Below are 54159 nucleotides of genomic sequence, written 5' to 3'. Positions count from 1 at the left end.
ACACGAATCCGGCCCACTGCATGATGTCGTTCACGGTGGGCCTCCCAGGGCTACCAGAGGTTCGGTGGGCCGTCCTCGGCGACGAGGTGAGCCCGGGTCTCGTACGCGTAGTGCGCGAGGGTCACGGCTACCAGCGGGGCGATGTTCGTGGAGCCCTTGCGGCCCCACGCCTGCCCGCCGTCGCCGAGGGTGCGTGTTTTGGCCCCCGCCAGGGCGGAGGTGAGGTCCGGCTGGTCGCGGTGCCGACCGGTCTTCTGCTTGGCCGCGTCGACGAACATGCCGAACGCGTCGGCCATGTCCTGCGGCCCGGTGATCAGCAGGTCGCCGCGCTGCGGCTGGTCCTTGTCCTCCGAGACCTTGATGCCCCGCTTCGCCAGCGCCGGGATCAGCGACGCCGCCGGCCCCTTGCCGTCAATAGCGATGACCGCCGGGTTGTGTCTGGCCTTCATCCCGACCAGCCGGTCGACGACCCACTCCGTGCCGGGGCGGATGTCCATCAGCTCCCAGTGCGCCAGACCGTCCTCGCGGGTGCCGCGCATCGAGATCGCCGCCCGGTCTCGCTCCGGGGTGATGTCGACCGCGATCGCGATGTCGCCGGCCCGCTTCGACTTCACGTCGGTCAGCGCACCCCACAGGTCCATGTCGATCACGCCGTTGCCGGCCTTGACCTCCACCGGCCAGATACCGAGCCGCTCGCGGGCGAACCCGACATTGCCCAGCGCGCGCCGCTCGCGGGCGACGTGCTCCTCGCTGATCCGCCGCCCCAGGGCCGGGTTCGCGGCGTGCCACAGCGCCCGGTCGTCGAGGTCGACCTTGTCGAGATTGTCGAGGTCGCCGGCCACACCCCAGTCGCGCCAGCACAGCGCCGGGTCGGCGCCGGCCTCGCCCCGCTCGCGCAGCGCGTAGAGGATCTCGCCGGTGTCGCCGGTCAGCGGCGGGCTCGATGCATAGATGATCTGCGGGTTGGGCCGGGCCGACATCGTCGGCATCAGCGCTTCCTGCATCTGGTCGGTGTACGCGTACGCCTCGTCGATGATCACCAAGTCGCCGGAGAAGCCGCGCCCGGAGTCCTTCGACCTGGCGATGAACTTGATCCGCTGCCCGGTGTCGAGCCGCTCGAAGCCCTGCTCACCATGGGAGTTGATCTCCTTAACGGTGCTCGGCTCGATCTCGCCGACCTCGATCAGCCGCTTGATCAGCCGCTTCAGCCGTAGGAACAGTTCCAGCGCCGTCTTGTACTGATGCGCCGTCCAGACGATCATCTCCTCCCCGAACAAGAGGAAGCCGGCCAGCACGCGGGCTTCCAGGATCGAGCCCTTGCCGTTCTGCCGGGACAGCATCTCGACGCACTCGAAGCACAGCCACCGGCCCGTACCGCCGACCGCGCACCAGACGTCGAGCGACTCCTGCTGCGACGGGTCCAGCACCAGCCCGGCCTTGGCCGCCAGCTCGCCGGCCATCGGGCCGAGCGTGACCGTGTACGGCGGGTGGCTATTGACCCGCGGCCTGGGAACGGGCGGCGGCGATTCGGGCGGTGAGGTCCGCGACAACGCCACCGCCGCCACCTCCCGCCGGGCCGGCCGGCGCCGGCGTCGTCTTCCCACTCGGTTTCGCCGGCGGCGCTCCGGCGCGCGCCTGGCGCAGCTCGGCGAAGACCGTCTTCAGCGCGACCTGCTGCTGCCGGCCCTCCGACAGCACCTTGTCGAGCACGATCGTGACCTCGCCCAGGTCGTCGATCTCCAGCGTCATCCACGCCCTGTCTCGGCCGGCCAGGATTCCGTCGATGCGGTCCAGCCGGTCGACGAGCCGGCACGCCTCCTCGATGAGGACCCGCTCCATCGCGGGCAGCTCACCCTCGGCGGTCAGGTCGTCCCACAGCCGCTGCCCCCGGGCCTTGAGCCGCACCGTCGGCGTCGCTGCGTCACGCGTCACGGCCGTCACGGGCTCGCGTAACGGCCCGCTGGCGCACCGGCCCGTCACGCAAAGCGAGTGATCACCGGCCTTGTGACGCCGGTACCGACGCTGCCGCTCCGCCGCGCTGTCGGCCACCGCCGCCTCCTCTGTGGCGCCCCGGGGGGAGATATTGGCAGCTGGGCGCGGGGTCTCCGCCGATCCGGCCCGAGATCCGACCTCCCCCTGGCCTGGTCGTTCACCAGTCCTCGGAGGTGTTCAGGTCGGGCTTAGTGAGGCTCGCGCCGCGCTCCTGGTTGCACCTGCGTGTGCAGGTGGGGCAGCCCAAGCCCTCGTTGCCGTTCACCCCATGGATGGGGCGCAGTGCATGAGGGTCGATGGGTTGATCAGGCCACACACTGAGGGGTATGAGGTGGTCAGCCTCGGTTGCACCAGGGTGTCCACACCAGTGGCACACCGTGCCGTAGATGCCGAACATCAGGGTGCGCGCTGTGCGGTACGCCCTGCTGGAACGGTGCTCCCTGGGAGTGCGCATCGGTGGGTCTCCAGATACGCCAAAGGCGACGGTCCCGGCAGTGGGGACACGTCACCTGCTGGCACTGATTGTGGGATCTCCGTTGCCGCAGGTCAAGGACGTTGCACTCTGGCGTGGCTTGGTGCGCCCGTCCGTACGCCCGTTGACAGCTCGGAGCAGCGCGAGCGGGTACCAGCGGCGCCCGCCAGCAAGGCGCGTCTGGTCGGCGCCCTGGTCGTCACGGAACTGCCCCTGCCGGTGCCAGTCACGCACGAGGGCGGGCGTGACGTTGCGGCCGAAGTGGTGGGCGGCGCGGGCGGCGGTGATCCAGTGGGTGCCGTTGTGGTCGCGTAGCTCGCCGGCGGGCAGGTCCTCGGCCAGGCCGACGGCGGTGACGAGCGCGGCCGCGGCTGTTGTGAGGTCGTCAGCGAGCTGCTCGGCGAGGCGCCGGTCGACGTGCGGGGCCGCCAGGCGGACGTATGCGGTGACGGTGTTGAGGGTGAGTTGGCGGGGTGGCCAGGACCACCACCACGGGCCGGCGAGGTCGGAGGCGGCGAGCCAGGCGGCGTCGAGGAGCGCGGTGGCGACGGCCGCTTGGGCGTCGACGACGTCGAGGCGTGCGGGTGTCGGCATTGAAGGCAGCGGGACGAGTCGCTGTCGTGCGCCGTGCAGGCGGTCGGCGCGTTCGGCGCGGAGCAGCTCGTCGACGGCGGCGCGGCCTCGGGCACCCATCGCGCGGTCGGTCGGGCCGGGGCGGCTGAGGGTGGCGTCGCGGGCGTCGGCGAGGAGGGGCCACGCCGCCCTGATGCGCAGGAGGGCGGCGTGGACCCGGTCGACGGCGAACTGCTGCTGGTCGGTCACTGCTGGATGTCCTCCACGCCGTAGCTGAGCAGGATGCCGCCGGCGGCGGTGCAGACGATCGCGAGGAGAGCGACGAGTACCGCGCCGGCGATGAGGCGGGCGAGCCAGAGGATCGGGTTCATGAGCCGAAGACGGGCATGCCGTCGAACCCGCGGAACATGCCGGCGCACGCGACGGCGAAGAGCACCACGAGCACGGTGACGGCGATGTTGGCGAGGCGGCGCCTCGTGCGGGCGCTCATCGGGGCCGCCTGAAGGAGTCGACGCGTTCGTCGAGCCAGTCGGCGAGGTCGGCGGGCGGCTCGGCCTTCAGGGGCACGGTGATCGTCTTGATGACGATCGCGTCGCCCTCGACGTAGAAGCGCCCGTTGCGCTGGGCGTAGGTCACGAGCGTGATCTGGCCGTTCTGGATCCTCGGAACGGTCTCGACCGGCACGACCTTGGGGTCGATGCCGTTGTCCTCAAGCCACTCGCAGATGCGGCCGTGGTGGAGCATGTCGCGCGTCACGGGGCACTCCTGACGGTTGGGCCCGGGGTCGGGCGGGGCGTGACGTTGGGGTCGGCCGTGCCGTGGGCGAACACGGCGCCGATGGAGACCGCGGCCAGGGCGAGCGCCAGGAGAAGCGCGACGAAACGGAGGATCACTCGGCACCTCCCAGTTCGTGTGGCTCAGGGCAGCACCACAGCCGCCGTGCGCGGACGCAGTCGAAGCAGCGCGCTCCGTCGGGCAGAGTTCGGTCGTCCTCCCCGCGCGCGCCCGACACGGAACCGGGGCCGGCCGGCGGGGCGGCCATCTTCGGCAGCCGCCTGCCGATCGGCAGGCCGAGCGCGACCGCGGTGAGCCGGTTGCCGGGCGGAGCGGCTTCGGCTGCGGTGTCGCGTTCGGCGATGGCCTGGCGCAGGTACAGCGCGAGGTCGAGGGCCTCCTCGTACGCGTCGCGGAGGGCGTCACGGCCGTTGTGGGCGCGCAGGGTGGTGCCGTAGGTGCGGATGCCGACCTGCTCGCGGGTGGCGAGGTCGGTGCGGACGAGGTCGAAGATGGCGGGCCCGTTGCCGGTCGGCATGGGCTGCTCGGTCGGCTGGGTCATCGGGGTTCGCCGCTCTCGTCGGCGTCTGCCTGGCCATCCGCGACCGGCGCAACGCCGTCGTCCTCGGCCGCCTGGTCGTCGTCGCCGAGCTGTTGGAGCACCAGCGAGAGAAGCGCTCGGAGGTCGCGCCGGGTAACCCCGCCGCCCAGGTCGACATCGATTTCGAGGGTCTTGCCGTCGTCCTTGAAGCCCTCGACTTCGATCAGGACGTAGGGCTTGAGTCCGAGGATCGCGTTGGTCAACGTGATCGATTCCATGGTCATCCTTCGCGGTAGAGGCGGGCGTAGGCACGTGCGCACCGGCCGAGGAACCAGCCGGCGGCCGCGGCCGCGAGCGCGGCGTAGAGGCGGATCACAGGGCCGGCAGTTCGACGCGGTGGGGCGGGCAGAGGTCGAGGGCGTCGGTGACGAGCCAGCCGGCGGCGCGTGCCTTCTCCGCGGCCCCGGCGGCGGTGGGTGCGCCGATCGGCTCGGAAGGGCAGTCCTGGCGGTCGCAGATGACGAGGTGGACGCCGGGTCGCGCGGTCATGCCTGCTGCTCCGGAGCGGCGATGTAGCCGGCGGCGCGCAGCAGCGTGAGGAGCTGGGTGCCGCTGAGGATCGCGTAGCCGGCGCCGGGGCTGGCCTTGCCGCGGCGCTTGACCCAGAGCACGCCGATGTCGGCGCCGTCGTTCGTGCGCTCGCGTTCGGTCTCGTCGGCCCAGGCGGCGAGTTCGACGCGGTTCGCGGACTTCGCCTCGATCGCGACGCCGGGGATGCCGGCGATGTCGCCGCGGTCCTTTGCGCCGTTGAGGGTGCGCCTTTCGGCGTGCGGTACTCCGTTGTCGCGGAGGAATTCCACGATGGCGGTTTCCCACCGTGTTCCCTTTTGTTTTGATGCGCTCATTTCTTGCTCCCGAATAGGTCGAGCTGTTCTGGCTTTTTGATGCAGCGGTGTTCGCGGTGAATGCAGCCGGCGGGTGTGTTGGAGCGGATGCGTGCGGCGTCGCGGTAGATGAGCTGTCCGCCGGCGTGGGTGTAGGTCCAGCGGCCGTCGACGAGCGCGGCGATCTCGGCCGTCGGCGGGATCGGGTCGGCGTCGGCGCGGACGGCGAGGCCCTCGTCGACGGCGACCAGGACGACGGCTCCGCAGCGGCAGCTGGTCCGGGTGGCGTCGGTGGAGATGAGGTGGCTCATCGGGCCCGGCTCCGGGTTTGGGCTTTGCCGGGTTTCCTGGGGCCTTTTCCGGGTCGCCACCGCACCCGACTGTCACGGTGCGTAGTCGCCCGATACATCGGGCGCGCGTGTATGGCCGGAGCAAACCCGGTAAATCCCAAACCCGGTGAGACGAGCCCCCCGGTCACGAGGATCCGTCCCTAAATGTCTGGATTCGCCAGAGGCTGACGCCTTGGCCGTCCTTCCCGTCGGGTCGCACTGCAAGCCCGTTCGCCCACCGGCCGTCCCGGTTCATCAGCCACCGGCCGAGACTCTTGGCGAGCGAGGTGATCACCACGCCGGGCTTCTGGGCCCGCGACTCCAGGTCGCCGGGGAGGGTGTCCAGGGGGATCGAGCCGGGGTTGAGGAGGTTTCCGGTGTCGACGTTGCCAAGGAGTTCCTTGGCGGTCCAGGACTTGTCGCCGAACGCGCGATGAGCGGCGACGAGGAAGTCGCCCCATTCGTCGTCGTCGCTTCCAACCTCGATTTGGGTTGACTTGTGGTCGAACGTGCCGGCAATCCCGGCGTGCTGGAGAATCCCGTCGACCATTTGAATCCAGCGGGCGTAGCCGTCGGTGGTGCGGGCTTTCGGCAGCGGCATTCCGGCGACGACCCAGCCGCGCACAATGGTGAGTAGGGCGTGGAGCAATTTCGCCCGGTGTGCTTTGACCCAGCCTTCGAGGTCGGTGATGGCGAAGTCGGTGCGCGTCTCCGGGTTCGGCCGGCCAGGGTCGATCAGCGTGCGGATGGTGCGGCGCGGGAGGTCGCCGCCGATGCTGAGGTTGTTCCCCGTGATGGTCCACAGGCGGTCGTTGACGGCGCGGTGCCACGCGGTCGAGCCGAGGGGCCGGTCGTCCCACTCGGCCGAGGTGAGCAGGCCGGCGAGGGCGCTGGACTTGAGGGCGCCGGAGACGTTGTCGATGACGATGATCGGGCCGGTGGTGATCGACAGGATCGCGGTGATCTGCTTGCGGAGTTCGGGTTCGTCGTCGGGCATCTCGGCGCGGAAGACGCCGCCGTGGATGTGTCGGGCGAGGTTCGCGAGGAGGGTCTTGCCGGAGCCGGGCTGGTGGGCCTCGATCGCGTGGAGCTTGTACGGCGGCGGGGCCATGGCGCGCAGCAGCGGTGTGAAGAGGGCGCCGAGGTAGTTCGCGCGGTAGTGCGCGGAGACGAACGGGAACCCGGCGAGCATCTCGTCGAGGAGCTGGACGGCCGCGCCGAGGTGGCCTCCGTCGGGCAGCTCGGGCACCGGCGGGACGGTCAGGCCGGGCTCGGGCAGGTGGAGCAGGCCGGTGACGGGGTCGTAGCCGGGCTCCTCGATGAGGGTGCCGTCGGGGCGGAAGACCGGGGAGTGGATGACGCCGCGCAGGACGCGCAGGTTCGGCAGCATGTCGGGCACGTCGAGGGCGGTGCGGGCGGCGGTGCGCGGGAACAGGGCCGGCGACGGCTCGTAGTCTTCGCCCTTCTTGACCATCTTGTAGACGCCGTAGGTGTAGGAGATCCGGGAGGCGAGCGCGGAGTCGCCGACGGGGCGCACCTGGGCGGGGCCGTCGCTGTCGTCCCGGTCGCCGAGGGGGACGTAGCCTTCCTCGCCTTCGCGTGGGGTGTGGACGACTTCGCCGCGACGCTGGAAGAGGCCGGCGAGGCGGCCGCGGCCGGCTTCCTCGCGGAGCCAGTCGGCGGCGAGGGCGGAGTTCGACACGTCGATCTCGTCGGGCCGGCGGCCGATGGTGCGGGTGCCGGCCGGCGCGGGCGGCGGGTCGGGCACCGGTGCGCCGAGGATTTCCTCGAGCGCTTCGCGGTGTGCGACGGCGGGGTTGGGCAGCGGGGTGCCGTAGCCCTTGGCGGCGAGGGCGGCCGCGGCGGCGGAGTGGTCGCCGCCGTGGAAGCGCGCGGCGAGCCAGCCGCCCTTGGAGTACGACTCCCCGCCTTCGAGCGGCGCGGCGGAGGTGGTGAAGACGTGGAGGCGGTCGGTGCCCAGGGCGTTGGTGCTGGCGCTGATGCCGGTCGTCTTGCCGGGGCGGGTCCAGTAGGTGATGCCGTCCTGGGAGTAGTACTCGGTCCAGCCGTCGCTGCGAAGGATGTCGGTCCAGGTATGCCGTCCGGCGTAGTCGTCGAGCGGGCTGATCGCGCCGGCGGGCCGCTCGACGGACGCGAGTTCGGCCGGGCGGAGTGCGGCGGTGGCCGGTGCGGACGGGGCGATGCGGGCGCGGGCGGCGGCGAGGGCGGCCTGGAGCTGCTGGACGGTGTAGCGCTGGCCGGTGGCGGCGGTGATGGCGCAGGGGCGGGCGAGGCCGGCTTTGCGGTTGATCGTGCCCGGCACCCTGAGCACCCGCGCGAGGTCGCCGACGCCGCGGCCGTAGCGCCAGCCGTGGGTCGCGGCGGCGTGCTCGATGACGGCCTGCCAGTCCTTTGCGAGGGCTTTGGCGGCGTCGAGGTCGTCGGCGGTGAGGACCCAGGGCTGGTCGAGGAGCCAGATCGGGTAGACGCCGCCTCCACTGTGGACGGTCAGCGTCGGTGTGGGGAGGCCGGAGGTGGCGAGGAGCTGCTCGACGGCCGGGACGTCCGGGGGCAGGTCGTGTTCGGCGTGGCCGGGGCCGGCGATGTCGACGTCGGCCCAGAGTGCCGGGAGGGCGGCGGAGTCGTCGGCGCCGCCGCGGCCGGTGCGGGGGCCGGGGCGCAGGGTGGTGACGCGGGCGTAGATGCCTTCGCGGCCTTCGCCGTCGAGGTACTGGACGTACTTCGTGGCGGCGTCGAGGTCGGCGAAGGCCTTGCCGTTCCAGTCGCCGGTGGAGCAGATGTGCACGTGGCCGGGGCTGTCGCCGTGCAGGATCGCGAGCCACTGGCGCACAGCCTGTGGAGAGACCTGTGGGCGGGCGATGGTGGTCACCGTGTAGCTCCCCGTGATCTTGATAGATGTCGATTGGCGGCCGGAAAGGGATCCGGCCCCGACCAGCGAGGAAGTGCTGGTCGGGGCCGGGGCTTCACGGGGAAGGGTCAGAACGGCGGTTCGTGCGTGGCCGACGCGGGGGCCATGGCGGCGAGGACCCGGTCGCGCTGGCCGGCGTCCATGCGCGCCCAGACGTCGGGGGCGATGCCGGGCGGGCACGCGGGACCGGTGCCGGCGATCGTCTGCTGGACCGCGGGCGGCGGCGCCTGCTGCTGGGTGGCCGGACTGGCGACGCCGTTGAACGACGCGGCCGGGGGCTGGTAGGTCGCGGCGTACAGCTTCGGCGGGTCGCTCTTGGCGTCGGCGGCCTGGCCGTCCGCGATGTACTGCACGGTGAGGACGCCGCCGGTGTGGATGCCGTTGGCGCCGGACTGGCGGACGGCCGACCGGATGGTGTCCGTCAGGTTCTTGCCCTTGATGTAGAGCGCCCGCGTGCCGTCGTCGTCCGGCCTTTCCGGGTCGCGCTCGTTGGTGGCGAGCTGGACGACGACCTGCATCTTCGGCGAGCCGTCCTTCCAGAACAGCGGCACGCCGGTGCGGAACTCGGTCTGCTGCCGGGCCTCCGGTTCGCGGACGACGGTCCCGGTGACGGTCGCGCCGATGCGCTCGAACTTCGCGGCGGGTGCGCCGGAGCCCATCAGGATGTCGTTGGCGTCGGTCATTTTGTCTCCTTGGTTACTGGGCGATGAGCCCGTGCGTGGCCCGCTCGACGACGCGTTCGAGCGGCTGGTCGCCGGGGCAGCCCTGCCAGTCGGAGGGCTTTCCGGGACGGTGGAAGGGACACCACTTGCAGGTGTCGCGGGAGGGCGTGGCCGGGACGGCGGCGACCATGTCGGGCTGCTCGGCGACGCCCAGGGCGGTGAGGAGGTCGTGGGTGGCCCAGTATCGGTCGATCGCGGCGAGGGCGATCTCGGGCCGGTACTCCTCGGTCCACTCGGCCGAGTCGTCGTAGTCGTGCGACCGTGCGAGGAGGACGAGGCGCACGTAGCGCACCGGCCGGCCCTTCTTCGCGTGGCCGTAGCCGTAGAGGTGCGCCTGGACGCGGTACTCGGCGGAGACCTGCTGCTCGGGCGGCTTGCCCATGCGCAACCCTCGCTGGAGCTTTTCGAGGGCGGTCTTTCCGACGAACTTCCAGTCGACGACCATGCCGTGGTCGAGGTCGAACGCGTCGCCGTTGCCCTCGATCGGCTGGCCGAGCGCGACGCCAGGCTTGGCGTCGGGGAGGCCGGCGTCGATGTAGAGGCGGTCCTCGGCGAGCCACCGTTCGCGGCCGAGCTTGGTGTTCCACCACGCGATGACGTCTTCCATCGACGCGTGGATGGCGGTGCCCTGGAACGGCGCCCACGTCGGGTCGACGATGGGCTTGCGCGGTGCGCCGGCGAGCTTGCGGGCGACCTGCTGCTGGCACGAGGTGCCCAGCTCGGACGGGCCGAGGGCGACCTGCTTGGACCGCGGCCGGTTCGTCTCGAACTCGACGAGGATCCGACGCAGCTCCTTGACGGTCGACGGCGGCGGCCCGGCCGGCGCGGCGACGATGCCGGCGGGCGTGCGCTTCGGGTGCCCGCAGCACTCCCCCAGCCAGCTGCCCTCGCCGTCGGAGCGCAGTTGCTCGCCGCGGCCGATGCGGTCGCCGCACTTGCCGCAGTTGCCGGCGTAGTTCGCGGGGAACCAGGGGCCGAGGAGCGACTCGTCGAGGTCGTCCTCGGCGGCCGGGTCGGTGGCGGGGCGGCAGTGGTAGCACTCGCGGACGCGCAGCTCGGTGACGCCGCACCGCTCGTCGACGGGCTGGCCCTCGATGACGTCCTCGTCGAGGGCCGGGCACGGGCCGGGCAGACACCTGCGGACGCAGTCGGTGCACCGCTCGTCGACGGGCGCGGCCGGGGCCGCCGGTGGCGGGGTGGTGGGGGCGCCGAGGCTGGCGATGAGTGCCGCCAGCTCGGCCTCGGAGACGGAGGCGGTCACAGGCGCTCACCCGCCACGACGAGCGTCTCGACGGGGCGCGGGGCCGGGGTGTCGTCGACGTGCCGGCCGGCGCCGTTGCAGTAGCGGCAGCTGCCGGTGGTGTCGCACGATTCGCAGCCCGCGAGTTCGGGTCCGGTGCCGTTGCAGTCGGGGCATTCGCCGGCCCCGTTGCACCAGGCGCAGTACCAGACGCAGGGTCCTTCGTGGCCCTCCGAGAGGTCGAGGGTGCAGCAGCGGTCGTCGCCGCCGGTGATGATGTAGTCGAGCTGGGCGCGCAGCCGATCGACCTCGGCTAGGAGCGCGTCGACGTCAGCGCGGGCGTGCGCGATGAACTCGGCGTCCGGGTTGCGGATACCGGCCAGGTCGGCGCGGTAGACGCGCTCGTCCTCTCGGCTCGTGGCGTCCGGGGCGACCGCGAAGATCGGCAATTCGGATGCCTTCGCCATCCAGCTCCCGAGGTCGAAGTCGACGTCGCCGGTGTCCCCCGGGCGCCAGTGGCGGCCGTTGCAGAAGACCGGCTGCGCGCCGCTCATTCCCCACCGGGCGAAGCCCATGACGTGCTGGCGGCCCCACCGCTGGGTTGCGAGGTACATGTTCTTGACGTCGGTGTTGCCGAACCAGGCCCACGGCCCCGGCGTCGCCGCGGCCGCGCGGGCACGGATGGCATCGAGGTCGATCTGCTCGCCGCTCATCAGTCGTCGCCGCATTCGTCGGTGTCGGCGTGCCGGCCGGTCGTGCCGCCGGCGGGCGCACCCGGCGCCCTCGGAGCGGTACCACCGCCCGGCTTGGCGCCGGACCCGCCGGTCTTCCCGCGCGTGCCGGTGCCGCCACGGGCACCTCCACCGCCGCGGCCTCCCCCACCGCCTCCCCCGCCGGGCTTGGCGAGCGCCTGGGCGGCCGGGGCGGCGTCGCAGTCGTCGTCGGTGCCGCCGTTGCAGCCGGCGAGGACGGTCGCAGTCAGCACGGCGGCCGCGACGACGGCTCCGGCCCTGGTGCGCCTGGTGGTCATCGGGGAGGTGTCCTTCCTGGGGGTCATGCGGGGAGTCCACGGGGCGACGGGATGACGACGACCTGCTGCGCGGCGCGGGTGATGGCGGTGTAGAGCCAGCGCTGGCCGGCGAGGTGGCCGGCGGCCGCGGCGTCGGCCGGGCTGCCGCCGGCGCGCTGGACTTCTTCCGCGCCGGCGCGGGCGAAGACGTAGGACTCGTCGACGACGAGGACCCGGTCCCACTGCGAGCCCTGGGACTTGTGGCAGGTGATGGCCTGGGCGAAGGTGGCGGCGGCGACCGTGCCGCGGCCTTCCTTCTTCGCCCGCTTCTCGCCCTCGACGTTCACGAACCCGGACAGCCAGCAGGTGAGCGGCCGGGTGTTGCCGGCGTCGTCCTCGACGAGGAGCCGGATGCGGTCGGCGTCGGGGTGCAGCGGGAGGTTGTCGAGGACGGAGACGACGGTGAACTGCTGCCCGTTGAACACGTCCGCCTCGACGGAGTTGGCCAGGCCCATGATGCGGTCGCCGGGCACCGGGTGGTTCCCGGCGAGGCCGCGGAGCGCGCGGATGGTGTGGATGGCCTGCCACCGGGTCTTGTTGGTGCCGACGAGGACCTGGCCGAAGGAGAGGAGCTGCTCGCGGCTGATCCGCAGCATCCGGCCGGAGTCGCCGTCCATGCCGGGGATGCCGAGCGTCCGGTCCATGGCGTGAGCCGTGCGCACCGACGTCGCGAGGCGGGTGACCGGCGAGTCGAGTGCGGACCGGTGGATCTCCGTCAGGAGGTGGTCGGCGGGGGCGTTGATGAAGTAGCCGGCGCCGTCGACCGGGGGCAGCTGCGCCGGGTCGCCGAGGCAAAGGATCTTCGTGCCGAAGGACAGGAGGTCGGCGGCGACGCGGGCCCCGACCATGGACACTTCGTCGCAGACGAGGATCGGGGCGCCGTCGAGCGGGGAGTCCTCGCGGAGGATGAAGTCCGGGGTCTCCAGACGCTCGCGCTCGACCTCGATGGCCCGGGCGAGGATCTCGCGCTCGTCCGCGTCGGTCTCGGCCGCGTACTGCTCCTCCAGGTCGTTGAGCTTCGCGCGGACCTTCTCCGTCGGCGTGTAGATCAGCGAGTGGATCGTCGACGCCGGCTCACAGCCCTTGGAGCGCAGGACGTAGGCCGCCTTGCCGGTGAACGCGGCGAAGAGGGCGCGAACGCCGAGCTGGTCGACGATGGCGCGGGCGAGGGTGGTCTTTCCGGTGCCGGCGTAGCCGAAGAGGCGGAAGATCTGCTCGTCGCTGTCGGTGTACCAGGTGTGGATCTTTTCGACCGCTTCCTGCTGCTGCGGGGCGAGGTCGAGGCCGCCGATCGTGGGCTTGGCCGGTGTGATGGTCACGGGAGTCCTTTGCAGCGTGGAGGTCATGAGTCGTCCTGTTCGAGGCGGGGGACGTAGGGCCGCAGCAGCGGAGCACGGAGGATGACGTGGGTGTCTTCGAGCGACCGGTCGGGCGCCTTGGCGGGCGGGGCCGGCTCGGAGGGCACGGGAGGCGGCAGCTCGCTCTCGGGCACCTCGCGGTCCCAGAACTCGTCGAGTGAGCGGTGCCGGCGGATGAGGCGCATGGCGCTCGGCGCGGTGGTCACCGGGGGCCGATCCGCTCGTAGTAGTCGTTCGCCCTCGCCATCAGCGCCTTGTCCTCCGCCAGCCCCCTCCGCGGGGCACGGGCCGGGGGGCGCTGGCGGCCCTCCAAGTCGGCCTTGAGCCGCACGAACTGCCCCGTGATGGCGGCGATCCGCTCGCGCTCGGCGTCGCGTTCGCCGCGTGCCTCTTCGAGGTCCTCGGCGGCCTGGGCGAGATCGCGGCCGAGCTGGCGGATCTCGCGGCCGTCGGTCCAGAGGACCCAGCACATGAGGAAGATGACGAGCGCGCCGATGGTGGCGACGGTGCAGAAGAGCCACGACGGGAAGGGCAGGACCGTCATGCCGCACCGCCGAACGAGAACGGCCGTAGGTGCTGCGCCTGCTTGTGCACCTCAATCGCGGCACCGTCGACGCTGCCCGGCCAGATCCGGCCGCCGTCGAGCGACGCGAGAAGGACGGCGCCGTGACGGATACAGCCGGTGACGACTGTGCTCTCCTTGTCGACGACCTGCACGGCGTCGACCGGGCCGTCGCAGTCGGTCTGGTCGTCGGGGTGCGCGGCGAGGCACCGCTGGCGTTGGGTGGCGCCGTCGTCGACCGGCGGCTCGTCCAGCTCGCGGAGACGCTCCCGACCCCGGTCGAGTTCCTCCATCTGCTGCTCGAAGAGGCGCTGGTCCTCGTCGACGAGCAACGGCACGTACGCCGGGGGCGGGGGCGGAGGTTCGGCGCCCAGGTCGGCGGTGTCGGCGTAGACCTTGACGGTCAGCGCGCCGAGCTGCGCCTTGATTCCGCCCTGGCCGCGGTTGGTGTACTCCGAGATTTCCCAGCCGGCAGCACGGAACGCCTCGACGAATTCGAGGATCCGGGCGCGGATGTTGCCCCCGAGGAACAGGTAGATGTTCAGGCTGCCCCTGGCCGGGCCGACCTCGTGGCCGGTCGTGAGGTGCGGGTTGTCAGCGAGGAGCTGGCCGAAGGCGGTGTAGCCAGCGGCGATGGCGTCGGCGTCGGTGTTGTTCACGCGGCACCGAGCCGGGCCGAGCTGACGGTGCAGGTGAGGGTGATCGTCCAGCCGTCGTGCCCGGAGGCGGAGGCGGTGTAGTCGCGGCAGACGTGGCTGGCGCGGCCGACGTACTCGATGCCGAGGACGGGGCGGGTGTTCCACCAGGTGGCCCAACGGTCGACGGCGGCGCTGCGGTTGTAGCCGAAGCGCAGCGTGACGCGGCCGCCGGCGAAGTCGATGCGCGTCGGGGCGGGGAGGCCGGCGCGGATCATCGCGACGATCGCGGCGAGGACCGCGGCCTGGGTGGGTGCCGGTGCTTCCGGCGGTGCGGTGGTGGCCCGTAGGCTGGTGTCGAACATCGGACTTCCCTTCTGGGGTTGGGTTTCCGGTGGAAAGCGCCGGCGTCCTACCGCTGGCGCTTTCGCGTTTTTCAGGACGTGCGAGGGCTGGTCGGGTCCGGCCGGCACACCCGGGGCTGCTGGTCCCGGCGCCACTGGGCCGCGAGGATCGCGCGCTGCTCGGTCGTGAGCGGCGGGGCCGCAGCGACGAGCCGGGCGATCACCTCGGCGTCGGACGGCACCTTCACGGCGACCGCCGTCTTGGACCGGGCGCTCATGACGCGATCGAGACCGTTTCGCGCGCCGGCATCAGGTCGCGGACCTCGCAGCCCAGGGCGTCGGCGATGCGCTTGAGCAGCGGCGGGGACGGGTTGCGGGTCCCCCGCTCCAGCTCGGCGAGGTGGCTGGGGACGCAGCCGGCGGCGGTCGCGACGGCGACCTGGGTGAGACCGAGGGCGACCCGCCGGGCGCGAAGGACCGCCGGGTCGTGGTCGAGCACGCTGCGCGCCGCCTGCCGGCGCTTGTTCGTGTCGGGCATGATCGGAACCGTAACGCACTGCGCAGTACTTCGCAATAATGCGCGCGAAGTGAATGCGCAGCGTTCATTCACGTGGGATATACACGGCGGCGGTTGCGCATTACTGCGCACCTGGCCGTAGGCTGCCCAGGTGGCAGACCGACAGCTCACCCCGCACGGCGAGATCCTTGAGCGGGCGCGCGACGAGGTCCTGCACATCTCCGCCAGAGAGGCCGCACGGCGGGCGGACATCAGCGAGAGCCGCTGGCGTCAGGTGGTGACCGGCCAGTACAAGGCCAGCGGCAAGTCGGTCCCCGTCAAGCCGACCCTGCGGGTCCTCGTGGCGATGTCCGTTGCGGTCGACGTCGACCCGTGGGAAGTCGTCGAAGCCGCCCGGCTCGACAAGGCCCCGACCCGCGAGATCGTGCAGCAGCTCGCCCAGCACATCCGCAGCGAGCTAGCACATACGGTCTACCCCGAGGGGGCGCCGTCCACGTCGGTCGTCGGCACAGGGAATGTGTCGGCCCTGGCGCAGACCGCCGTGGCCAGCGCCACAGCCGGGGACGCCACGGTGCAGGCCGTCGACGAGGAGATCGCCGTGGTGCTCGCCGACCAGCGCCTCTCCGACGAGACCAAGGTCGAGATCATCGGTCTGATCCGCGCACGGCGGCAGCGGGACCTCGAGGAGACGCGCCGCATCGTGCAGATGATGGGCGACGCGACTGCCGGCTAGACCAGGCCGTGCTCGCCTAACGTCATCGAATCACCGGTCCACCGCGACTCGGCCAGCCGCCGGCGGTCGAACCCGGGGCCGCGACGGATCGCCGGCCCGACGACCAACTCGACCAGCGCCATGGTGTAGACACGGCGGGACTTCGCCGCCATCGTCGGCCACTTCTCGATGACCTGCGCCGGGTCGACGTCCCGCAGCGCGGCGGGCAGCACTACCCGCCGCGCCCGACTCTCCGCCGCGGCGATGTCGGCCAGCAATCCAGCCTCGACGACGGCGAGACCTCGGGCCGACAAGCGCCCGACCCTGGCCTCGGCGTAGTGCTCTTCCAGCCGCTCCTTCAGCTTGGTCACCGTGCGCTCGGCTTCCCGGGCGGCCGGGTCGTCGGCCGGTTGCAACGCGGCGAGTGCGTCTGGTTGGGCCAACCGCCCGAGGACGAGTTCCTGGACGAAGTCCTCCAGCCGGCCGGCGTGGACGAAGACCCCGTTGCAGGCCCCGCAGGCGTAGCGCGTCGGCCGCCCGCTCGCACCCTGGGTCTTGGCCACGAGTCTGCCGGTGGTGCAGCCGCCGCAGCGGGGCACGTTCGTCAGCCAGTGGGTGAGCGCGGAGCCCCTGGTGGTGCTGCGGCGGTTCGGGTGGCGCAGGATCGCCTCGGCGCGATGCCACTCGTCGACGTCGACGATGGGCTCCCACGTCGCGTCGCCGACGTCCTCACCGTGGTGGACCCGCCGGCCGATGTACGCCGGCCGCAGGACGGTCTGTCGTACCAGGGGGCCTCTCCAGGGGGCACCGCCGGCCATGGTGATGCCTCGCGCGTTCAGGTCCGCGGCGATCGCGTGGAGAGCCTCCCCTTCGGCGATGCGGCGGACCATCTCGGCGACGACCGGGGCCTGCTCGGGGTGGGGCAGCTGCGCGACGAACTGGCCGGTGACGTCATAGGTACGAATGAAGCCGTACGCGAGTCGGCCCGCCGGCTTTCCGTCGCGAGCAGCTTGGCGCTTCCCCGATCGCACGCGTTCGGAGAGCTTCTCCGACTCGTCGGCCGCGTCGACGCCCTCGTCGACCAACGCCCGCCAGTCGCGGCGGCGGCGGAGGTCGTATACGCGCTCGTGAGTGGACACGAGGATGCGGACCTTCTGGGCGCGACACAGGTCGAGAAAGCCAGACCACTCGGTGAGGTCTCGGGAACCTCGCGACGCCTCGGCGATTCCGATCATCCGGCAGTCACCGGATTGGATGTGCTCGACGAGGGCGGCGAAGTCCTCCCGCTCTCGCCGGCGGTGCCGCGACGCGGAGCGGTCTGGGTCCGCGAAGGTCCGTCCGAGCGTGAGCCCTTCGGCGTCGGCAGCTTCGGTGATGTCCGCGAGCTGCCGCTCAACGGACATGCCCTTTGACTTGCGGAGATAGGGATCGACTACGTCATCCGAGCTGGGGCTCACGAAGCTGGATCGTAAGGGGTGTCTTAGGCTTTGTCACTTCTGCGAAGAAGTCGTTCCCCTTGTCGTCGACCACGATGAACGCCGGGAAGTCCCGCACCTGGATCTTCCAGACGGCCTCCATGCCGAGTTCCGGGTACTCCAGGACCTCGACGTGCGTGATGCAGTCCTGCGCCAGCCGGGCCGCCGGCCCGCCGATCGAGCCGAGGTAGAAGCCGCCGTGCCGATTGCAGGAGTCGGTCACCTGCTTCGAGCGGTTGCCCTTCGCCAGCATCACGTGGGAACCGCCCGCGGCCTGGAACTTCTCCACGTACGAGTCCATCCGGCCGGCCGTCGTCGGCCCGAACGACCCGCTCGCGTACCCCTCCGGCGTCTTGGCCGGCCCGGCGTAGTACACGGCGTGGTCGCGCATGTACTGCGGCATCGGTTCGCCGGCGTCGAGGCGTTCGGCGATCTTGGCGTGGGCGATGTCGCGGGCCACCACGAGCGGGCCGGTCAACGACAGGCGCGTCTTCACCGGGTACCGGCTCAACTCTGCACGGATCTCTGCCATCGGCCGGTTGAGGTCGACGTGCACCACCGTGTCGTCCACGTCCGACGGCTCCACATCGGGCAGGAACCGGGCCGGGTCGCGTTCCAGCTTCTCCAGGAACACCCCCTCGGCCGTGATCTTGCCGAGGGCCTGCCGGTCGGCCGAACACGACACCGCGATCGCCACCGGGCAGGAGGCGCCGTGCCGGGGCAGCCGCACGACGCGAACGTCATGACAGAAGTACCGCCCGCCGAACTGCGCACCGATGCCGAAATTGCGCGTCAGTTCCAACACCTCTGCCTCGAGCTCCACGTCGCGGAACCCGTGCCCGGACATCGACCCCGACGTCGGCAGGGTGTCCAGGTACTTCGCGGAGGCGAGCTTCGCGGTCTTGAGAGCGTGCTCGGCGGAGGTACCACCGATCACCACGGCCAGGTGGTACGGCGGGCACGCGGCCGTCCCGATGAGGCGCAGCTTTTCCTCCAGGAACTGCATCATCCGCTTCGGATTGAGCAGCGCCTTCGTCTCCTGGTACAGGTACGACTTGTTGGCCGACCCGCCGCCCTTCGCCATGAACAGGAACTTGTAGGCCTCGTCGCCCTCGGCGTACAGCTCGATCTGGGCCGGCAGGTTGGTGCCGGTGTTCTTCTCGTCCCACATCGTCAGCGGCGCCAGCTGCGAGTAGCGCAGGTTGAGCCGCGTGTAGGCGGAGAGCACACCGGCCGCGATCGCCGCCTCGTCCTGCCCGTCGGTGAAGATGAACCGCCCCCGCTTGCCCATCACGATCGCCGTGCCGGTGTCCTGGCACATCGGCAGCACGCCGCCAGCGGCGATGTTGGCGTTGCGCAGGAGGTCGAGGGCGACGAAGCGGTCGTTCGGCGAGGCCAGCGGGTCGTCGATGATCGAACGCAGCTGGGTCAGGTGCGCCGGCCGCAGGAAGTGCGCGATGTCGTGCATCGCCTCGTCGGTCAGCCGGGTCAGCGCCTCCGGGGCGACCGTGATGAACCGCCCGTCCCGGCCGACCCCCTCCTCGGTGACCAGCCGGTACTCGGTCGTGTCGGGGCCGAGGGGCAGCAGGGGGCTGTAGTCCATGGGCTTACGTTAGCGACCGTGCGTCGCGCTCCGTCGCCAGGCCGCCGTCCCGATGAGCAGCAGGTGGAACGCCACGAGCACGCACACCGTGTACCCCGCCGGCCCGATCCAGTCGACCGCGGCCTTCCACACGGTGTGCGTGCCCGACAGGTACGCGTCGGGGATGCGCCAGGGCTCGTTGCCGGCCCACGCCCGCCGTTCGAGGAACGCGTGCACCGCCGCGTGGATGCCGCCGACGACCAGCACGACCGCCAGCACCCGAACGGGCCACCCGCCGCCGCGGCCGGCCAGCGGCTCCACCCGGCCGTGCGGTCGTTCCAGCATCGCGACGGTGTGCGTGGTGCCGAAGTCGATGCCGATGCGCATCCGGCTTATGTAGCACGAACCGTCAATCGCTAGTGGTCCGCATAGTCATTGCGCCCGCAATCAAACCGAACGCCGCGAAATCCGTATTGGACGCCGACCAACGGGAAGGGGTCCTCGACATGCGCGTCCTGGCGATCGCCGCACTGGTGTTGTTCGCGACGGCCGGCTGTGCGGCGTCCACGGACGAGAAGGGGCATGTCCAGGCGGCCAAGCGCATCGCCGACGGCGCAGCCGCGTCGCCGGCGCCCTCCGGATCGGCGGCCGCCTCGCCCAAGGCCAGTGCCAGCCCCACCAGGGCCCGCGGACCGGCCGGGACGGCGGCCGACGCCAAGGCAGCGGTCCCCGCCCCGAACGCCTTCGACGGCCTCGGCGGCCACCACATCAAGGAGAACGACGACGAGGCGCTCTACTCGCTCGGCGCCGTCTGCGGCAAGGAGCTGTCGACCGTCTCCAAGGGGCAGAACGACGGCATGAACCGCACCTGGGAGGCCGACGCCTGGTGGCTCGGCCTCGTGGCGGTGGGCAACAAGGCCGTTCCGGCGAGCGAGCACATCTCGTCCATCAAGAAGAACTACGGCACCTGCAAGGAATACACCGAGGACAAGACCAAGCGGACCATCACCGGCGTGTTCGACCTCGGCAAGCTCGAGGGGGTCGACAGCTCCTACGCGTGGACGGAGCAGACCGTCACCGAGGACGGCACCACCGCCACCGTGTGCGAGGCGTACATCGGCCGGGGGAACGTCATCACCTGGATCACCGTCGACGCCCCGTCGCCGAACACCGCCGCGAACGTGTGCAAGGAGTCCTCGATCATCGCCGCGAAGCAGCTGGCGAAGGTCTGATCCCGACGGGCGACCGCGCGGTTGGGCCAGAGCGACCGCCGTCAGGATCGACCAGTTGACCGCGTCGGAGGCCTTCGCGGTCGGCGACGGCCGCTCCGCCGCGTCGTCACGAACTCGGTGAACTCGCGATCCTGTTCGGAAGGCCGTTTGAATCGGGCCACCAACCCTTTCTCGGCGCGCTTCGGGACACCTCTTTTACGAGATCGCCCGCCGGGCCGTTGCACGCCGAGGAAAAAGGAATTTCTCTCTCAGGCGACCGCGCCGAAGCCGAGCCAGCCGACCGTGCGCCCACGGGACAGCGCCACCCCGTCGGGACTCAGTCCGAGCACGGTCGCCCCGCTCGCCACGTCGAGCTTCACCGCACCGGTGACGGGTTCGAGGGCGACGATGCGTTCGGTCTCGGCGTCGGTGACGAACACGGCGAACGGCGTCATGCCGACCTGCGCCTTCGGCGCCACCTGACGGGTCCACACCGCCACGCCGCCCCGGCTGAGACTCAACGCCTTGAGCGTCTTGCCGTCGACGGAACGGACCAGTCCGTACTCGCCGTCCGTTCCCTCGATGCGCTCTCCCTCGGCCGCGACGGCCAGCTCGCGACCGTCCACAGCGGACAGAAAGACGTGCCGCCCGTCGTACCGGACGCCGATGAGGACGACGCCGCCGCCGGGCGGATCCTTGCGCGGCTCGCAGGCCGCGCCGCCCGCGGTCCGCAGGTCGTAGCCGTCCTTGCGCCACACTTCCTTGCCGCTCGCGGCGTCCTTGCCGACGATCGTGTACCGGCACCCGCCGCTGCCGGCCGCGGCCGACGAGTACACGATGCGATTTCCGATGAGAACGGCACGAGCCTCCTTGGGAATCTCGTCCTCGCGCAGCCGCTTCCCCGAGCCCGTGTCGACGACCTGCAGCTTCCGGTCCACCGGAAAGCCCACGTACTTCGGCATCGTGCGCGGGACGGCCGATCGCGCGTCGTTGTACGTGTCGTCGAGCCCGCGCACGTTGAACAGCGTCGAGTTGGCGCCGGCGAGCGCGCGGGGCGCCCCGGCGACCGGCACCTTCCAGCGCACGGCCCCGTCGGCGGGTGCGCGGTTGACCACCTGGCAGCCGTCCTTCGGGCACTCGACGGCCAGCACCGCGTCGCGGAACGTCCACGCGCCCGACGCCTCCGGCGACGTCCACCGCGCCTTGCCGGTCTGCGGGTCGAGCGCCTCGAAGCCCTTGGTGTCCACTTTGGACACGATGGCGACCGCCGTCGCGTCGTTGGGCGCACCGGCGAGGGCCGCCCAGTCGGTCTCCTTCTTCCACAGCACCGCGCCGCCGGTGCGGGACCGCGCCTCGACGAAGTCGCCCTGGAAGACGATGACCGCCTTGTCGGTGATGCCGGCGCTGTCGGGCTGGTTGCCGACCCGTTCGGCCCACGAGGTGGCCGGCTCGGAGAGCGTGACCTTGCGGTTCTCCCACCACTCCTGCACGTCGAGCCAGGGCGTCCATTTGAATACGATGGAAAGGGTCACGCCGATGGCGATGAGTCCGAAGAGACCGAGACCGGTCTCGATCCGGCTCGTGACCTTGCCCTTAGCCACGGTCGGTAGGCTAGCGCGCCGAGGCGCTTTCGCCGCTCAGCCCGATAAGTCCGTGTCAATGTTGTTTGGGGGCTTAGCATGTCGGTCCGGCTGTTGTATCTGGTCAGGCACGGCGAGTACATCCACGGCAGCGAGCCCGAGCTGGGTGTGCTGACCGACCTCGGCCGCCAACAGGCCCGGCGCCTCGCCGAACGGCTGCGCGGCACGAAGTTCACCGCGATCCACCACAGCCCCTGGGAACGCGCCGCGCAGACGGCCGAGATCCTCGCCGAGCCGCACCGCGGGGTTCCGCTGGAGCCCTCCGAACTCCTCCAGGAGTGCATCCCCGCGGTCCCCGACGCGCAGCACCTGTCCGCACAGCAGGCGGAGTTTTTGGGCGAGTTCCCGGAAGAAGTGCTCACCGACGGCGCGGCGCAGGCGTCCAAGGCCATCTCCCGCTTCGCCGGCCCCGCACTCGGCGGCAAGGAACTCCTCGTCACGCACGGGAACCTCATCAACTGGTTCGTGTCGAGGGCGCTGGACGCGCCGGATCACGCGTGGCTGCGGATGCTCGACTACAACTGCGCGCTGACCGTCATCGCGTACTGGCCGGACCGGACGCGGCTGTTGGCGTACAACGACGTGGGGCACCTGCCGGCGCACATGCGCGGCACCGACTATCCGGCCGAGGTGCGCATCTGAGAACCGCCCCGACGCGCACACGTCGGGGCGGTTCTCTCTATGTGAAGGCGGCCTATCCGCCGTTGGTGATGCGTCGCCCGTAGGCGAACCGGTACACGTCCGATCGCTTCACGCCGCCGCGCTGCGTGCTGGCGTGGACCATCTGGTTGTTGCCGACGTAGATGCCGACGTGGCCGGGGTCGGTGAAGACCAGGTCGCCCGGGCGCAGGTCGTTCCGGCCGACGGCCTGGCCCTTGCCGGACAGGCCACCCGTCTGGTGCGGGAGGCTCACGCCGGCCTGGCCGTAGGCGGCCTGCACGAGGCCGCTGCAGTCGAACCCGCCCGGCCCGGTGCCGGCGTAGCGGTAGTTCTTGCCGACCTGGGCGAGCGCGTAGTCGACGACGGAATTGCCGTTCCCGCTGACGATCGGCTCTCCGCCGCCGTTGCGGCGCGGCTGCCGGGTCGTCTTCGAGCGGGTCGCATTCCCGCGGTCGGCCCGAGTGCCGGTGCGGCGGGGCTCGGCGGCGACCGCCGGGTCCTCTTCCTCGGCGGCCTGCTGCGCGGCTGCCGCCTGTGCGGCCGCTTCCGCCTGCGCGGCGGCCTCCGCCTCGGCCTGCTTGCGGGCCTCCCGTTCGGCCCGCCGGTTCTCGGCCACGAGCTGTCTTGCCTCCGCCGTGGCGTCGAACGAGTCGACCGGCACCGCCGCGAGGGCGGGTTCCGGTGCGATCACGGTGTCGACGGCTTCCGTTCCCGACGCCCACGCGCCGGCCGTCAACGCCAGAACTGTTGATGTGGCCGCAACGGTGCGGCGCAACGATGCGTACAGAGACGACTCCAAGGACGGCCCGGGGCACTCACGCGCTTCCCGGTGGCCGAACGTCAATCGGCCGCGCCGCGTCATTGTTCAGCGGCGCCCGGGAACCCGGACATGTGGACTTGTGAAGGGGCTGGATGAACGCCCTCCACGCAAAGTAGCCGCATAACAGCTCTCTGTACGCGCTTTCCAATAATCACAAAAACGCGAAGCACGCACACATTCCAAAAGAGACGAGCGGTTACCCATGCACGTCAAACCACCGGATTGAGGTGCATACGTAACCGCTCGCAAGACCCTAATGTCAGAAGTCGACGTCCTTGGGCGACCCTGACTCCTTCACTGGGCCCCACTGCAGCTGAGACTGCTTTGTCACCGGAACTGGAGGGCTGGGCTGGTTTTCCGCGACGGTGATCACCAGGTGGGGGCCGTCCAGGGACAGCAGGGCCGCGAGGGCCAGCGGGGTGGGCGCGTAGCCGTCGGCCCCCAGCGTGACCGGGCCGAGTGGGAGCGGGCCGTCCGCGTCGGCGACGCTCAGTTCGGTGCCGGTGACCTTGAGCGCCACCGGCAGGCCCGCCTTGCCGTCCCAGCCGTGCGCCACCGTCGTCGGATCCACCGGGCCGCTGAACGAGAGGACGAGCCGGTCGCCGAGACCGATCACGCCGGCCGTGCCGCCCTCGCCGTTCGACGCCTGCACGTCGGTCCCGTGCGGCGTGGCCACCGACCGGCTCGGGCTCGCGCCGACGCTGGGGCCGGGCGACGGGCTCGCGCCGCCCGCCGATGCGGACGCCGAGGGTGACGCCGACGCACTCGCCGACGCACTCGGACTCGGTGACGCCGTCGAGGCCGCGTCAGCAGCAAGATCTTTCGGGGGAACGTTCACCGCGGCGACGATGACCGATTCGCTCTTCTCGCTCTCCCGGCCGGTCCACGCCGAGCCCAGCACGGGTTGGACAGTGTAGGTCCAGATGCCGTTCGGCACGTTCTCCTCGGCACAGGCGGTGCCCCCGATCGTGCCGGCACACCCGCCGGCCGGCTGCGCGCCGTGGTGGGCCGCCGCATAGCGGTTCACCCGGTAGCGCACGTCGACCCCGCCGGAGAGCGTCACCCGTTCCCAGGTGATCTGCAGTTTCCCGGGCAGCGGTCGCACCGTCGGCGCCTTGCCGACCGGCATCGCGGCGGCCCGCGCGGCCAGATCCACGCGGCTCGACGGCATGCGCCACACCGCGAACGCCGTCGTCCCCGCCAGCAGCAACAATGCCGTCGCACCGATTCCGACCAGCGCCGGCCGCTTCATGACCCGAACCCTCATTTGTGGACCTTCGCGCCGGATCCCTGGAACCGGATGTCGAACACCGTGCCCTGACACGCGTCGGCAACCGTGTTCGGCATGTACAACGTGACCGATCCGGCCTCCCGGCGCTGATACGCCGGAACCGTCATCGGCAGCGTGGGCGGACCGACCCGCGGCCGCACGACGAGATTGGTGGGTGTCGGTGCGCATCCGGGTCGCGTCGTCGACCGGACCGTTCCGGCGAGACTCTCGATCCTGAGGTCGAACCGGGTCGGATTGACAATGACCAGCTTCATCGGCTTCGTCGCCCCCGGATACAGCCCCGTCACCGGCGCGGCACCGATCTCGAACGCCACCGCCTCCGGCCCCCGGTGCGCGTCGAGCCGCAGTTCGAGCGAGTGCCGGAGGTTGAGGCTGACGCCCTGCGCGGAAGGCTCGGCCGCACCGAGGCCGCCGAACAGCACCATCATCAGCGTCGCCCAGCTCAGCGCGATGGTGAGCGCGCTCGTCCTTCTGCTCATGCGCTCGTCGCGACGAGCACGACCGGCACGCTGAACACCGCGCCCTGGCACGCGTTCACCGAACCGTTGCCCATCCGCACCGCCCCCGGCACCGTGAACTGCGCCGCCGAGTCCGGCCCGACCGTCCAGTCGACCGTGACGAACTCCTCGGCCGTGACACCGGTCGCGGCGCCGCTGCACCCCGCGCCCGCGTGCGCGCCGTCGGCGGTGATCGAGGTGCCCGGGACCACCGTGTTGACCCGGATCGGGAAGGGATTCGGGTTCTTCACGTTGACCAGCAGGTCGCCGGCACCACCCGGGAACAGCGTCGTGCCGGCGCCGGTCGTCGCCACGGTGGAGATCCGTAGCGCCTGACCGGCCTTGGCCTGGCCGGAACCGGTGCCGGTGGCGGTCCAGGCGGCCCACGCGGCGGTGCTGCCCAGGCCGATCAGCGTGGCGAGTCCGACGGTGATGCCGCGCTTCGCAAACTTCCGCATCCGCTCCCCCTCACAGGGCTGCGCGGGGGCCGCCCCTCAACGACCCCCGCAGTCCCGGCAATCAGCTGGCAGCGCTCGCACCGCTGAGGCTGAAATTGACCGTGAAGGTGGCGCCCTGGCAAGCATTCGCTGCGTCGGGAATCATCCGCAGCGCGCCCGTGACGGACCCGGACGCGGTGCCGTTGCTCGTGGTCTTCGCCGGCACCAGCACGGTTCCAGCCAGCGCGGCACCCGTCACGAATTCCACGTTGGTCGCGGCGCAGCCGGAGTGACCCGAGTCGACCGTGATCACCGGAGCCTCGCCGGCGGTGACCGACGTGACGTTGACCGGGAAGGGGTTCGGGTTGCTGACCGTGAAGGCGAGGTCGGCGGTCGCACCCGGATAGAGCAGCGTCGTGCCGGTGTTCCCCGTCGCCGTCAGCTCGAGTGCCGAGCCGGCCGCCGCCGAGCCGGTGCCGCTGCCGGACACGGTCCACGCCGCCCAGGCCACCCCGCCGCCGAGAGCCAGTGAGCTGACCGCACCGATGACCGCGACCCGCTTGGTGATCTTGCGCATGGAAACTTTCCTCCCGAGAGACCAATTGGCAATTCAGATGCGACCCGCGGGCCGCCACCGCAATTCGTGCCGAGAGGAAATATGAGGGCGTCGGCCAGCGGGGGCCATCGGGCATTTCAGCCCACATGTAGAAATGCACGACGGGCACCGCGACCGATTCGGCGTAACCCGTTGGAGAATCCCCGAACACGCCCGAGGGACACGCCGCCACCTGCGAAAACGTGAGAGCGAGGCGAATTCGCCGCGCAAGCTGCGACGCCGGAGACGTAGCACGAGAAGCGCCCGGCACCAAATTGCGCAGTGGGAAATCGGCCCCAGGAAGGCCCCGCATTCGGCGGGCGCATCGTTTTGCGCGGTCACGCGACAATAACAGCGATCGCCAAATGCGCGCAATGTCCAATTCGGCGACACGCACACCCACGAATGCGAACGGAATTTCGTACCGACCCACCTCGACCGGAAGTATGAAATGTCAAGGTATCGGCATGCGCCGCAGCGACGATGGGTAGCGTCTCGATAGCAGATTGCTACGACTCACGGGGATTACGGGGAACGGGGAATACGGGGAAATGGTGAACCGGTATCTAGCCGTCGTGCTCGGCTCCGTCGCGGCCCTCGCGCTCACCGGGCCGGTGCACGCCACATCCAGTCAGCAGCTCAACTTCAGCATGGACGCCACGCCGTCCGGCCAGTCCGACGCCGGCCACTGGACCGCCGGCTGCCTGCCGGACGCGGCCGTTCCGGAGGACGCGGCGTGCGTGTCGGTCGCCGGCAGGGGCGATGTCGTCCGCACCGAACGCAAGAACGGCACCACCACGAGCCCGGCCATCAAGTTCCCGATGAAGGGGCGGGCGGTGCTTGTCGTGCCGCACACCCCGCGGCTCAACCCGGGAACGGCCGACTTCACCGTCAGCGCCATCGTGCGGCTCGAGCGGAGTCAGGTCACCACCGGCGCGAACGTCGTGCAGAAAGGCAACTACGACAACCCCGTCGGCCAGTGGAAGCTGCAGTTGGACCGCGGCGTTCCGAGCTGCCGGATCGCCGGGATGCGCAACGGGCATCTCGTGGGGCTGCTCGTGAAGTGGCCGCGCTCGATCGCCGGCTCCGGCTGGCAGACGGTCACGTGCGCGCGGCGCGGCGACGTGTTCAGCATCCAGGTGGGCACCGGGGCGCCGGCGGTGGTCCACAACGCGAGCATGGACATCGCCAACCAGTACCCGGTGACGATCGGCGCGAAGAGCACCGGCGTGCACAACGACCAGTTCCGGGGATCGGTGGACGAGGTGACGTTCCAGATCGGATAGCGTCGGGCCCATGCGGGTCGTCGGGACGTTGCTTCCCTCGGGGGAACGCACGCAGTTCTGGATTCTCGGCGACCGGATCACCTTCGAGAAGCCGCTGAACGCGACGGAGACCGTCGTTGACGGCGGCTTTCTCACGCCCGGGCTCGTGGACGTGCACACCCATCCGGGCCATGACGACGACGCGACGTTCACCGAGAAGCAGTTCCGCGAGGAATGTATGGCGCACGTCGCGGCCGGAACGACCGCGATCAGGGTGCCGGGGCACAACGGCCCGATCCCGCCCGGCGCGCGCGACGACCCGGACCTGCCGCGGCTCGTCACGGCGGGGCGCTTCCTCGCCTACGAGGCGCTGCAGACGGGTCACCCGATCCACACACCGACCGTGGACCTCGTCGCCGCGGCCGTCGCCGAGGCGCGGGCCAACGACGGCTGGTGCAAGCTCATCGCCGACTGGGCCTTCGACGTGCCCGCGGTGCCGCTGGACCTGCTCGCGCGGGTCGTCGACGCCGTGCACGCCGCCGGCTTCCGGGTGGCGATGCACTGCCAGACCGCCGAGGGCACCCGCAACGCCGTGCTGTCCGGCGCGGACTCCATCGAGCACGGCTGCTACCTCAGCGACGACCTGATCGAGACGCTCGCCGCACGGGGTGGCGCCTACGTGCCGACCGGTGCGGCGTTCCAGCGAAGCGTGCCGGAAGTGCGCACCAAGCCGGACGGGCCGCGCAAGACCAACTGGCTCAACGGCGCGGAGGGGCTGTTCCGCTCGGCGGCGGTGGCGCACGAGGCCGGCGTCACGGTGCTCGCCGGCACCGACTCGGCACCGTTCGGGAACGTCTTCACCGAAGTGGAGTTCCTCATAGCGGCGGGGCTCTCGCCGGCGACCGCGCTCGGCGCGGCGTGCTGGACGGCGCGGGACTTCCTGGGCCTTCCGGGCCTGGTGGAGGGCGGCCTCGCCGACCTGGTGGCGTACGACGCCGATCCACGAGTCGAGCCGGGCATCTTACGACATCCGCGCCACATCATCCTTCGCGGGCGAAAAATTCGCTGAACGGGTCGCAACGCAGCCCCCATCCTCGGGCGTGTACCGGGGGGACGACGGGGGAGGTTTGTCGATGGGCGGCAGAAGGAAGTATCCGGCGACGGACCGGCCGGTGTTCGTGGACCGGTTCGGGCGGCGGCGCAAGCTGGTGCTCGCGGTGTGGACGCTGACGGGCGTGATGCTCGTCGGCTGGCTCGCCGTGATCGGTATCGGCGCCGGCCTTCTCGTACCGGCCTGATTTGGCCCGCCATCAGCGGGCCCCGCGCCCGCGGGCGCACTGGAGCGTCCTCGCACTCGCCACGGTCGCGCTGTTCGCGACGCTCGCGCTCGACGGGTTCGCGCGCAACGCCGGCGGCGGCACCGCGCCGCCCGGGCGGTTCGGGACGCAGTCGGCGCCCGGCTACGCGGGTCCCGTGGTGCTGCCGGACGGCGGCGCGCGGCGGCTGCCCGACGGCACCGTCGCGCTGACGTTCGACGACGGGCCCGATCCACTGTGGACACCGCGGGTCCTCGACACGCTGAAGAGGCACGGGGTGAAGGCGACGTTCTTCGTCGTCGGGACGAAGGTCAACGCGCATCCGGAGCTGGTGCGCCGCATCGCGGCCGAGGGGCACGCGCTGGGGCTGCACTCGTTCAGTCACCACGATCTCGGTGGGCTGTCGCCGCAGCGCCGGGCGATGGAGTTCAACCTGACGTCGCGGGCGGTCGCGCGGGCGACGGGGCAGGACGTCCGTCTCTTCCGGCCGCCCTACGCGGGAACGCCCACCGCGACCGACCCGGCACCCGTGGAGGAGGCACGCCGGCGCGGCTACGTCACGGTTCTCGCCGACCTCGACACCAAGGACTGGAGCCGCCCGGGCGCGGCCGCCATCGCCGGGGCCGCCGCACCCGTGGGGCCGGGCGGGGCGGTGGTGCTGATGCACGACGGGGGCGGTGACCGTTCGCAGACGGTGGCGGCGCTGGACGTGCTGCTGCCGGCGCTGGCCGCCCGCGGGGTGCGCACCGTGACCGTCCCCGATGGACTGTCCGATGTGGACGTCGGCCCCGTGCCGGCGCAGCGCCGCGAACGCGCGCAGGGGTGGGCGTTCGCGCTCGCGCAGCGGGTCTCCTCCTGGGTGGCGGGCGTGCTGTTCGTGCTGCTGATCGTCGCCAGTGTGCTGGCGCTGGCGCGCATCGGCATCCAGGGTTACAGCGCGCGCCGGCATGCGCGGCGGCGGCGCCGGGAGCCGCCCGGGTTCGGCACGCCGCCGGTGTCGGTGGTGGTGCCGGCGCACAACGAGGCGGCGAACATCGCGGCCACCGTCCGGTCCCTTGTGGACAACGCCTATCCGGGGCTGGAGGTCGTCGTGGTGGACGACGGCTCCACCGACGACACCGCCGGCATCGTCGAACGCCTCGACCTGCCCGGCGTGCGGCTCCTGCGGCGGCCCAACGGCGGCAAGTCGGACGCACTGCGGGCCGGCGTCGCGGCGGCGAGCCACGACGTGCTGGTGCTGGTGGACGGCGACACGATCGTGGAGCCGAACACGATCGCGCTGCTGGTGCGCTCGTTCGACGACCCGACCGTGGGGGCGGTCGCCGGCAACGCGAAGGTGGCGAACCGGGGCGGCGTGCTGGGGCGTTGGCAGCACCTCGAGTACGTGGTGGCGTTCAACCTGGACCGCCGCGTGTACGAGACGGTGGGCTGCATGCCGACGGTGCCCGGCGCCCTCGGTGCCTTCCGGCGGGCGGCGCTGGAACAGGCGGGCGGCCTGTCCTCGGACACCCTCGCCGAGGACACCGACCTGACGATGGCGGTGTGCCGGGCCGGCTGGCGGGTGGTGTACGACGACGCGGCCTGCGCCTGGACGGAGGCACCCGGCACGTGGCGCGGACTGTGGCGGCAGCGGTACCGGTGGTGCTTCGGCACGATGCAGGCGATGTGGAAGCACCGGGCGTCGGTGCGGGAGGACGGCGCCGGTGGGCGGCTGGGCCGCCGGGCGATCCCGTACATCGTGCTCTTCCAGATCGTGCAGCCGCTGCTGGCGCCGATCGTGGACGTGTACATGCTCTATTCGCTGTGCTTCCAGCCGTTGAGTTGGACGACGGCGATCTGGCTGGTGCTGCACGCGGCGCAGCTGGCGGTGTCGGTGTACGCGTTCCGTCTCGACAAGGAGCCGACCGGTCCACTATGGACGTTGCCGCTGCAACAGGTGGTCTACCGGCAGCTCATCTACCTGGTGGTGCTCCAGTCGGCGGTGACCGCCCTGGTCGGTGCGCGGCTCGGTTGGCAGACGGCGCCACGAACGGGCAAGGCGGCCGCCGTGCAGCCGCGGCAGAGCATCGTCATCCTGATGCGCCGGGGCGAGTACCGCGATCCCCGCTGGGCCCGGCTGCTGGTCGCCTGCGGGACGGTGCTCGCCCTGATCAGTGCCGCGGCGCTGGTGGGCGGCCGGTACCTGCTGCAGCGCTACGAGGACTCGGTGCGCCGCGCCGACCTGCTCGGCCCGACGGCCGTGTACGACCGCGACGGCCCGCTGAACATCCTGCTGATGGGCGTCGACTGGCGGCGCGGCCAGTCCGGGTTCATCCGCGCCGACACCGTGCTCGTGCTGCACGTTCCGCGCGAACGCGACCGCGCCTACCTGTTCTCGTTGCCGCGCGACACCATCGTCGACATCCCCGCCGAGCCGGCGACCGGATTCGTCGGCGGCCGGGACCGGCTCAACGCCGCGTTCGCCTACGGGGCCGGCGAGGCGCAGGATCGCGCGCGCGGTGGTCGCCTCCTGGCGAGAGCGGCCGCGAAGATGACCGGTCTACCGGGTTTCTCGGCGGCGGCACTGGTGGACTTCTACGGGTTCACCGAGATCGTGGCGGCCCTGGGCGGCGTGGACATGTGCGTCGACGCCGAGACCCACTCGACGGCCAGCGGCGTGGTGTACCCCGTCGGCTGCCAGCGCATGAACGGCACGTCGGCGCTGGACTACGTTCGACAGAGAAAATCGCTGGCGACCGGCGACTACGCCCGGCAACGGCACCAGCAGCAGCTGATCAAGGCCATCGCGCGCGAAGCGCGCCGGCAGAACCTGGCCGGCGACCCGACGCGGCTCGACCGGATCGTCCGCGCGGCGGGCGCGGCCCTGACCGTGACGACCGGGCCGGTCTCGCCCACGCAGTTCCTGTTCGGGCTGCACCGGATCCCACCGGAGAAGATCATCCTGGTGCGCACGGCCGGCCACAGCATCCCGCACCCGCCCGGCACCCCCTACCTCGGCGAGGAACTGGAGCCCGAGGCGTTCGACCTGTTCGCGGCGGTGCGCGACGGCCGGCTGGACGACTTCGTCGCGACCCACCCGCACCTGGTCAACCAGGAGGGCTAGCGGCCGCTCTGACCAGCGGGAGCGTGCGGTACGGGATCTGCTCGGCGAGCGCGATGTGGGTGACCGCCCGCACGATCCCCTCGTGCCCGACCACCTGGTCGATCACCCGCTGCAGGTCGGCGTTGGTGCGCGCGACGAGCCGGCACAGCAGATCCCCGGAACCGGTGATGGTGTGCGCCTCCAGCACCTCCGGAATGCTCGCGAGGTGCTGGGCGACCGGCTGGTGCCCGGCCCGTTGACGGATCTCCAGCGTCACGAACGCCGTCACCGTGTAGCCGATCGCCGCCGGCGTGATCTCCGGTCCGAAGCTGCGGATGACGCCCCGCGCGACGAGCTTGTCCAGCCGCGCCTGAACGGTCCCGCGCGCCACCCGCAGCCGCCGCGCGCACTCCAGCACCCCGATCCGCGGCTCCGCCTCCAGGAGCGCGATGAGGTCGGCGTCGAGCTGGTCAATCCGTCCACTCACCTTGGCGAACTCCTGGCTGATATGCGCAATCTGACCACCGAGAATAGCCAGTGTTGCCCAGCGGTGGGTAGCGTCACATCCTGTCCCAATGGTGACGTTCCAGGAGCACGAGGACCGACTCATCGGCGCGGTGGCGCACGACATCTCGCACGACCCGTTCCCGGTCAAGGGCTGGGACCACGTCGTCTTCATGGTCGGCAACGCCCGGCAGAGCGCCCACTACTACTCGACCGCGTTCGGCATGACCCTGGTCGCCTACCGGGGCCCGGAGACCGGCAGCCCCGACTACGCCGAGTACGTGCTGAAGTCGGGCTCGGCGATCTTCGTCCTCAAGGGCACCGTCCGCGCCGGAACGCCCGGAGCGCAGCACCACGCCCGCCACGGCGACGGCGTCACCGACATCGCCCTCGAGGTGCCCGACGTCGACGCGGCCTACGCGTACGCCACCGCCCAGGGCGGCCGCGGCGTCGTCGAGCCGCACGACGTCACCGACGCGAACGGCACCGTGCGCATGGCGTCGATCGCCACCTACGGCGAGACGGTGCACACGCTGGTCGACCGTTCCGGGTACACGGGGCCGTTCCTGCCCGGGTTCGTCGCGCGCGAACCGATCGTGCGCCGCGAGAGCGGGCCGAAGCGCTTCTTCCAGGCGATCGACCACATCGTGGGCAACGTCGAACTGGGCCGGATGGACGAGTGGGTCGAGTTCTACCGCCGGGTCATGGGCTTCACCAACATGGCCGAGTTCATCGGGGACGACATCGCCACCGACTACTCCGCCCTGATGAGCAAGGTCGTCGCGAACGGCACCCGCAAGGTCAAGTTCCCCCTGAACGAGCCGGCGATCGCGAAGAAGAAGTCGCAGATCGACGAGTACCTGGAGTTCTACGGCGGCCCGGGCGCCCAGCACATCGCGCTCGCCACCGGCGACATCATCGCCAGCGTCGACGCGATGCGCGCAGCGGGCGTTGAGTTCCTGGACACGCCAGACTCCTACTACGACGACCCGGAGCTGCGGGCCCGCATCGGCGAGGTGCGGGTGCCCATCGAGGAGCTCAAGGCCCGCAAGATCCTGGTCGACCGCGACGAGGACGGCTACCTCCTGCAGATCTTCACCAAGCCGGTGCAGGACCGCCCGACGGTCTTCTTCGAGATGATCGAACGCCACGGGTCGCTCGGATTCGGCAAGGGAAATTTCAAGGCGCTCTTCGAGGCGATCGAACGTGAGCAGGCAACTCGGGGCAATCTGTAGCCGAACCGGTGCCCCGGAATGTGCGTCCATGAGTGAGGATGTGCAGGTGACGCAGGGATACGGATACGGACAGCAGCCGGGGGCACCCGACCACGGATACGGCGTGCCTACGAGCGGGGCGCCCGGCTACGGCCAGCCCACGAGTGGGCCCGGGTACGGCCAGCCGACGAGCGGCGCCCCGGGGTACGGGCAGCCGACGAGTGGACCGGGGTACCCGGGCTACCCGCAACAGCAGCAGGGCTACCCGCAGCAGCAGTACGGTCAGCAGCAGTACGGCGGCGGCTACGGCCAGCCCTCCGCGCCCAACGGCGCGCCGCTCGCCGACGCGGTCAGCCGACTGCTCGCCCGCCTCATCGACGGCCTGATCCTCGGCCTCGGCCTCGGTGTGGTCGGCGGCATCCTCGCCGTCCTGGTCGGGGTCGTCGCCGGCGGCATCTTCGCGGCCGGCGCGGGCAGCAGCAGCGGCGGCGCGTCCGCGGCCGGGCTCATCATCGGCCTGCTGCTGTGGGTCGTCGTGATCGTGCTGATGATCGGCGTGGCCTGGTGGTACGAGGTCGAGTACCCGAAGGGCACCGGCCAGACCATCGGCAAGAAGACGATGAAGATCGCCGTCGTTCGCCTGGACAACGGCGTCGTCGACCGCGGCACCCTGGCCAAGCGCTACCTCAGCCAGATCGGCCTCGGCTTCATCCCGTTCGGCGGCCTGCTCGACGCGCTCTGGCTGCTCTGGGACAAGCCGTACCAGCAGTGCCTCCACGACAAGTGGCCAAACACGGCTGTCATTAAACTGCCCGGGTGACCGAAATAGCGCCCGGGTGGTACCGCGACCCGGTCGAGCCCGACATCCAGCGCTACTGGGACGGTGAGGCGTACGTCGGCGAGCCTCTGCCCGCCGACGAGACGCCCCCGCCCGGTCCCCCGCCGGTGACGCCCACCGCCACGGCGGCGGTGCCGACCGGGTATGACGGGCCGACCTCCGCGGTGACCGCCTGGGACGCCGGCGCCGGGACCATCAACGTGGCCCCCGGCGCCTCCGGCACCCAGGCATCCGGAGCCGGGACGACCCAGTCCCCCGCCGCTCCCGGCGAGGCCGTCCGGCCCCGGCAGCACGAGCCGGTGCCGGTGCAGCAGGCCGAGCAGCTGCCGCCCGGGGTGCCCGGCTGGCCCCCGTACCCGCGGCTGGTCCTCCCGCCGCCGCGGCCGCACGGCTTTCCCCTCGCCGGTTACGGCGCCCGCTTCACCGCACGGTTCATCGACTTCCTGTGCGTGCTGGGGCTCAACATCGCCGTCAACGGCTGGTTCGTGTACCAGTGGTTCGAGGTCAACCAGCCGTACTTCCAGGCGGCCACCAATCGCATCCTCAAGAACCAGTCGACCAGCGACCTGGTGCCGCCGGAACAGAGTTCCACCCTCCTGGTGATCATCATCATCCTGGCCGCCGCGCTGTGGTTCGCCTACGAGGTGCCGCAGATCGCCAACACCGGCCAGACCCTCGGCAAGCGCCTCGCCGGCATCCGCGTCATGCGCGAGGAGAGCGAGGAGGACCTCGGGTTCCGCCGCGCCATCCGCCGGTGGAACACCCTCGGCCTGCCCACCCTGCTGTGGACCTGCTTCGGGCTGGGGTTCCTGCTCCAGCTCGTCGACGTCCTGTGGGCAGTCGTCGACCGGCCGCTGCGACAGGCGCTGCACGACAAGTCGGCGCAGACCGTGGTGGTGTCGGTGCACGGCATCCCGTCCCGCGAAGGAGTCGTTCGTGACCAGGCTGACGAGAGCCGATCTTGAGGCGCTGCCGGCGTACGTGCCCGGGCGGGCCGTTCCCGGCGCGATCAAGCTGGCCAGCAACGAGGTTCCCTACGGGCCCCTGCCGGGCGTCGTCGAGGCGCTGACCGAGGCGGCCCTCCAGACGCACCGCTATCCCGACATGGGTGTGGTGGCGCTGCGCGACGCGCTCGCCGAGCGCTACGGCGTGCCGGCCGAACGCCTCGTCACCGGCTGCGGTTCGGTCGCCATAGCCGAACACCTGATCCGCGCCGCCTGCCTGCCCGGCGACGAGGTCGTCTACGCGTGGCGGTCGTTCGAGGCGTACCCGATCATCACGGCGAGCGCGGGCGCCACCAGCGTGCGGGTCCCCAACACGCCCACGCACGGGCACGACCTGCCGGCGATGGCCGCCGCCGTCACCGACCGCACGCGGGTGATCTTCGTGTGCAACCCGAACAACCCGACCGGCACCGCGCTGCGCCGCGCCGAACTGGACGCGTTCCTCGACGCCGTTCCCGCGAACGTGCTCGTGGTGATCGACGAGGCGTACCGGGAGTTCGTGACCGACGGGGACGTCCCCGACGCGATCGACACCTACGCCGACCGGCCCAACGTCGCCGTTCTGCGCACGCTGTCCAAGGCGTGGGGGCTGGCCGGGCTGCGGGTCGGCTACCTGGTGGCCTCGCCCGAGGTGGCGACGGCCGTGCGCAAGGTCGTGACGCCGTTCTCCACGTCGATGCCGGCGCAGGCCGCCGCGCTGGCCGCCCTGCGGGCCGATGCCGAGATGGCCCGCCGCGCCGCACTGGTCGTGTCCGAACGCGGCCGCCTCCTCGACGAGTTGCGCACACTCCGTCCGGACGTGCCGGAGAGCGAGGCCAACTTCGTGTGGCTCCCGCTCGGCGACGGGGCGGTGCCGTTCGGGGCGGCGTGCGAGGCGGCGGGGGTGATCGTGCGGCCGTTCGCCGGCGACGGGGTGCGCGTCACGGTCGGCACGCCGGAGGAGAACGACGCGTTCCTCGCGGCGGCGGCGAAGGCCCTGAGCTGAAGCGGACTAGACGCCCGCCATCACGACCGGCGTCGGACCCGTGTAGTAGCGGTCGTCCGACGCCGTCTCCTTGGCGCCGGTGATCCGTTCCACCGCCACGAACCGGCCCGCCACGTGCACGTGCCCGACCTTCCACAGCTCGCCCGGGTCCTTGCGCAGGTCCGTGCGGGACAGCTCCACCCCGGTCGCCGGGTGCAGCACCACGAACCGGAAGTCGGGCGTGATCACGTACACGCCGTTGACGTCGACGTGGACCAGCCGCATGACGGCGGACTTGCTGCGCCACTGCACGTCGCCGCTGGCCCGGTCGACCGAACGGACGATGCCGCTGACCTCGGTCTCGATCAGCGACCCGCTCAGCAGGAACGGGTTGTCCGCCTGCGCGAACTTCTCCGCCTCGACGCTGCCGTCGTTGTTGAGCCGCCAGATCGACGCCGTCCTGCCCGACTCCGGCGACTCGAACTTCTCCACGGCGGAGACGACCTGCGACACCGGTGCCGCCCGGATCAGGGAACAGCGCGAGTAGCCCCGGAAGCACGACACCGGCTGGACGAACCAGTTCGCCTCCTCGGCCGGGCCGGACAGCGCCCCGGGCGGCTTCCACTGGCCGAGCCGCATGCCGCTCGCCGCGTCGTAGACCGTGAGCTCGGCCGGTGCCGCGCACGAGTCCTTCACGACGTACGTCGTCTCACCCGTCCAGTCGGTCTCGTGGCAGCCCGGGTTCTCCGGGAAGCTCTGGAACCACAGCCGTTCGCCGGACCACGGGTCGAAGCCGATCGCCTCGTCCCCGCCGGCGACGACGAGCACGGCGGCTCCGTCCTTGCTGGACCGCGCGGTGAACAGCCCGGCGGGCTCGTACACGGTGGCCGCCCCGGTGCGCCGCCCGGTGAACGTGTCCCGCGCCCCGGCCTTCGTCTCGGCCTGCCAGGCGACCCGTCCGGTGCGCGGGTTGAGCGCCACGACGACCCCGTCGGAGAACTTCACGATCACCAGCGCGACGCCCTCGAACTTCCCTTCCAGCGCCACGACGCCCGCCACCTGCGCCGGCCACCGCCGGAACGTCCAGTACGGCGTCTGCTCGGTGCGGGAGGTGACCTGCGCGTCGGCCCACACGCGGCGCGGATCGGCGTAGACCCGCAGCCGGCCGTCGACGATCAGCGGCGCCGAGGTCAGCTCGCCGTAGCGCTGCGAGGTGGCGACCGCGCGTTCGGGATAGGGCGAGGAGGCGGGCACGACCGTGTCGGCCGGGGCCAGGACGCGGTAGCCGACGACGCCGGTGGCGGTCAGCATGGTGACGACGGCGAGCGCGCTCACCAGGAAGCGCGCCCAGCGGGGCCAGCGGGACGGGCGGGAGAAGGAGACCATCGCAGTCGCGATGCTAGCGCGCCGGCCTGATCGTCCCGGACACCTCCCCGAGCCCGATGACGGATCCGTCCGGCCCGGGCGCGGTCGCGCTGATGGTGACGGTGTCCCCGTCGGCCAGGTAGCGGGTGTTGCGGTACAACTCCAGCAGGCACCCGAGTTCGTCCGGGTCGCTGCCGGAAACCGTCCCGGAGGCGTAGAGATCCCCGGTGCGGACGTTCGCGCCGTTCACCGTCATGTGCGCCAGTTGCTGTGCCGCCGTCCAATACATTTGGTGGAACGGTGGCCGGGTGAGCACGGTGCCGTTCACCTCGAGGGTCAGCCGCAGGTCGTAGCCGGTCCGGTCGTCGCGCAGGTACGGCAGGACGGGCGGGTCCTGGGCGGGGGCCGTGATCCGGGCGGCCTCCAGCGCGTCCAGCGGCACCACCCACGGCGAGATCGACGTCGCGAACGACTTCCCCAGGAACGGCCCGAGCGGCGCCATCTCCCACGCCTGGATGTCCCGGGCCGACCAGTCGTTGAGCAGCACCACGCCGAACACGTGCTCCCGGAACGCCGCCGTCGGGACGGGCCCGTCGGACGGGACGCCCACCACGAAGCCGACCTCGCACTCGACGTCCAGCCGCCGGGTGGGCCCGTACTCGGGCACGCCGTCGGGGTCGCGCCACTGGCCGTGCGGGCGCACGATGTCGGTGCCGGAGACGACGACGCTGCCGGAACGGCCGTGGTAGCCGATCGGCAGGTGTTTCCAGTTCGGGGTGATGCCCGGGCTGTTCGGGCGCAGGATCCGGCTCGCGTTGATCGCGTGCTGCTCCGAGGAGTAGAAGTCCACGTAGTCCGCGACCTCGAACGGCAGCGTCATGCTCAGCTCGTCGACGGGCGTGAGGTTGGTGAACTCGAGCTTCCTCAGCGCCGCGCGGGTGGATGTCCACAGTGGACGGCCACCGGCCAGGAACGGGTTCAGCGTCGAGGCGGCCAGCCGTTCGTCCACCGCACCGCGTGCGGCGGCGGCCGACAGGTCCAGCGCCCCGTCCCCGTAGCGCACCCACAGCCGCCCCTCGGCGGCCCCGAACGGCAGGTTGTCCAGTCCGTACACCGGCTACCCGACCCTCCCCGGCAGGAGCCCCAGGCGGCGCATGTCGGACAGCGGCTCCCCCACGCTGCACGTGCCGTACCCGACCCACAGGGGCCGCTTGTCGTCCAGGCGCAGCCGCACCGTCTCCACCAGGGGCACCGCGTCCGTGCTCGCGAGCACCTCGGCCACGTCCGCCGCCTCCGCCCCGTCCGCCGCGGCGATCGCACCGGCGAGCACGTTGAGGAACCCGTGGTGCAGGAACCCGGTCTCCGGGTCGGTGTGCCGCAGCGCGTGGTGCAGCCCCGCGGTCAACTTGAACGGCAGGTCCCGGTCGCGGCAGGCGCAGATGACGGCGGCCAGTTCGACCGGGGTGGGGAAGAGCTCCGCGGCGAGCCCGCCGGTGCGGAACTTGGGCCCGATGTTCTGCCCGGCGGCCCGCGCCTCGGCGAGGGCGTCGAGGGCACCGAGCAGTCCCCAGGTCAGCGGCACCTCCGCGTACGCGTTCAGCGTGCCCGCCACTTTGAGGAACGACCGCACCCCGGGCATCGGGTCCTCGCCCCGCTTGGCGATCGGCGACTCGATCACCCGAACGTCGAGCGCGCCACCGGCGGCGGCGAGCGCACCGGCGACGACGGGCAACGGGCCGAGCAGTCCGACGGAGAGCCGCTCGGATTCACCCCCACCGATCGATTCGCGTAACCGCGACCAGAGGCTGCCGACGTCTTCGGCGGGGATCATGAGGGGGCCGACCAGTTGGGAGTACCACGCCGCCCGGTGCAAACGGTGCGTGGCCAGGGCATCAGTCAGCGACGCGCTGCCCGGGGGGAACATGGCGGCGTCGTCGAGAAGTCCGACGAGCAGCGGCGGCACGCTGTTTGACACGTTCAGCAACCTAACGGACGCTCTAAATGCGGACAAGAATGCCGTATTTCAGGAGGCTCAGATGCCCTACTACCGTCAGGTAGGGGAGTTCCCGCCCAAAAGGCACACTCAGTTCCGGCAGCCCGACGGTTCCCTTTACGCGGAGGAACTGATGGGCCAGGAGGGCTTCTCCAGCGATTCTTCGCTTCTCTACCACCGCTACCTGCCGACCGCGATCATGGCGTCCGAGGAGTACGACGCTCCGGCGTGGACGCGGGTGCCGAACAGACCGCTGAAACCCCGCCACTTCCGCACCCACAAGCTGGACGCCGGACCGGACGCCGATCCGATCCTGGACCGCCAGCACCTGCTCGCCAACGACGACTGCCGCATCTCCTACGTGGTCGCCGAACGCCCCTCCGCGCTCTACCGCAACGCCGTCGGCGACGAGTGCGTCTACGTCGAGGCCGGCAACGCGACGTTCGAGACGGTGTTCGGGGCGCTTCGCGCGGGCCAGGGCGACTACGTGATCATCCCGACGTCGACCGTGTACCGGATCGTTCCCGACGGGCCGGTGCGCCTGTACGCGATCGAGGCCACCGGTCACATCGGCCCGCCCAAGCGCTACCTCAGCACGCGCGGCCAGTTCCTCGAACACTCGCCGTACTGCGAACGCGACCTGCGCGGCCCCACCGAGCCGCTGCTGGCGGAGGGCACCGACGTCGAGGTGTACGTGCAGCACCGGCGCGGCTGGACGAAGTTCACGTACGCGAATCACCCGTTCGACGTGGTGGGCTGGGACGGGCACCAGTACCCGTGGGCGTTCAACGTGGCCGACTTCGAACCGATCACGGGGCGGGTGCACCAGCCGCCGCCGGCGCACCAGACGTTCCAGGGACCGAACTTCGTCATCTGCTCGTTCGTGCCGCGGAAGGTGGACTACCACCCGCTGGCGATCCCGGTGCCGTACAACCACCACAACGTCGACTCCGACGAGGTGATGTTCTACTGCGGCGGCAACTACGAGGCGCGGCGCGGCTCCGGCATCGAACAGGGCTCGATCTCGCTGCACCCGTCGGGGTTCACGCACGGGCCGCAGCCGGGTGCCGCCGAGCGGGCCATCGGCGCGGAGTTCTTCGACGAACTGGCCGTCATGGTGGACACGTTCCGGCCGCTGGACCTGTGCGAGCCGGCGATCTCCGTCGAGGATCCGGGCTACGCCTGGACCTGGGCCGGGCGCTCCGCCGGCGGAGAAGGCTCTGCCGGGTAGACCAGTGCGACGGCGACGGCGGCCAGACCCTCACCGCGGCCGGTGAACCCCAGGCCGTCCGTCGTCGTGCCGCTCAGCCGGAAGAGCGCACCCGTCGCCGCGCCGAGGACCCGCTCGGCCTCGGCACGGCGCGTGCCCACCTTGGGGGCGACGCCGACGACCTGTACGGAGACGTTCCCGATGGAAAAACCGGCGGCGCGGACCAGGCGGGCGGCCTCGGCCAGCAGCGCCACCCCGGCGGCGCCGGACCACTCGGGGCGCGAGGTGCCGAAGTTGGCACCGAGATCGCCCAGCCCGGCGGCGCTGAACAGGGCGTCGCAGGCGGCGTGCGCGACGACGTCGCCGTCGGAGTGACCGGCGAGCCCGTCGACGCCCGGCCAGTGCAGACCGGCGACCCAGCACTCGCGTCCGGCCTCGAACGCGTGCACGTCTGTCCCCACACCGACAACCGGAACGATCACGAGACGGCAATCTACTGCACCCGATTCGCCACTCCCGGGGGTTTTGGGTTGGAGCGCGGGTTGCCTACTCTTGTCGGCGTGCCCGGAGCCCCGCATACCGAGCCGTGCGCTCACGAGAACGCCTCCGCCCACCCCGAGTCCGGGGCGGGCGGTTCCGTCTCTGCGTCGACATCGCGGATGCGCAGGGTGTTAGCGGCCCGGCCGACGGCGCACGGGCTGCGCTTCGCCGCGCTGGTGGCGCTGGTGATCGCCCTCTTCGGCGGTGCGCTCGCGGCGGGGCCGGACAAGGACGCCCTCCTGCTGACGCTGCGCTCGAGCACGGTGTTCGCGCCGCTGGCCGTGGTGGTCGGCAGCGCGGTACTGGTGGCCGCGATGGTGCCGCGGACGCTGCTGGCGCTGGTCGGCGGGGCGATCTTCGGCACGTGGAGCGGTTCGGCGTACGTGCTGCTCGGCGTCACGGCCGGCGCGACGATGGCGTACGTCGTGGGGCGGTTCCTCGGCCGGGGCTACGTCGCCATGCGGCTGCGCGGCCGGCTGGCGCTCATCGAGGCGTGGGTGGCCCGGCACGGGGTCTGGGCGGTCGTGGTGAGCCGCATGATCCCGATGATTCCGTTCGCGGTCTCCAACTACGCGTTCGGGACGACCTCCGTGCGGGCCCGCCAGTTCATCACGGGAACGATCCTGGGGGCACTGCCGGCGACGCTGGCGTACGCGGCCCTCGGCTCCGCCACCGTCCACCAGAACTGGCTCGGCACGAAGATCGCCGGCACCGCCGTGGTCATCCTGGGGATCGGCGGCACGATCGGCACCTACCTGGTGTGGCGCCGCCACCCGCGGGTGTCGCTAACCAAGGTCAAGTAGGAGGCACGCGATCTCCAGGTCGAGCGGCCTGGTGATCTTCAGCGCCCGCTCGTCCCCGGGAACGGTCCACACCGCGACGCCGATCTTCTCGCACATGCCCGCGTCGTCGGTGTGCTCGTCGACGGCTGCTGCGTGCGCCCTGACCAGCGTCTCCCGGCTGAACCCCTGCGGCGTCTGCACCGAGCGCAGCACCGAGCGGTCGACCGTGCCGGCGACCCGCCCGTCGGCGTCCACCTGCTTGATCGTGTCGACCACCGGCAGAACGGGCACCACGGCCTCGTGGCCGTCCCGAACGGCGGCGGCCACGCGTTCGATCAGTTCGACGGGTGCGAGGGCCCGCGCGGCATCGTGCACGAGCACGATCGGGAACGCCTCCCCCACGGCGTCGAGCGCCAGGGAAACCGAGGTTTGACGCGTGGCACCGCCGGGCACGACGACGACGTGAGCGACCGGGCGCAACAGCGCCACCACAGATTCGACGTCGTCGGGGGGAGCCGCGACGACGATGCGCCCCACCGAGGGGGCCGCAGCCACGCGCCGCACCGCATGAACGAGCAACGGCTCACCGGCCAGCGTGCGGAGCGCCTTCGGGGCACCCGGCCCCAGCCGGACTCCCATGCCCGCAGCCGGAACGAGGACCGCGACGTCATCACGCACGGAATGCGCGGTCACGTCGCGGTCCTCGGTCGGTTTGGAAGCTGCGGTCAGGCTTCCGTCAACACCTTGTCGAGCAGGACTTCCGCCTCGTCCTTGGTGCTCTTTTCGGCGAGCGCCACCTCGCCGACCAAAATGTCTCGCGCCTTGGCGAGCATCCGCTTCTCTCCTGCCGACAGGCCGCGCTCACGCTCACGACGCCACAGGTCACGAACGACCTCGGCGACCTTGAGCGGGTTACCCGAGGCGAGCTTCTCGAGATTGGCCTTGTACCGCCGCGACCAGTTGGTCGGCTCCTCGGTGTGGGGAGCACGCAGAACGTCGAAGACCTTGGTCAGGCCTTCCTCGCCCACGACTTCACGCACACCGACGATCTCGGCGTTTTCGGCGGGCACCCGCACCGTCAGGTCACCCTGAGCGACCCTGAGAACGAGGTACAGTTTCTCCTCGCCCTTGACGACCCGGGTCTCGATTGCCTCGATGAGTGCGGCCCCGTGGTGGGGGTAGACAACGGTCTCGCCGACACTGAAAACCATAGGTTCGAAACCCCTTTCGCTCCCACCAGGGTAACACGGGATGGGCTCCGATTCCCACCCTGAGCGGCAGCATTACCGCAGGTCAGGGTAGGTGCGAGTCGCCTTTCTCCCGCTTGACAGGTCGCGCCGGACCTGCATCACGGGGCTGGACAGCGGTAGCGTATGGGGGTCCGGCACGGGGCCGCGACACGTCTGACCAGCGCACACGCACATGCGGAAAGGACACGTAGAGTCACGGTGGACGATCGGGGTCGGCCGTTCGCCCGTCCCCGCGGGCACGTGACAACCCGCGCGACCGGCTCCGCCACTGGCACTTGTCGGCGCGGTGCCAGACACTGGACGCGGGCGCGAGGAGTCGGGTAGATGGGCACGCTGCGGGGCGGCAACGGCGACGAGCAGCCGCCAAACGGCGGCGGCGCGTCGGACGGCGTCCCCGAACTTCCTCCCGAGTGGGGCCGCATCGTCATCCCCGACGACGCCTCCGCACTCGACGCCGAGGCGGCCGAGGTCCGCAAGGAGCTCAAGCGCGAGAAGACCCGCTACCGCTGGCAGCGCTGGATCAGGGTCGCCGCGCCCGGCGGCAAGCGCGAGGTGCCGTCGCTGGGCGTTCCGCTGGCGATCATGGCCATCGCCGTCATCGCCACGCTCATCAGCCTCTTCGCCGTGGCGTGGCCGGGCGGCTATCCGCAGGGCACACCCGACCCGGACAGCGTCACCGCCAAGGACCGCCCGCTGACCCTGCCCGACCTGCCGCTGATCGACCACGAGGGCAACTGGGTGCGCCTGCGCGACCAGGTTCCGGCCGTGGTGGTGCTGGTGGACGGCTGCGACTGCACCCGGGTCGTCGACACGCTCATCGAGTCGGTCGACCCGCGGATCAACGTGCTCGTCGTGATGACGCCCGACCCGCGGGCCTCCGCGTCCGGTTCGACGGCTCCGGGGTATGCCGGGTGGCCCTCGGCCGTCCCGACGGGCAGCAGCACGCCCAGCGGGTCGCTCGGACCGGACTTCGTGACGGTGCCGCCGTTCCCGACTCCGTCGGTGGATCCGTCCGCGAGCCCGAGCCGCCCGCCGGCCAGCCGCACCGGGCCGCCCGGGGTGCGCACGCGCTTCCTGCTCGACCCGGCGGGTGCGCTGCGGGCGGCGGTCCCGGGCGTCCCGGGCGCCAGCCGCAAGGGGTGGCTGATCCTGGTCAGCTCCGACTGGGGCATCACGCTGGTGACGGATGCCACCAAACCGGTCGCCGACCTGAAGCCCGACCTGGAGCGCCTGCTCGGCTAGGGCCCTAGACCCTCTCCAGCAGGGCGGCGTACAGGGTCAGGCCGGGGCCGAAGGCCATCGCCAACACGCGCCTCGGGGGTGTGGGCCTCGCGGCCAGGGCCTCGATGATCAGAAGGACCGTGGGGCTGGAGCAGTTGCCGTGCTCCGCCAGCACCTGCCTCGACTCCGTCAGGTCCGACTCATCTAGGGCCAGTTCGTCGCGGACCACGTCGAGGATCTTGGGACCGCCGGGGTGCACGGCCCAGCCGTCTATGTCCGCGCGGGTCAGGCCGTGGCCGGCCAGCAGGGCGTCGATCGTGGGTGCCACGTGCCTGGACAGGGCGTCGGGGACCTTCGGGGACAGCCCCATGCGGAACCCGAGATCCGTCACGTCCCACGTCATGTGATCCGCCGTCGTGGTGTCCGTGACGGCGGACACCTCGCGCAGGGCGTAGCCGTTCGCGGAGGGGCGGAGGACCACGGCGACGGCCGCGTCGGAGAAGAGCGAGTGCGCGATGATCTGCTGCGGGTCGCGCGTGGCGGGCTGGACGTGCAGGCTCGGCAGTTCCGCGCAGAGCAGCAGCGCCGGCCGACGGTGCACGGTCACGTAGTCGGCCGCCGCGCCGAGGCCGGGCAGCGCCGCGTAGCAGCCCATGTGCCCGACGAACAGCCGCTGCGTCCGCGGCGCCATCCCGAGATCGCGGGCCAGGAGGATGTCCAGCCCCGGCGTCACGTACCCGGTGCACGAACAGACCGCGAACAGGCCCACGTCGGCCGGGTCCAGGGCGGCGGCGTCCAGCGCGCGACCCACCGCGTCCTTGGCCAGCGGCAGGGCCTCGACGACGTAGCGTTCCATGCGGGCGCCGGTGGACCAGCCCGACACGTCCTCCACCAGCGGATTGATCACGCCGTGGCGGGTGGTGACGCCGGCGTTCTCGAAGATGCGCTTGGCGAACCCGCGCTGCACGCCGGTGTAGTGCCGGTCGAAGAAGCCGCGCCACAGGTCCTCCTGGCGCACGGCCGGCGGATGCGCGATGCCGAAGCCCGCGACGACCGCCCGCGACGGGCTCACCATCGCGGTGCCGTGCCGTCGGACTCCGGATCGCCGCCGAGCGCGGCCACGCCGAGCCAGTCGGCGCACACGTCGGAGGTGGCCGGCTGCAGCGAACCGCAGCGGGCGTCGCGGTAGAGGCGTTCGAGGGGGTGGCCGCGTCTCGTGGCGCTGGTGCCGGCCGCCTCCAGCATGCTCGCGGCGACCTCCGCCGCCGTCGTGCCGGCCAGGTACTTCGCCCGCCACACCCAGCGGTTGGTCTCCTCGTCACCGGGCGCCTCGTCGACCCGTCGGGCGGCCTCGTCGACCGTGAGCTTTGCGGCGGCCACGGCCGCGTCGGCCCGCCCGATCCGCGAACGCACATTCGGGAGGCCGGCGAGACGACGTTCCCTCGAATGGGAAACAGCCGCGTCGACGGCCGCGCGCGCGACTCCCACGTAGACCGCGGCGTAGCTCGCGACCATCCAGTGCGGCATCAGCTGGGCGACCAGCAGAGCCAGCCCCTCGACGGCCCCGACCAGCGCGTCCTCGGGCACCGTCAGGTCCAGGTGGACGTCGTGCGAGCCGGTGGCCCGCATGCCGAGCGCGTCCCAGGTCGGCTCCACGGTCAGCCCCGGCGCACCCGCCGGCACCAGGAACTGCGACACCAGCGACGGGTCGGCGGTACTGCGTGCGGCGACCAGATATCCGTCGCTGTGCCCCGCGCCGGAGCAGAACGACTTCGCGCCCTTGATCCGCCAGCTCCCGTCCGGCTCGCGCGTGTACGAGGTGGACAGCTGCGACAGCCGCGAACCGACACCGCGTTCGCTCATCGCGACGGCGTACCAGCGGCCGGCCGCGGCGTCGGCGAGGATCCGGTCGCGGGCGGCGAAGAAGTGCTCGGGCACACCCAGCGCCTCGACCATCACGTCCGGGACGCCGGCCAGCGCGCCGGTGACCGAGGCGTGCATGTTGAACACCAGGGCGGTGGCGCCGTTGCCGCGGGCGAGTTCGTAGGCGACCCGCGCGTACTCGGCGAAGCCGGCGCCCAGGCCGCCGAGGCGGGTCGGGACCATGAGGCCGAAGAGACCCGCGTCGCGCAGGTCGGCGAAGTCGTCCACCGGGAAGTCGCCGGCGGCGTCGTAGCCCGCGGCCCGCGCGGCGAACCGGGGGGCCAGCCGCCGGGCGATGTCCACGGCGCTCACTGCTTGACCCCGCGACCCTGGAAGATCACCGCGGTCGACCACGTCGGGATCATGCGCACCGGCCGGTCCCGCCGGCCGGCCAGCCACCGGGCCATGCCCACAGTGGACGGTCGGATGCCGCGCAACCGCAGCGGAACGCCGTGCCGCGCCGCCTCCGCCACGAGCCTGCGCCGGTCGACGAAGAGCGCCGGGTCGTGGATGCCGGGCGGCGCACCGCCGGGGATGCGTTCGCCGACGGTGACGGCCACGAACCGGGCCACCGCCGTGCGCGCGAGCGTGTCCAGCACCAGAACGCCACCCGGGCGCAGAATCCGGCACGCCTCGGCGACCACAGTGGACAGATCGCGAACGTGTTCGAGGATCTCGCCGGCGCTGACCGCGTCGGCGCTCTCGTCGGCGAGCGGGATCCGGGCCACGTCGGCGCGCACCGGCGCCAGCCCGTGCGGCGCGGCCACCCGCAGGGCCGACTCCGCCAGGTCGAGCCCCACGTGCCGGTAGCCCTTGCCGGCCACGTGCGGGGCGAGCAGTCCGCCGCCGCACCCCAGGTCGACGAGCACCGCGTCGGGCCGGGTGGCCGGTGGGATGAGCGCCGCCCGTGCCCGCGCGAGCCAGTGCAGCATCGCGAACTGCCCGTCCGCCAGCCACCACTGCCCCGCCAGCACGTCGTACTGCCGCACGTCGTTGCGGGGTAAGCCGGTGACGGTCATGGAACAGACTGTGACATGAAAGTGCCTCACCAGCCACACGAGCCGCTTCCGTGATCGTCAGTTCGTACGGCAGGGTGCTTTCCAACGACGAGGAGGCCGGGGTGCTCAGAGGACTGCTGCGGGCCTGCCACCCCGAACCGGCGGCGGCCGTGACGCTGGTCGGAGGCGTGCTGGCGGTGGGCGCGGGGCTCTCCGCGTGGCAGGTCGCCGGGGTCACCGCCACCGTCGGCACGAGCCAGCTGGCGGTGGGCTGGAGCAACGACGCGATCGACGCACCGCGCGACGCGACCGTCGGCCGCACCGACAAGCCGGTGCCGTCGGGGCTCGTCTCCCGGCGGGTCCTGTTCGTCGGCGCGGCGATCGCCGCCGCAGCCTGCGTGACGCTGGCGTTCGCCACGTCGGTGCGCGCGGCGCCGGTGTACGTGGTCGCGCTGGTGTCGGCCCTGCTCTACAACTGGCCGCTGAAGTCCACTGTGGCCTCTCCGGTGCCCTACGCGGTGTCGTTCGGGTGCCTGCCGGCCTTTGTGGTGCTGGTCGCCGGTCGGGAGGTGCCGTGGTGGCTGCCGGCCGCCGGCGCGCTGCTGGGCGTCGCCGCGCACTTCGCCAACGTCGTGCCGGATCTGGCCGACGACGCGCGGACGGGGGTGCGCGGGCTGCCGCACCGGTTCGGCGCGACGGGCTCGCTGGCGGCGTCCGCCGTGCTCCTGGCCGCGGTCACCGCCCTGCTCGTGTTCGGACCGCCCGGGCCGCCGCGCCCGATCGGCTGGATCGCCGGCGCACTGACCGTCGCGGTCCTGCTCATCGGGGGGAACGGGCTGGTGCGCGGCGGGCGGCAATGGGCGTTCCGGGCGGTGCTGGTGGTGGCCGTGCTGGACGTGGTGCTGCTTGTCGGCGGCGGTGTCCTGGGGTAAGCGAACGGCCCTCCGACGCCACTATTACGCTGTATGCGTGATCCGCTCGACGAACCGCCGCACGTTGCTGCTGGCCGCGTCCGCCCTGACGCTCGGACTGGCCTCGGGATGCGGCGCCGGCCAGGTGACCCAGACCGAGGGACAGCAGCCGCCGGTCAGCGGGGTCAACGTCACCAGTGCCGACAAGCTGATCCAGATCCGCAATCTCGCGGTGGTGTACAAGGACCCGGCCGGCTACCCGGCGGGCGGCACCGCCCCGCTGCAGGTCTACATCGCCAGCAACGGCAACAACACCGTGAAGCTCGTGTCGGTGACGGCCGATCTCGGCACCGTCGTGCTGGGTGGTCCGGCCGCGGCGGCCGCGTCGTCGGCCCCGGCCGCTCCCTCCGCCTCCGCCAGCGCGTCCGCCTCGGCGGGCGCATCCGCCGGTGCTTCCGGCTCGGCCAACCCGTCGGCGTCGGCGGGCGCCTCCGCGAGCGCACCGCCCTCGCCGGCCACGCCGCCCGCGCCCAACACGAAGATCGACGTCTCCATCCCGTCGCGCGAGTTCGTGGTGCTCAACCCCACGCAGACGCGCTTCCTGCAGGTGATCAACCTGTCGAAGCCGTTCAAGCCGGGCGACTCGCTGCAGCTGCAGTTCCGCTTCGACAACGGCACCACGATCACGACCGAGGTGCCGATGGCCATCCCGATGACCGCCCCGCCGCGCAGCCCGATGGAGCTGCACGAGGAGGAGGGCGCGGGCGGCAGCGAGCACTGACGCCGTTCCTGTCGTACCCCCGGGTTAACGTCCTCGGGTGAGTCAGCAAGCGAAGGCGCCCCGCGCGACGTTCGAGTGCGGGGCCTGCGGGCACCGGATGCCGAAATGGCTGGGCCGGTGCCCGGAGTGTCTCGAGTGGGGTTCGGTCGGCGAGGCCACGTCCGGGCCGGCGCCGGCCCTGCGTTCGCTGGCCGCGACCCGGCCGAGTGAGCCGGCGCGGCCGATCGCCGAGATCAGCGCGACGCGTGCGCTGGCCAAGCCGACGTTCGTGAGCGAGTTCGACCGGGTGCTCGGCGGCGGGATCGTGCCGGGCGCCGTGGTGCTGCTGGCGGGCGAGCCGGGCGTGGGCAAGTCGACGCTGCTGCTGGACGTCGCGCAGCAGTGGGCCGCCGGGCAGGACACGCCGGCGCTGGTGGTCAGCGGCGAGGAGTCCACGAGCCAGGTGCGGCTGCGCGCCGAGCGGATCGGGGCCATGCACGAGCGGCTCATGCTCGCCGCCGAGACCGATCTTTCCGCGGTGCTCGGGCACATCGACGCCGTGCAGCCGGGGCTGCTGGTGCTGGACTCGGTGCAGACGTTCTCGATGGCGGGCACGGACGGGGTGTCGGGCGGCGTCACGCAGGTTCGCGCGGTCACCGCCGCGCTGGTGGCGGTCGCGAAGGAGCGCAACATCGCCACCATCCTCGTGGGACACGTGACCAAGGACGGCCAGGTCGCCGGTCCACGCACGCTGGAGCACCTGGTCGACGTGGTGCTCCAGTTCGAGGGCGACAAGCACTCGTCGCTGCGGATGGTGCGCGGGCTGAAGAACCGCTTCGGGCCCGCCGACGAGGTGGGCTGCTTCGAGATGCACGAGGGCGGCATCACCAGCATGCCCGACCCGTCCGGGCTCTTCCTGACGCGGTACGCGGACGCCGTTCCGGGGACGTGCATCACCGTGGCGATGGAGGGCCGGCGGGCGCTCACGACCGAGGTGCAGGCGTTGATCGGTGCGGTGGTGGCCGGTTCGCCGCGGCGCACCGTCAGCGGGCTCGACTCGGCGCGGCTGGCCATGGTGCTCGCCGTGCTGCAGCGCGCCGCCAAGCTGAGCCTGCACGACAAGGAGGTCTTCGCCGCGACCGTGGGCGGGATGCGGGTGGTGGAGCCGGCGGCCGACCTGGCGATGGCGTTGGCGGTCGCGTCGGCCGCGCACGAGCTGCCGTTGGCGCCGGATCTGGTGGTGCTCGGCGAGGTCGGGCTGACCGGCGAGATCCGGCGGGTGGGCGCGGTGCCGCGCCGGCTGGCCGAGGCCGCCCGGCTCGGGTTCCGGTACGCGCTGGTGCCGCCGGGGTGCGGGCCGGCCGCTACCGGTTCGCTGCCGCCGGGGATGCGGGTGCTGGAGGTCGGCGACGTGCGCACCGCGTTGCACTACGCCGTCCAGGCCGGCGCCGAACACAAGCAGTAAAGGCGAACAACCTATAGGCGTTCTTCGAGCGTGACCGTCTCGGGGGCGTAGGCCGCGAGCGCCGCCACCTTGCCCGCGGGCGGGCCGGCGAATTCCCGAAGGTTGACCGCGAGGTCGTAGGAAGCCGCCTGCTCCATGCCCTTTCGCGCGTTCTTCAGCACGAGCTGGTCCCATGCTTTGGGACGGTCGCCCGCGAAGCGCTGATCGAGGCGGATCAGTAGGTACTCGATGCCGTTCGACGAGATGGCGACGACCTCCGATATGCCGGCCCACGGCAACAGGAGGGTGCGCCACGGACCGGGGCGGACGCGGAGCGCGTAGTGATCCGCGGCGACGGCCGGGCGCCGCAACAGGGGCACGGCGACCACGGCGAGCGTCGCCAGTACCAGCAACCCCGTCCACAGTGGAACGTCGTCCAACACGTTGTGCGAACCGTCGTCCAGCGTCGCCGGCTCCGGCCCGAACAGCAGCAGGGCGACGCCGAAGACGATCGCCCCCACAACGGCCCACCAGGCCACTCGCCGCAACGCCTGCCGGGGTGCTCCCCGGCGCCATTCGATCCGCCCCGGACCGGTCATCGCTCCCGCCCACGAGCCGCCAGTGTGAGTGCTGGCTCACTCTACGGGCTGCGCGGCGGCCCGCAACAGCACCGCACGCCGCGCGGTCCGTAAACTGTGCGGGTGCCGATAGACCGCGAACCGCACCACCACGGTGACGGAGTCTGGACGAGTCCCGTCGGCAGCGGCGACCCGATGCGCGCCACCCTCGCGTTGATGGCGCCCGGCACCGCGCTGCGCGACGGCCTCGAACGCATCCTGCGCGGCCGCACCGGCGCGCTCATCGTGCTCGGCCACGACGACGTCGTGGAGTCCATCTGCACCGGCAGCGGCTTCGCGCTCGACATCGAGTTCTCCGCGACCCGCCTCCGCGAACTGTGCAAGATGGACGGTGCCGTGGTGCTCTCCAGCGACGGCACCAAGATCGTGCGGGCGGCCGTGCACCTGATGCCCGACCCCAGCATCCCCAGCGACGAGTCCGGCACCCGGCACCGCACCGCCGAGCGGGTGGCGAAGCAGACCGGGTTCCCGGTGATCTCGGTGAGCCAGTCGATGCGCATCATCGGCCTGTACGTCGCCGGCCAGCGGCACGTGCTCGACGACTCCGCGTCCATCCTCAGCAAGGCCAACCAGGCCCTGCAGACGCTCGAACGCTACAAGCTGCGGCTCGACGAGGTCTCCGGCACGCTCTCCGCGCTGGAGATCGAGGATCTCGTGACCGTGCGGGACGCCGTGGCCGTGGTGCAGCGCCTGGAGATGGTGCGCCGCATCGCCGACGAGATCGCCGGCTACGTGGTCGAACTCGGCACCGACGGCCGGCTGCTGGCCCTCCAGTTGGAGGAGCTCATGGCCGGCGTCGAGGCCGATCGCACCCTGGTGATCCGGGACTACCTGCCGGTCGGCCGGCGCGTCCACGACGCCGACGACGCGTGCGCCGAACTGGACGGGCTCACCGCCACCGAGCTGATCGACCTGGTGGCCGTGGCCAAGGCGTTGGGCTACCCCGGTGCCGCGGACGCGCTCGACGCGGCCGTGTCGCCGCGCGGGTACCGGCTGCTGGCAAAGGTTCCGCGGCTGCCGGTGCCGGTCATCGAACGGCTCGTGGACCACTTCAGCAGCCTGCAGCGGCTGCTCGGCGCGACCGTCGAGGACCTGCAGGCCGTCGACGGGGTCGGCGACACCCGGGCGCGGGGCGTGCGCGAGGGGCTGTCCCGCCTGGCCGAGGCGTCCATCCTGGAGCGCTACGTCTGAGCCCGGGCCGCTTCCTCGGGCGGCCGGCGCGGCTCAGGTGGTGACGGTCAGCGTGGTGGGGTTGCTGCGCTTGGTCCCGACGCGCGCGTACACCTGGTAGGTGCCGGGCGACAGGTAGGGACGGTTGTCGCAGCCCTGCGAGGTGATCTTGCCGTTCCAGTCGACGGTGAACGGCAGCTCGTGCCCGGAGGCGAACGACGTCATCCCCTCGCCGGTGCGGTTTTCGCACAGGTCCGACGACCACTGCTTCTTCGTGTCGTCGTTGCTGTCGGCGATCCACAGCTCCGTCATGTCGGCGCCGACGTCGCGGCTGCACGTGCGGCCGGAGATGTTCTTGACCCGCAGCGTCAGCTGGGCGTGCTCGCCCTGCCGCACCGACGGCTTGTCCACGGAGGCGGTCACCTGCACCTCGGCGTCGCTGCACAGGTCGCCGGCCCCGGCGGGCCGGTTGGAAGCGCTGGCGTTGCCACCGTTGCCGCCGCCGGCCACGGGCGGTCCACCGGTCGCCTCGCCCGCCGACGGCACCACGGCCGGCGGCCCGGGCGGGCCCTGCGTCTGCCCGTTGGGATCGGCGCTGGCGCTCGTCTTGTTGCCCGTGGCGCCCTGCCGACCGTCCTTCTCGTCACCGCCGCTGCACGAGTAGGCGACCGCCAGAACGACAACCGCCACCGTGCCGGCCACCAGGGCCCGGCGCCGCCAGTACACCGCGGGAGAAAGCGGTCCGACCGTCGTTCTCATGATGCGGCTCACGTTAGTGGGACGACCGCGCACAGTCGCGGCGGCGCGCCGCGCCGGAAATGATCGTTGGCCAGCTTGTTACCGTCCTCGGCGATGACTTCCCCTGATGTTCTCGACTCCTATGCGCCGGTCGTCGCCGAGTGGTACTCCGCAAACGCCCGCGACCTCCCGTGGCGCCGCGCCGGCACCACCCCGTGGGGCGTGCTGGTCAGCGAGGTGATGCTCCAGCAGACCCCGGTCGTGCGGGTCGCGCCGGCGTGGCACGAGTGGCTGGCACGCTGGCCCACGCCGGCCGCGCTCGCCGCCGACCAGCCCGGTGAGGCGATCCGCGCGTGGGGCCGCCTCGGCTATCCACGCCGGGCGCTGCGCCTGCACGAGTGCGCCGTGGCGATCACCGAACGTCACGGCGGCGTGGTCCCGTCCGTGCTCGACGAGCTGCTCGCCCTGCCCGGCGTGGGAACGTACACCGCGCGGGCCGTGGCGGCGTTCGCCTACGGGCAGCGGCACCCCGTCGTCGACACGAACGTCCGCCGCGTGGCCGCCCGTGCCGTTCTCGGCGAGCCGGACGCCGGTCCGACGACGACGGCCGCCGACCTGACTCTCGTGGAGTCGCTCCTGCCCCTGGAGCCGCCGCTGGCCGCACTGGTCAGCGCCGCCCTGATGGAACTGGGCGCCGTGGTGTGCGTCGCGCGAACGCCCCGCTGCGGGGTGTGCCCGCTGGCGGAGCGGTGCCGCTGGTTGATCAGCGGGGCGCCGGCGCCCGTGGGGCCGACGCGCCGGCCGCAGACGTACGCGGGCACCGACCGGCAGGTGCGCGGGAAGCTCCTCGCGGTCCTGCGCGAGAGCCACGGCCCGGTCGCCAAGGATGCGCTCGACGCTGTCTGGGGCGACCAGGTCCAGCGCGAACGCGCCCTCGCGGGCCTCCTGGAGGACGGCCTCGTCGTGACGCCCGCTCCCGGGATCTACGCACTGCCGTAACGCGAAAGGGCGGGCGCCGTAGGCGCCCGCCCTTTCTCACGTACTACCTCAGGCCGTGTCGCCCTTGCCCAGGTCGACCGGGACCGCGTCCGGCACCAGCGCCGGCTTGTCGGCGCCGCGGAAGACGAGGCTGGACTTCTCGACGTCCATCGGGTCGCCCTCGCAGTCC

General features: G+C 71.6%; 65 protein-coding genes (1 of these 65 only partly in view). 19 read left to right on the top strand and 46 right to left on the bottom strand.

Annotation, left to right across the window (positions count from 1 at the left end):
- The 25 genes from Val02_RS40860 to Val02_RS40750 form a co-directional block, all read right to left on the bottom strand.
- Positions 1 to 34, bottom strand: the beginning of a protein-coding gene (locus tag Val02_RS40860; protein WP_203904716.1) for a hypothetical protein. It extends 182 nt beyond the left edge of the window; the window shows 34 of its 216 coding nt (coding positions 1–34); its start codon is at positions 32 to 34; its stop codon lies off the left edge, out of view.
- 16 nt (positions 35 to 50) lie between these two features.
- Entirely contained in the window at positions 51 to 1460 is a 1410-nt protein-coding gene (locus Val02_RS40855; RefSeq protein ID WP_203904715.1) for a terminase large subunit domain-containing protein, read from the bottom strand.
- 31 nt (positions 1461 to 1491) lie between these two features.
- On the bottom strand, positions 1492 to 1932 hold the full coding sequence (locus Val02_RS40850; protein WP_239153716.1) for a hypothetical protein: 441 nt from the start codon (positions 1930 to 1932) through the stop codon (positions 1492 to 1494).
- 565 nt (positions 1933 to 2497) lie between these two features.
- On the bottom strand, positions 2498 to 3286 hold the full coding sequence (locus tag Val02_RS40845) for a hypothetical protein (protein ID WP_203904714.1): 789 nt from the start codon (positions 3284 to 3286) through the stop codon (positions 2498 to 2500).
- A complete protein-coding gene (locus tag Val02_RS48455) occupies positions 3283 to 3408 on the bottom strand; it encodes a hypothetical protein (RefSeq protein ID WP_275415664.1) in 126 nt (41 codons plus the stop codon). Before Val02_RS48455 ends, Val02_RS40845 begins: the two co-directional genes overlap by 4 nt.
- The gene (locus tag Val02_RS48450) at positions 3405 to 3527 is read right to left on the bottom strand and encodes a hypothetical protein (RefSeq protein ID WP_275415663.1); all 123 of its coding nucleotides are present in this window, start codon (positions 3525 to 3527) and stop codon (positions 3405 to 3407) included. Before Val02_RS48450 ends, Val02_RS48455 begins: the two co-directional genes overlap by 4 nt.
- Positions 3524 to 3793, bottom strand: a complete 270-nt coding sequence (locus Val02_RS40840) for a hypothetical protein (RefSeq protein WP_203904713.1) — start codon at positions 3791 to 3793, stop codon at positions 3524 to 3526. The genes Val02_RS48450 and Val02_RS40840 overlap by 4 nt, the downstream gene beginning before the upstream one ends.
- Entirely contained in the window at positions 3790 to 3930 is a 141-nt protein-coding gene (locus Val02_RS40835; RefSeq protein WP_203904712.1) for a hypothetical protein, read from the bottom strand. Before Val02_RS40835 ends, Val02_RS40840 begins: the two co-directional genes overlap by 4 nt.
- The gene (locus Val02_RS40830) at positions 3927 to 4373 is read right to left on the bottom strand and encodes a hypothetical protein (RefSeq protein ID WP_203904711.1); all 447 of its coding nucleotides are present in this window, start codon (positions 4371 to 4373) and stop codon (positions 3927 to 3929) included. The genes Val02_RS40835 and Val02_RS40830 overlap by 4 nt, the downstream gene beginning before the upstream one ends.
- Positions 4370 to 4630 (bottom strand): hypothetical protein, encoded by a 261-nt coding sequence (locus Val02_RS40825; RefSeq protein WP_203904710.1) that lies wholly within the window; start codon positions 4628 to 4630, stop codon positions 4370 to 4372. The genes Val02_RS40830 and Val02_RS40825 overlap by 4 nt, the downstream gene beginning before the upstream one ends.
- A gap of 94 nt (positions 4631 to 4724) precedes the next feature.
- Positions 4725 to 4901, bottom strand: a complete 177-nt coding sequence (locus Val02_RS40820) for a hypothetical protein (protein ID WP_203904709.1) — start codon at positions 4899 to 4901, stop codon at positions 4725 to 4727.
- Positions 4898 to 5212 (bottom strand): hypothetical protein, encoded by a 315-nt coding sequence (locus Val02_RS40815; RefSeq protein ID WP_239153715.1) that lies wholly within the window; start codon positions 5210 to 5212, stop codon positions 4898 to 4900. Before Val02_RS40815 ends, Val02_RS40820 begins: the two co-directional genes overlap by 4 nt.
- Before the next feature lie 41 nt (positions 5213 to 5253).
- A complete protein-coding gene (locus Val02_RS40810) occupies positions 5254 to 5547 on the bottom strand; it encodes a hypothetical protein (protein WP_203904707.1) in 294 nt (97 codons plus the stop codon).
- Positions 5548 to 5710: 163 nt separating this feature from the next.
- Positions 5711 to 8455 (bottom strand): hypothetical protein, encoded by a 2745-nt coding sequence (locus tag Val02_RS40805; RefSeq protein WP_203904706.1) that lies wholly within the window; start codon positions 8453 to 8455, stop codon positions 5711 to 5713.
- Positions 8456 to 8562: 107 nt separating this feature from the next.
- Positions 8563 to 9177, bottom strand: coding sequence for a hypothetical protein (locus Val02_RS40800; protein WP_203904705.1), 615 nt, complete (start codon positions 9175 to 9177; stop codon positions 8563 to 8565).
- Positions 9178 to 9190: 13 nt separating this feature from the next.
- Positions 9191 to 10477 (bottom strand): hypothetical protein, encoded by a 1287-nt coding sequence (locus Val02_RS40795; protein ID WP_203904704.1) that lies wholly within the window; start codon positions 10475 to 10477, stop codon positions 9191 to 9193.
- Complete coding sequence (locus Val02_RS40790; RefSeq protein WP_203904703.1) at positions 10474 to 11169, bottom strand: hypothetical protein; 696 nt, start codon at positions 11167 to 11169, stop codon at positions 10474 to 10476. Before Val02_RS40790 ends, Val02_RS40795 begins: the two co-directional genes overlap by 4 nt.
- Positions 11169 to 11513, bottom strand: a complete 345-nt coding sequence (locus tag Val02_RS40785) for a hypothetical protein (protein ID WP_203904702.1) — start codon at positions 11511 to 11513, stop codon at positions 11169 to 11171. Before Val02_RS40785 ends, Val02_RS40790 begins: the two co-directional genes overlap by 1 nt.
- Complete coding sequence (locus Val02_RS40780; RefSeq protein ID WP_203904701.1) at positions 11510 to 12844, bottom strand: ATP-dependent DNA helicase; 1335 nt, start codon at positions 12842 to 12844, stop codon at positions 11510 to 11512. Before Val02_RS40780 ends, Val02_RS40785 begins: the two co-directional genes overlap by 4 nt.
- A 23-nt stretch (positions 12845 to 12867) precedes the next feature.
- Complete coding sequence (locus Val02_RS40775) at positions 12868 to 13089, bottom strand: hypothetical protein (RefSeq protein ID WP_203904700.1); 222 nt, start codon at positions 13087 to 13089, stop codon at positions 12868 to 12870.
- Positions 13086 to 13427, bottom strand: a complete 342-nt coding sequence (locus tag Val02_RS40770; protein ID WP_203904699.1) for a hypothetical protein — start codon at positions 13425 to 13427, stop codon at positions 13086 to 13088. Before Val02_RS40770 ends, Val02_RS40775 begins: the two co-directional genes overlap by 4 nt.
- A complete protein-coding gene (locus Val02_RS40765) occupies positions 13424 to 14104 on the bottom strand; it encodes a hypothetical protein (protein ID WP_203904698.1) in 681 nt (226 codons plus the stop codon). The genes Val02_RS40770 and Val02_RS40765 overlap by 4 nt, the downstream gene beginning before the upstream one ends.
- The gene (locus tag Val02_RS40760) at positions 14101 to 14445 is read right to left on the bottom strand and encodes a hypothetical protein (RefSeq protein ID WP_203904697.1); all 345 of its coding nucleotides are present in this window, start codon (positions 14443 to 14445) and stop codon (positions 14101 to 14103) included. Before Val02_RS40760 ends, Val02_RS40765 begins: the two co-directional genes overlap by 4 nt.
- 71 nt (positions 14446 to 14516) lie before the next feature.
- Entirely contained in the window at positions 14517 to 14702 is a 186-nt protein-coding gene (locus Val02_RS40755; protein ID WP_203904696.1) for a hypothetical protein, read from the bottom strand.
- Entirely contained in the window at positions 14699 to 14962 is a 264-nt protein-coding gene (locus Val02_RS40750) for a helix-turn-helix domain-containing protein (protein WP_203904695.1), read from the bottom strand. The genes Val02_RS40755 and Val02_RS40750 overlap by 4 nt, the downstream gene beginning before the upstream one ends.
- 130 nt (positions 14963 to 15092) lie before the next feature.
- On the opposite strand from Val02_RS40750, the gene Val02_RS40745 reads away from it, so the two are divergent.
- Complete coding sequence (locus Val02_RS40745; protein WP_203904694.1) at positions 15093 to 15674, top strand: helix-turn-helix transcriptional regulator; 582 nt, start codon at positions 15093 to 15095, stop codon at positions 15672 to 15674.
- On the opposite strand, the gene Val02_RS40740 is transcribed toward Val02_RS40745, so the two are convergent.
- The 3 genes from Val02_RS40740 to Val02_RS40730 are packed head-to-tail and all read right to left on the bottom strand — an operon-like array spanning position 15671 to position 19097.
- Positions 15671 to 17110 (bottom strand): recombinase family protein, encoded by a 1440-nt coding sequence (locus Val02_RS40740; RefSeq protein ID WP_203904693.1) that lies wholly within the window; start codon positions 17108 to 17110, stop codon positions 15671 to 15673. The genes Val02_RS40745 and Val02_RS40740 overlap by 4 nt on opposite strands.
- Positions 17091 to 18731 (bottom strand): fumarate hydratase, encoded by a 1641-nt coding sequence (locus Val02_RS40735; RefSeq protein ID WP_203904692.1) that lies wholly within the window; start codon positions 18729 to 18731, stop codon positions 17091 to 17093. Before Val02_RS40735 ends, Val02_RS40740 begins: the two co-directional genes overlap by 20 nt.
- Positions 18732 to 18740: 9 nt before the next feature.
- Positions 18741 to 19097 carry a hypothetical protein gene (locus tag Val02_RS40730; RefSeq protein WP_203904691.1) on the bottom strand — a complete coding sequence of 119 codons (357 nt, stop codon included), beginning with the start codon at positions 19095 to 19097 and terminating at the stop codon, positions 18741 to 18743.
- 119 nt (positions 19098 to 19216) lie between these two features.
- Here Val02_RS40730 and Val02_RS40725 point away from each other — a divergent pair, with 119 nt between their 5' ends.
- On the top strand, positions 19217 to 19942 hold the full coding sequence (locus Val02_RS40725; RefSeq protein ID WP_203904690.1) for a hypothetical protein: 726 nt from the start codon (positions 19217 to 19219) through the stop codon (positions 19940 to 19942).
- Positions 19943 to 20190: 248 nt separating this feature from the next.
- Here the strand turns inward: Val02_RS40725 and Val02_RS40720 are convergent, their stop codons facing one another.
- The gene (locus Val02_RS40720) at positions 20191 to 21522 is read right to left on the bottom strand and encodes a PQQ-binding-like beta-propeller repeat protein (RefSeq protein WP_203904689.1); all 1332 of its coding nucleotides are present in this window, start codon (positions 21520 to 21522) and stop codon (positions 20191 to 20193) included.
- A gap of 78 nt (positions 21523 to 21600) precedes the next feature.
- Here Val02_RS40720 and Val02_RS40715 point away from each other — a divergent pair, with 78 nt between their 5' ends.
- Entirely contained in the window at positions 21601 to 22203 is a 603-nt protein-coding gene (locus tag Val02_RS40715) for a histidine phosphatase family protein (RefSeq protein ID WP_203904688.1), read from the top strand.
- A gap of 52 nt (positions 22204 to 22255) precedes the next feature.
- Here Val02_RS40715 and Val02_RS40710 read toward each other — a convergent pair whose 3' ends face one another.
- The 5 genes from Val02_RS40710 to Val02_RS40690 all read right to left on the bottom strand — a co-directional run bounded on the left by Val02_RS40710 (position 22256) and on the right by Val02_RS40690 (position 25843).
- Positions 22256 to 22957 carry a C40 family peptidase gene (locus tag Val02_RS40710; RefSeq protein WP_203904687.1) on the bottom strand — a complete coding sequence of 234 codons (702 nt, stop codon included), beginning with the start codon at positions 22955 to 22957 and terminating at the stop codon, positions 22256 to 22258.
- 343 nt (positions 22958 to 23300) lie between these two features.
- Positions 23301 to 24308 (bottom strand): hypothetical protein, encoded by a 1008-nt coding sequence (locus Val02_RS40705; protein WP_203904686.1) that lies wholly within the window; start codon positions 24306 to 24308, stop codon positions 23301 to 23303.
- Positions 24305 to 24811: a hypothetical protein gene (locus tag Val02_RS40700; RefSeq protein WP_203904685.1), complete on the bottom strand. Its 507-nt coding sequence runs from the start codon at positions 24809 to 24811 to the stop codon at positions 24305 to 24307. Before Val02_RS40700 ends, Val02_RS40705 begins: the two co-directional genes overlap by 4 nt.
- The gene (locus Val02_RS40695) at positions 24808 to 25287 is read right to left on the bottom strand and encodes a hypothetical protein (protein WP_203904684.1); all 480 of its coding nucleotides are present in this window, start codon (positions 25285 to 25287) and stop codon (positions 24808 to 24810) included. The genes Val02_RS40700 and Val02_RS40695 overlap by 4 nt, the downstream gene beginning before the upstream one ends.
- Positions 25288 to 25348: 61 nt before the next feature.
- Positions 25349 to 25843, bottom strand: a complete 495-nt coding sequence (locus Val02_RS40690) for a hypothetical protein (RefSeq protein WP_203904683.1) — start codon at positions 25841 to 25843, stop codon at positions 25349 to 25351.
- Positions 25844 to 26415: 572 nt separating this feature from the next.
- Here Val02_RS40690 and Val02_RS40685 point away from each other — a divergent pair.
- The 4 genes from Val02_RS40685 (at position 26416) to Val02_RS47905 (ending at position 31545) form a co-directional block, all read left to right on the top strand.
- Positions 26416 to 27147, top strand: a complete 732-nt coding sequence (locus Val02_RS40685; protein ID WP_203904682.1) for a LamG-like jellyroll fold domain-containing protein — start codon at positions 26416 to 26418, stop codon at positions 27145 to 27147.
- Between the two features lie 10 nt (positions 27148 to 27157).
- Positions 27158 to 28195 carry an amidohydrolase family protein gene (locus tag Val02_RS40680; protein WP_203904681.1) on the top strand — a complete coding sequence of 346 codons (1038 nt, stop codon included), beginning with the start codon at positions 27158 to 27160 and terminating at the stop codon, positions 28193 to 28195.
- A 64-nt stretch (positions 28196 to 28259) separates the two neighbouring features.
- Positions 28260 to 28424 carry a hypothetical protein gene (locus Val02_RS40675; protein WP_203904680.1) on the top strand — a complete coding sequence of 55 codons (165 nt, stop codon included), beginning with the start codon at positions 28260 to 28262 and terminating at the stop codon, positions 28422 to 28424.
- Position 28425: 1 nt separating this feature from the next.
- Positions 28426 to 31545 carry an LCP family glycopolymer transferase gene (locus Val02_RS47905; RefSeq protein WP_239153714.1) on the top strand — a complete coding sequence of 1040 codons (3120 nt, stop codon included), beginning with the start codon at positions 28426 to 28428 and terminating at the stop codon, positions 31543 to 31545.
- Here the strand turns inward: Val02_RS47905 and Val02_RS40660 are convergent.
- On the bottom strand, positions 31529 to 32011 hold the full coding sequence (locus Val02_RS40660) for an Lrp/AsnC family transcriptional regulator (protein WP_239153713.1): 483 nt from the start codon (positions 32009 to 32011) through the stop codon (positions 31529 to 31531). The genes Val02_RS47905 and Val02_RS40660 overlap by 17 nt on opposite strands.
- Positions 32012 to 32099: 88 nt before the next feature.
- On the opposite strand from Val02_RS40660, the gene hppD reads away from it, so the two are divergent.
- The 4 genes from hppD to hisC are packed head-to-tail and all read left to right on the top strand — an operon-like array spanning position 32100 to position 36069.
- Positions 32100 to 33263 (top strand): 4-hydroxyphenylpyruvate dioxygenase, encoded by a 1164-nt coding sequence (hppD, locus tag Val02_RS40655; RefSeq protein WP_203904678.1) that lies wholly within the window; start codon positions 32100 to 32102, stop codon positions 33261 to 33263.
- 28 nt (positions 33264 to 33291) lie between these two features.
- The gene (locus tag Val02_RS40650) at positions 33292 to 34062 is read left to right on the top strand and encodes an RDD family protein (protein WP_203904677.1); all 771 of its coding nucleotides are present in this window, start codon (positions 33292 to 33294) and stop codon (positions 34060 to 34062) included.
- Positions 34059 to 35045, top strand: coding sequence for an RDD family protein (locus tag Val02_RS40645; protein ID WP_239153712.1), 987 nt, complete (start codon positions 34059 to 34061; stop codon positions 35043 to 35045). Before Val02_RS40650 ends, Val02_RS40645 begins: the two co-directional genes overlap by 4 nt.
- Positions 35017 to 36069 carry a histidinol-phosphate transaminase gene (gene hisC, locus Val02_RS40640; RefSeq protein WP_203904676.1) on the top strand — a complete coding sequence of 351 codons (1053 nt, stop codon included), beginning with the start codon at positions 35017 to 35019 and terminating at the stop codon, positions 36067 to 36069. Before Val02_RS40645 ends, hisC begins: the two co-directional genes overlap by 29 nt.
- A 6-nt stretch (positions 36070 to 36075) precedes the next feature.
- Here hisC and Val02_RS40635 read toward each other — a convergent pair whose 3' ends face one another.
- The 3 genes from Val02_RS40635 to Val02_RS40625 are packed head-to-tail and all read right to left on the bottom strand — an operon-like array spanning position 36076 to position 39388.
- The gene (locus tag Val02_RS40635; RefSeq protein WP_203904675.1) at positions 36076 to 37434 is read right to left on the bottom strand and encodes an outer membrane protein assembly factor BamB family protein; all 1359 of its coding nucleotides are present in this window, start codon (positions 37432 to 37434) and stop codon (positions 36076 to 36078) included.
- A 13-nt stretch (positions 37435 to 37447) separates the two neighbouring features.
- Positions 37448 to 38527 carry a fumarylacetoacetate hydrolase family protein gene (locus tag Val02_RS40630; protein WP_239153711.1) on the bottom strand — a complete coding sequence of 360 codons (1080 nt, stop codon included), beginning with the start codon at positions 38525 to 38527 and terminating at the stop codon, positions 37448 to 37450.
- A gap of 3 nt (positions 38528 to 38530) precedes the next feature.
- Entirely contained in the window at positions 38531 to 39388 is an 858-nt protein-coding gene (locus Val02_RS40625; protein WP_203904674.1) for a hypothetical protein, read from the bottom strand.
- Between the two features lie 61 nt (positions 39389 to 39449).
- Here Val02_RS40625 and Val02_RS40620 point away from each other — a divergent pair, with 61 nt between their 5' ends.
- Positions 39450 to 40637 carry a homogentisate 1,2-dioxygenase gene (locus Val02_RS40620; protein WP_203904673.1) on the top strand — a complete coding sequence of 396 codons (1188 nt, stop codon included), beginning with the start codon at positions 39450 to 39452 and terminating at the stop codon, positions 40635 to 40637.
- Here Val02_RS40620 and ispF read toward each other — a convergent pair.
- On the bottom strand, positions 40583 to 41098 hold the full coding sequence (ispF, locus tag Val02_RS40615) for a 2-C-methyl-D-erythritol 2,4-cyclodiphosphate synthase (RefSeq protein WP_239153710.1): 516 nt from the start codon (positions 41096 to 41098) through the stop codon (positions 40583 to 40585). The genes Val02_RS40620 and ispF overlap by 55 nt on opposite strands.
- Positions 41099 to 41275: 177 nt before the next feature.
- Between ispF and Val02_RS40610 the strand changes: the two genes are divergently transcribed.
- A complete protein-coding gene (locus tag Val02_RS40610) occupies positions 41276 to 41959 on the top strand; it encodes a TVP38/TMEM64 family protein (RefSeq protein ID WP_203904672.1) in 684 nt (227 codons plus the stop codon).
- Here the strand turns inward: Val02_RS40610 and ispD are convergent.
- Both ispD and Val02_RS40600 read right to left on the bottom strand, forming a co-directional pair.
- Positions 41942 to 42631 (bottom strand): 2-C-methyl-D-erythritol 4-phosphate cytidylyltransferase, encoded by a 690-nt coding sequence (gene ispD, locus Val02_RS40605; RefSeq protein ID WP_203904671.1) that lies wholly within the window; start codon positions 42629 to 42631, stop codon positions 41942 to 41944. The two genes, Val02_RS40610 and ispD, sit on opposite strands and share 18 nt — an antisense overlap.
- Before the next feature lie 32 nt (positions 42632 to 42663).
- Positions 42664 to 43149 (bottom strand): CarD family transcriptional regulator, encoded by a 486-nt coding sequence (locus tag Val02_RS40600; protein ID WP_203904670.1) that lies wholly within the window; start codon positions 43147 to 43149, stop codon positions 42664 to 42666.
- 363 nt (positions 43150 to 43512) lie between these two features.
- Here Val02_RS40600 and Val02_RS40595 point away from each other — a divergent pair, with 363 nt between their 5' ends.
- On the top strand, positions 43513 to 44430 hold the full coding sequence (locus Val02_RS40595; protein WP_203904669.1) for a serine/threonine-protein kinase: 918 nt from the start codon (positions 43513 to 43515) through the stop codon (positions 44428 to 44430).
- 4 nt (positions 44431 to 44434) lie between these two features.
- On the opposite strand, the gene Val02_RS40590 is transcribed toward Val02_RS40595, so the two are convergent.
- From Val02_RS40590 to Val02_RS40580, 3 genes are read right to left on the bottom strand one after another with little or no spacing between them, the layout of a single operon-like run.
- Entirely contained in the window at positions 44435 to 45484 is a 1050-nt protein-coding gene (locus Val02_RS40590; protein ID WP_203904668.1) for a type III polyketide synthase, read from the bottom strand.
- On the bottom strand, positions 45478 to 46644 hold the full coding sequence (locus tag Val02_RS40585) for an acyl-CoA dehydrogenase family protein (protein WP_203904667.1): 1167 nt from the start codon (positions 46642 to 46644) through the stop codon (positions 45478 to 45480). The genes Val02_RS40590 and Val02_RS40585 overlap by 7 nt, the downstream gene beginning before the upstream one ends.
- Positions 46641 to 47351 carry a methyltransferase domain-containing protein gene (locus Val02_RS40580; protein WP_203904666.1) on the bottom strand — a complete coding sequence of 237 codons (711 nt, stop codon included), beginning with the start codon at positions 47349 to 47351 and terminating at the stop codon, positions 46641 to 46643. The genes Val02_RS40585 and Val02_RS40580 overlap by 4 nt, the downstream gene beginning before the upstream one ends.
- Before the next feature lie 50 nt (positions 47352 to 47401).
- Between Val02_RS40580 and Val02_RS40575 the strand changes: the two genes are divergently transcribed.
- From Val02_RS40575 to radA, 3 genes are read left to right on the top strand one after another with little or no spacing between them, the layout of a single operon-like run.
- On the top strand, positions 47402 to 48262 hold the full coding sequence (locus Val02_RS40575; RefSeq protein ID WP_203904665.1) for a UbiA family prenyltransferase: 861 nt from the start codon (positions 47402 to 47404) through the stop codon (positions 48260 to 48262).
- A 37-nt stretch (positions 48263 to 48299) separates the two neighbouring features.
- Complete coding sequence (locus tag Val02_RS40570) at positions 48300 to 49022, top strand: hypothetical protein (protein WP_203904664.1); 723 nt, start codon at positions 48300 to 48302, stop codon at positions 49020 to 49022.
- A 37-nt stretch (positions 49023 to 49059) separates the two neighbouring features.
- Positions 49060 to 50466: a DNA repair protein RadA gene (gene radA, locus Val02_RS40565; RefSeq protein ID WP_203904663.1), complete on the top strand. Its 1407-nt coding sequence runs from the start codon at positions 49060 to 49062 to the stop codon at positions 50464 to 50466.
- A gap of 11 nt (positions 50467 to 50477) precedes the next feature.
- Here radA and Val02_RS40560 read toward each other — a convergent pair whose 3' ends face one another.
- Positions 50478 to 50966, bottom strand: a complete 489-nt coding sequence (locus tag Val02_RS40560) for a hypothetical protein (RefSeq protein WP_203904662.1) — start codon at positions 50964 to 50966, stop codon at positions 50478 to 50480.
- 252 nt (positions 50967 to 51218) lie between these two features.
- On the opposite strand from Val02_RS40560, the gene disA reads away from it, so the two are divergent.
- The gene (disA, locus tag Val02_RS40555; RefSeq protein ID WP_203904752.1) at positions 51219 to 52274 is read left to right on the top strand and encodes a DNA integrity scanning diadenylate cyclase DisA; all 1056 of its coding nucleotides are present in this window, start codon (positions 51219 to 51221) and stop codon (positions 52272 to 52274) included.
- Between the two features lie 33 nt (positions 52275 to 52307).
- Here disA and Val02_RS40550 read toward each other — a convergent pair whose 3' ends face one another.
- Entirely contained in the window at positions 52308 to 53012 is a 705-nt protein-coding gene (locus tag Val02_RS40550; RefSeq protein ID WP_203904661.1) for a hypothetical protein, read from the bottom strand.
- Positions 53013 to 53105: 93 nt separating this feature from the next.
- Between Val02_RS40550 and Val02_RS40545 the strand changes: the two genes are divergently transcribed.
- On the top strand, positions 53106 to 53990 hold the full coding sequence (locus tag Val02_RS40545) for an iron-sulfur binding domain-containing protein (protein ID WP_203904660.1): 885 nt from the start codon (positions 53106 to 53108) through the stop codon (positions 53988 to 53990).
- Positions 53991 to 54159: the final 169 nt, after the last annotated feature.

The organism is Virgisporangium aliadipatigenens, assembly GCF_016863615.1.
Lineage (GTDB): Bacteria > Actinomycetota > Actinomycetes > Mycobacteriales > Micromonosporaceae > Virgisporangium > Virgisporangium aliadipatigenens.
This window is presented reverse-complemented; position numbering and strand designations above follow the sequence as displayed.

Excerpts from the sequence above, each read along its gene's own strand:
- Val02_RS40855 (WP_203904715.1), bottom strand. The coding sequence starts at position 1,460 with ATGGCCGGCGAGCTGGCGGCCAAGGCCGGGCTGGTGCTGGACCCGTCG.
- Val02_RS48455 (WP_275415664.1), bottom strand. The coding sequence starts at position 3,408 with ATGAACCCGATCCTCTGGCTCGCCCGCCTCATCGCCGGCGCGGTACTC.
- Val02_RS48450 (WP_275415663.1), bottom strand. The coding sequence starts at position 3,527 with ATGAGCGCCCGCACGAGGCGCCGCCTCGCCAACATCGCCGTCACCGTG.
- Val02_RS40830 (WP_203904711.1), bottom strand. The coding sequence starts at position 4,373 with ATGACCCAGCCGACCGAGCAGCCCATGCCGACCGGCAACGGGCCCGCC.
- Val02_RS40825 (WP_203904710.1), bottom strand. The coding sequence starts at position 4,630 with ATGGAATCGATCACGTTGACCAACGCGATCCTCGGACTCAAGCCCTAC.
- Val02_RS40820 (WP_203904709.1), bottom strand. The coding sequence starts at position 4,901 with ATGACCGCGCGACCCGGCGTCCACCTCGTCATCTGCGACCGCCAGGAC.
- Val02_RS40810 (WP_203904707.1), bottom strand. The coding sequence starts at position 5,547 with ATGAGCCACCTCATCTCCACCGACGCCACCCGGACCAGCTGCCGCTGC.
- Val02_RS40800 (WP_203904705.1), bottom strand. The coding sequence starts at position 9,177 with ATGACCGACGCCAACGACATCCTGATGGGCTCCGGCGCACCCGCCGCG.
- Val02_RS40790 (WP_203904703.1), bottom strand. The coding sequence starts at position 11,169 with ATGAGCGGCGAGCAGATCGACCTCGATGCCATCCGTGCCCGCGCGGCC.
- Val02_RS40785 (WP_203904702.1), bottom strand. The coding sequence starts at position 11,513 with ATGACCCCCAGGAAGGACACCTCCCCGATGACCACCAGGCGCACCAGG.
- Val02_RS40770 (WP_203904699.1), bottom strand. The coding sequence starts at position 13,427 with ATGACGGTCCTGCCCTTCCCGTCGTGGCTCTTCTGCACCGTCGCCACC.
- Val02_RS40760 (WP_203904697.1), bottom strand. The coding sequence starts at position 14,445 with ATGTTCGACACCAGCCTACGGGCCACCACCGCACCGCCGGAAGCACCG.
- Val02_RS40755 (WP_203904696.1), bottom strand. The coding sequence starts at position 14,702 with ATGAGCGCCCGGTCCAAGACGGCGGTCGCCGTGAAGGTGCCGTCCGAC.
- Val02_RS40750 (WP_203904695.1), bottom strand. The coding sequence starts at position 14,962 with ATGCCCGACACGAACAAGCGCCGGCAGGCGGCGCGCAGCGTGCTCGAC.
- Val02_RS40735 (WP_203904692.1), bottom strand. The coding sequence starts at position 18,731 with ATGGACTACAGCCCCCTGCTGCCCCTCGGCCCCGACACGACCGAGTAC.
- Val02_RS40730 (WP_203904691.1), bottom strand. The coding sequence starts at position 19,097 with ATGCGCATCGGCATCGACTTCGGCACCACGCACACCGTCGCGATGCTG.
- Val02_RS40725 (WP_203904690.1), top strand. The coding sequence starts at position 19,217 with ATGCGCGTCCTGGCGATCGCCGCACTGGTGTTGTTCGCGACGGCCGGC.
- Val02_RS40715 (WP_203904688.1), top strand. The coding sequence starts at position 21,601 with ATGTCGGTCCGGCTGTTGTATCTGGTCAGGCACGGCGAGTACATCCAC.
- Val02_RS40705 (WP_203904686.1), bottom strand. The coding sequence starts at position 24,308 with ATGAGGGTTCGGGTCATGAAGCGGCCGGCGCTGGTCGGAATCGGTGCG.
- Val02_RS40700 (WP_203904685.1), bottom strand. The coding sequence starts at position 24,811 with ATGAGCAGAAGGACGAGCGCGCTCACCATCGCGCTGAGCTGGGCGACG.
- Val02_RS40695 (WP_203904684.1), bottom strand. The coding sequence starts at position 25,287 with ATGCGGAAGTTTGCGAAGCGCGGCATCACCGTCGGACTCGCCACGCTG.
- Val02_RS40690 (WP_203904683.1), bottom strand. The coding sequence starts at position 25,843 with ATGCGCAAGATCACCAAGCGGGTCGCGGTCATCGGTGCGGTCAGCTCA.
- Val02_RS40680 (WP_203904681.1), top strand. The coding sequence starts at position 27,158 with ATGCGGGTCGTCGGGACGTTGCTTCCCTCGGGGGAACGCACGCAGTTC.
- Val02_RS40675 (WP_203904680.1), top strand. The coding sequence starts at position 28,260 with ATGGGCGGCAGAAGGAAGTATCCGGCGACGGACCGGCCGGTGTTCGTG.
- hppD (WP_203904678.1), top strand. The coding sequence starts at position 32,100 with ATGGTGACGTTCCAGGAGCACGAGGACCGACTCATCGGCGCGGTGGCG.
- Val02_RS40650 (WP_203904677.1), top strand. The coding sequence starts at position 33,292 with ATGAGTGAGGATGTGCAGGTGACGCAGGGATACGGATACGGACAGCAG.
- Val02_RS40635 (WP_203904675.1), bottom strand. The coding sequence starts at position 37,434 with ATGGTCTCCTTCTCCCGCCCGTCCCGCTGGCCCCGCTGGGCGCGCTTC.
- Val02_RS40620 (WP_203904673.1), top strand. The coding sequence starts at position 39,450 with ATGCCCTACTACCGTCAGGTAGGGGAGTTCCCGCCCAAAAGGCACACT.
- Val02_RS40610 (WP_203904672.1), top strand. The coding sequence starts at position 41,276 with ATGCGCAGGGTGTTAGCGGCCCGGCCGACGGCGCACGGGCTGCGCTTC.
- Val02_RS40600 (WP_203904670.1), bottom strand. The coding sequence starts at position 43,149 with ATGGTTTTCAGTGTCGGCGAGACCGTTGTCTACCCCCACCACGGGGCC.
- Val02_RS40595 (WP_203904669.1), top strand. The coding sequence starts at position 43,513 with ATGGGCACGCTGCGGGGCGGCAACGGCGACGAGCAGCCGCCAAACGGC.
- Val02_RS40590 (WP_203904668.1), bottom strand. The coding sequence starts at position 45,484 with ATGGTGAGCCCGTCGCGGGCGGTCGTCGCGGGCTTCGGCATCGCGCAT.
- Val02_RS40580 (WP_203904666.1), bottom strand. The coding sequence starts at position 47,351 with ATGACCGTCACCGGCTTACCCCGCAACGACGTGCGGCAGTACGACGTG.
- disA (WP_203904752.1), top strand. The coding sequence starts at position 51,219 with ATGCGCGCCACCCTCGCGTTGATGGCGCCCGGCACCGCGCTGCGCGAC.
- Val02_RS40550 (WP_203904661.1), bottom strand. The coding sequence starts at position 53,012 with ATGAGAACGACGGTCGGACCGCTTTCTCCCGCGGTGTACTGGCGGCGC.
- Val02_RS40545 (WP_203904660.1), top strand. The coding sequence starts at position 53,106 with ATGACTTCCCCTGATGTTCTCGACTCCTATGCGCCGGTCGTCGCCGAG.